This window comes from Enterococcus mediterraneensis, from assembly GCF_900604485.1.
Taxonomy (GTDB): Bacteria; Bacillota; Bacilli; order Lactobacillales; family Enterococcaceae; genus Enterococcus_C; species Enterococcus_C mediterraneensis.
The window spans coordinates 230,687-288,357 of the sequence record NZ_UWOP01000002.1; the positions used below are offsets into that span (position 1 = coordinate 230,687).

The 57,671-nt window shown below is 35.1% G+C and carries 57 protein-coding genes and 6 pseudogenes (2 of these 63 running past the window's edge); 48 read left to right on the top strand and 15 right to left on the bottom strand.

Features of this window, described 5'->3' with window-relative positions; all coding sequences use genetic code 11:
* A protein-coding gene (locus EFB00_RS13020) for an IS6-like element ISS1N family transposase (RefSeq protein ID WP_002319817.1) crosses the window boundary here: on the bottom strand, positions 1–318 show its 5' end (the start). The gene continues 363 nt to the left of window position 1, outside the view; the window shows 318 of its 681 coding nt (coding positions 1–318); the start codon lies at positions 316–318; its stop codon lies beyond the left edge, outside the window.
* A gap of 833 nt (positions 319–1,151) precedes the next feature.
* On the opposite strand from EFB00_RS13020, the gene EFB00_RS13035 reads away from it, so the two are divergent.
* The 3 genes from EFB00_RS13035 to EFB00_RS13045 all read left to right on the top strand — a co-directional run bounded on the left by EFB00_RS13035 (position 1,152) and on the right by EFB00_RS13045 (position 3,072).
* Positions 1,152–1,574: a cupin domain-containing protein gene (locus EFB00_RS13035; protein WP_002307506.1), complete on the top strand. Its 423-nt coding sequence runs from the start codon at positions 1,152–1,154 to the stop codon at positions 1,572–1,574.
* An 83-nt stretch (positions 1,575–1,657) separates the two neighbouring features.
* Positions 1,658–2,311 carry an ABC transporter ATP-binding protein gene (locus EFB00_RS13040; RefSeq protein ID WP_002307505.1) on the top strand — a complete coding sequence of 218 codons (654 nt, stop codon included), beginning with the start codon at positions 1,658–1,660 and terminating at the stop codon, positions 2,309–2,311.
* The gene (locus tag EFB00_RS13045) at positions 2,308–3,072 is read left to right on the top strand and encodes an ABC transporter permease (RefSeq protein ID WP_002311027.1); all 765 of its coding nucleotides are present in this window, start codon (positions 2,308–2,310) and stop codon (positions 3,070–3,072) included. The genes EFB00_RS13040 and EFB00_RS13045 overlap by 4 nt, the downstream gene beginning before the upstream one ends.
* A 404-nt stretch (positions 3,073–3,476) precedes the next feature.
* Here the strand turns inward: EFB00_RS13045 and EFB00_RS13055 are convergent, their stop codons facing one another.
* Positions 3,477–4,157 (bottom strand): IS6-like element IS1216 family transposase, encoded by a 681-nt coding sequence (locus EFB00_RS13055; RefSeq protein ID WP_002325565.1) that lies wholly within the window; start codon positions 4,155–4,157, stop codon positions 3,477–3,479.
* A gap of 86 nt (positions 4,158–4,243) precedes the next feature.
* Here EFB00_RS13055 and EFB00_RS13060 point away from each other — a divergent pair.
* Positions 4,244–4,483: pseudogene (locus tag EFB00_RS13060) on the top strand (integrase core domain-containing protein); the annotation flags it as partial.
* A gap of 160 nt (positions 4,484–4,643) precedes the next feature.
* Here the strand turns inward: EFB00_RS13060 and EFB00_RS13065 are convergent.
* Positions 4,644–6,338, bottom strand: a complete 1,695-nt coding sequence (locus tag EFB00_RS13065) for an oleate hydratase (RefSeq protein ID WP_122647311.1) — start codon at positions 6,336–6,338, stop codon at positions 4,644–4,646.
* A 42-nt stretch (positions 6,339–6,380) separates the two neighbouring features.
* Complete coding sequence (locus tag EFB00_RS13070) at positions 6,381–6,509, bottom strand: hypothetical protein (RefSeq protein ID WP_010749143.1); 129 nt, start codon at positions 6,507–6,509, stop codon at positions 6,381–6,383.
* Positions 6,510–6,806: 297 nt separating this feature from the next.
* Here EFB00_RS13070 and EFB00_RS13075 point away from each other — a divergent pair, with 297 nt between their 5' ends.
* The 10 genes and pseudogenes from EFB00_RS13075 to EFB00_RS13115 all read left to right on the top strand — a co-directional run bounded on the left by EFB00_RS13075 (position 6,807) and on the right by EFB00_RS13115 (position 15,241).
* The gene (locus EFB00_RS13075; RefSeq protein WP_122647312.1) at positions 6,807–8,060 is read left to right on the top strand and encodes an SOS response-associated peptidase family protein; all 1,254 of its coding nucleotides are present in this window, start codon (positions 6,807–6,809) and stop codon (positions 8,058–8,060) included.
* A 91-nt stretch (positions 8,061–8,151) separates the two neighbouring features.
* A complete protein-coding gene (locus EFB00_RS13080) occupies positions 8,152–8,367 on the top strand; it encodes a peptide-binding protein (RefSeq protein ID WP_001835296.1) in 216 nt (71 codons plus the stop codon).
* A gap of 16 nt (positions 8,368–8,383) precedes the next feature.
* Complete coding sequence (locus tag EFB00_RS13085; RefSeq protein ID WP_007209311.1) at positions 8,384–8,668, top strand: antitoxin; 285 nt, start codon at positions 8,384–8,386, stop codon at positions 8,666–8,668.
* A 1-nt stretch (position 8,669) separates the two neighbouring features.
* On the top strand, positions 8,670–8,855 hold the full coding sequence (locus tag EFB00_RS13090; RefSeq protein WP_007209310.1) for a hypothetical protein: 186 nt from the start codon (positions 8,670–8,672) through the stop codon (positions 8,853–8,855).
* Between the two features lies 1 nt (position 8,856).
* Positions 8,857–9,324, top strand: a pseudogene (locus EFB00_RS13690) (ATPase); the annotation flags it as partial.
* Positions 9,325–9,453: 129 nt separating this feature from the next.
* Positions 9,454–10,317 (top strand): zeta toxin family protein, encoded by an 864-nt coding sequence (locus tag EFB00_RS13695; protein WP_241153468.1) that lies wholly within the window; start codon positions 9,454–9,456, stop codon positions 10,315–10,317.
* A gap of 258 nt (positions 10,318–10,575) precedes the next feature.
* Entirely contained in the window at positions 10,576–11,913 is a 1,338-nt protein-coding gene (locus EFB00_RS13100) for a PucR family transcriptional regulator (RefSeq protein ID WP_029485681.1), read from the top strand.
* A gap of 72 nt (positions 11,914–11,985) precedes the next feature.
* Positions 11,986–13,923, top strand: coding sequence for an oxidoreductase (locus EFB00_RS13105; protein WP_029485682.1), 1,938 nt, complete (start codon positions 11,986–11,988; stop codon positions 13,921–13,923).
* Between the two features lie 462 nt (positions 13,924–14,385).
* Positions 14,386–14,883: a DnaJ domain-containing protein gene (locus tag EFB00_RS13110; RefSeq protein ID WP_029485683.1), complete on the top strand. Its 498-nt coding sequence runs from the start codon at positions 14,386–14,388 to the stop codon at positions 14,881–14,883.
* Positions 14,884–14,917: 34 nt separating this feature from the next.
* The gene (locus EFB00_RS13115) at positions 14,918–15,241 is read left to right on the top strand and encodes a DpnD/PcfM family protein (protein ID WP_029485684.1); all 324 of its coding nucleotides are present in this window, start codon (positions 14,918–14,920) and stop codon (positions 15,239–15,241) included.
* Positions 15,242–15,269: 28 nt separating this feature from the next.
* Here the strand turns inward: EFB00_RS13115 and EFB00_RS13120 are convergent, their stop codons facing one another.
* Both EFB00_RS13120 and EFB00_RS13125 read right to left on the bottom strand, forming a co-directional pair.
* Entirely contained in the window at positions 15,270–15,527 is a 258-nt protein-coding gene (locus EFB00_RS13120) for a hypothetical protein (protein ID WP_029485685.1), read from the bottom strand.
* A 2-nt stretch (positions 15,528–15,529) separates the two neighbouring features.
* Positions 15,530–15,829, bottom strand: a complete 300-nt coding sequence (locus tag EFB00_RS13125; protein WP_122647314.1) for a hypothetical protein — start codon at positions 15,827–15,829, stop codon at positions 15,530–15,532.
* 291 nt (positions 15,830–16,120) lie between these two features.
* On the opposite strand from EFB00_RS13125, the gene mobQ reads away from it, so the two are divergent.
* From mobQ to EFB00_RS13145, 4 genes are all read left to right on the top strand, one after another.
* On the top strand, positions 16,121–18,106 hold the full coding sequence (gene mobQ, locus EFB00_RS13130) for a MobQ family relaxase (RefSeq protein ID WP_010731413.1): 1,986 nt from the start codon (positions 16,121–16,123) through the stop codon (positions 18,104–18,106).
* A gap of 178 nt (positions 18,107–18,284) precedes the next feature.
* The gene (locus EFB00_RS13135) at positions 18,285–18,965 is read left to right on the top strand and encodes an IS6-like element IS1216 family transposase (RefSeq protein ID WP_164709496.1); all 681 of its coding nucleotides are present in this window, start codon (positions 18,285–18,287) and stop codon (positions 18,963–18,965) included.
* Positions 18,966–19,121: 156 nt separating this feature from the next.
* Positions 19,122–19,484 carry an ArsR/SmtB family transcription factor gene (locus tag EFB00_RS13140; protein WP_010731415.1) on the top strand — a complete coding sequence of 121 codons (363 nt, stop codon included), beginning with the start codon at positions 19,122–19,124 and terminating at the stop codon, positions 19,482–19,484.
* A 16-nt stretch (positions 19,485–19,500) separates the two neighbouring features.
* Positions 19,501–20,115, top strand: a complete 615-nt coding sequence (locus EFB00_RS13145) for a CadD family cadmium resistance transporter (protein WP_010620830.1) — start codon at positions 19,501–19,503, stop codon at positions 20,113–20,115.
* 111 nt (positions 20,116–20,226) lie between these two features.
* Here EFB00_RS13145 and EFB00_RS13150 read toward each other — a convergent pair whose 3' ends face one another.
* The gene (locus tag EFB00_RS13150) at positions 20,227–20,547 is read right to left on the bottom strand and encodes an ArsR/SmtB family transcription factor (protein WP_002301366.1); all 321 of its coding nucleotides are present in this window, start codon (positions 20,545–20,547) and stop codon (positions 20,227–20,229) included.
* Positions 20,548–20,802: 255 nt separating this feature from the next.
* Here EFB00_RS13150 and EFB00_RS13155 point away from each other — a divergent pair, with 255 nt between their 5' ends.
* A complete protein-coding gene (locus EFB00_RS13155; RefSeq protein ID WP_002301365.1) occupies positions 20,803–22,710 on the top strand; it encodes a heavy metal translocating P-type ATPase in 1,908 nt (635 codons plus the stop codon).
* A 373-nt stretch (positions 22,711–23,083) separates the two neighbouring features.
* Here the strand turns inward: EFB00_RS13155 and EFB00_RS13160 are convergent, their stop codons facing one another.
* Together EFB00_RS13160 and EFB00_RS13165 are read right to left on the bottom strand one after the other, a co-directional pair.
* Positions 23,084–23,485, bottom strand: a complete 402-nt coding sequence (locus EFB00_RS13160) for a hypothetical protein (protein WP_010731416.1) — start codon at positions 23,483–23,485, stop codon at positions 23,084–23,086.
* Positions 23,486–23,531: 46 nt separating this feature from the next.
* Entirely contained in the window at positions 23,532–23,699 is a 168-nt protein-coding gene (locus EFB00_RS13165; RefSeq protein WP_010731417.1) for a YjzC family protein, read from the bottom strand.
* Between the two features lie 440 nt (positions 23,700–24,139).
* Here EFB00_RS13165 and EFB00_RS13170 point away from each other — a divergent pair, with 440 nt between their 5' ends.
* From EFB00_RS13170 to EFB00_RS13185, 3 genes are all read left to right on the top strand, one after another.
* Positions 24,140–24,685 (top strand): recombinase family protein, encoded by a 546-nt coding sequence (locus EFB00_RS13170; RefSeq protein ID WP_122647316.1) that lies wholly within the window; start codon positions 24,140–24,142, stop codon positions 24,683–24,685.
* Positions 24,686–25,045: 360 nt separating this feature from the next.
* Positions 25,046–25,267, top strand: a complete 222-nt coding sequence (locus EFB00_RS13180) for a hypothetical protein (protein ID WP_002319289.1) — start codon at positions 25,046–25,048, stop codon at positions 25,265–25,267.
* Between the two features lie 245 nt (positions 25,268–25,512).
* A protein-coding gene (locus tag EFB00_RS13185) for an IS3 family transposase (RefSeq protein WP_122647317.1) occupies positions 25,513–26,675 on the top strand; the annotation gives its coding sequence in 2 pieces (ribosomal slippage) (positions 25,513–25,789 and positions 25,789–26,675; 1,164 coding nt in all).
* 331 nt (positions 26,676–27,006) lie between these two features.
* On the opposite strand, the gene EFB00_RS13190 is transcribed toward EFB00_RS13185, so the two are convergent.
* Together EFB00_RS13190 and EFB00_RS13195 are read right to left on the bottom strand one after the other, a co-directional pair.
* Entirely contained in the window at positions 27,007–27,543 is a 537-nt protein-coding gene (locus tag EFB00_RS13190; protein ID WP_241153463.1) for a class A sortase, read from the bottom strand.
* A 5-nt stretch (positions 27,544–27,548) separates the two neighbouring features.
* A complete protein-coding gene (locus EFB00_RS13195) occupies positions 27,549–28,916 on the bottom strand; it encodes a peptidoglycan DD-metalloendopeptidase family protein (protein ID WP_122647318.1) in 1,368 nt (455 codons plus the stop codon).
* 273 nt (positions 28,917–29,189) lie between these two features.
* Between EFB00_RS13195 and EFB00_RS13200 the strand changes: the two genes are divergently transcribed.
* The 3 genes from EFB00_RS13200 to EFB00_RS13210 all read left to right on the top strand — a co-directional run bounded on the left by EFB00_RS13200 (position 29,190) and on the right by EFB00_RS13210 (position 33,320).
* On the top strand, positions 29,190–29,597 hold the full coding sequence (locus EFB00_RS13200) for a NusG domain II-containing protein (RefSeq protein WP_122647319.1): 408 nt from the start codon (positions 29,190–29,192) through the stop codon (positions 29,595–29,597).
* A 178-nt stretch (positions 29,598–29,775) separates the two neighbouring features.
* Complete coding sequence (locus tag EFB00_RS13205) at positions 29,776–31,059, top strand: type II restriction endonuclease (protein ID WP_122647320.1); 1,284 nt, start codon at positions 29,776–29,778, stop codon at positions 31,057–31,059.
* A 710-nt stretch (positions 31,060–31,769) separates the two neighbouring features.
* Complete coding sequence (locus EFB00_RS13210) at positions 31,770–33,320, top strand: IS1182 family transposase (RefSeq protein ID WP_122647343.1); 1,551 nt, start codon at positions 31,770–31,772, stop codon at positions 33,318–33,320.
* A gap of 113 nt (positions 33,321–33,433) precedes the next feature.
* Here the strand turns inward: EFB00_RS13210 and EFB00_RS13215 are convergent, their stop codons facing one another.
* From EFB00_RS13215 to lgt, 3 genes are read right to left on the bottom strand one after another with little or no spacing between them, the layout of a single operon-like run.
* On the bottom strand, positions 33,434–33,619 hold the full coding sequence (locus tag EFB00_RS13215; protein ID WP_002307645.1) for a DUF2933 domain-containing protein: 186 nt from the start codon (positions 33,617–33,619) through the stop codon (positions 33,434–33,436).
* Complete coding sequence (locus EFB00_RS13220; RefSeq protein WP_122647321.1) at positions 33,619–33,840, bottom strand: DUF2933 domain-containing protein; 222 nt, start codon at positions 33,838–33,840, stop codon at positions 33,619–33,621. The genes EFB00_RS13215 and EFB00_RS13220 overlap by 1 nt, the downstream gene beginning before the upstream one ends.
* Positions 33,824–34,627 carry a prolipoprotein diacylglyceryl transferase gene (gene lgt / locus EFB00_RS13225; RefSeq protein WP_002294779.1) on the bottom strand — a complete coding sequence of 268 codons (804 nt, stop codon included), beginning with the start codon at positions 34,625–34,627 and terminating at the stop codon, positions 33,824–33,826. Before lgt ends, EFB00_RS13220 begins: the two co-directional genes overlap by 17 nt.
* Before the next feature lie 155 nt (positions 34,628–34,782).
* Between lgt and EFB00_RS13230 the strand changes: the two genes are divergently transcribed.
* The 17 genes and pseudogenes from EFB00_RS13230 to EFB00_RS13825 all read left to right on the top strand — a co-directional run.
* Complete coding sequence (locus EFB00_RS13230; protein WP_122647322.1) at positions 34,783–35,397, top strand: TIGR01906 family membrane protein; 615 nt, start codon at positions 34,783–34,785, stop codon at positions 35,395–35,397.
* A 15-nt stretch (positions 35,398–35,412) separates the two neighbouring features.
* Positions 35,413–35,778, top strand: a complete 366-nt coding sequence (locus EFB00_RS13235; RefSeq protein ID WP_002307652.1) for a BlaI/MecI/CopY family transcriptional regulator — start codon at positions 35,413–35,415, stop codon at positions 35,776–35,778.
* Positions 35,762–38,212, top strand: coding sequence for a heavy metal translocating P-type ATPase (locus EFB00_RS13240; protein ID WP_122647323.1), 2,451 nt, complete (start codon positions 35,762–35,764; stop codon positions 38,210–38,212). The genes EFB00_RS13235 and EFB00_RS13240 overlap by 17 nt, the downstream gene beginning before the upstream one ends.
* Before the next feature lie 16 nt (positions 38,213–38,228).
* A complete protein-coding gene (locus tag EFB00_RS13245) occupies positions 38,229–38,438 on the top strand; it encodes a heavy-metal-associated domain-containing protein (protein ID WP_070872042.1) in 210 nt (69 codons plus the stop codon).
* A gap of 135 nt (positions 38,439–38,573) precedes the next feature.
* Positions 38,574–39,062 (top strand): Ig-like domain-containing protein, encoded by a 489-nt coding sequence (locus tag EFB00_RS13700; RefSeq protein WP_241153464.1) that lies wholly within the window; start codon positions 38,574–38,576, stop codon positions 39,060–39,062.
* 12 nt (positions 39,063–39,074) lie between these two features.
* Positions 39,075–39,737: pseudogene (locus EFB00_RS13705) on the top strand (LPXTG cell wall anchor domain-containing protein); the annotation flags it as partial.
* Between the two features lie 883 nt (positions 39,738–40,620).
* A pseudogene (locus EFB00_RS13255) lies at positions 40,621–41,579 on the top strand (IS30 family transposase).
* Between the two features lie 302 nt (positions 41,580–41,881).
* Positions 41,882–42,106 (top strand): heavy-metal-associated domain-containing protein, encoded by a 225-nt coding sequence (locus EFB00_RS13260; RefSeq protein ID WP_002328408.1) that lies wholly within the window; start codon positions 41,882–41,884, stop codon positions 42,104–42,106.
* Positions 42,107–42,116: 10 nt separating this feature from the next.
* Positions 42,117–43,703: a multicopper oxidase family protein gene (locus EFB00_RS13265; protein WP_122647324.1), complete on the top strand. Its 1,587-nt coding sequence runs from the start codon at positions 42,117–42,119 to the stop codon at positions 43,701–43,703.
* Between the two features lie 27 nt (positions 43,704–43,730).
* On the top strand, positions 43,731–44,411 hold the full coding sequence (locus EFB00_RS13270) for a response regulator transcription factor (RefSeq protein ID WP_122647325.1): 681 nt from the start codon (positions 43,731–43,733) through the stop codon (positions 44,409–44,411).
* The gene (locus EFB00_RS13275) at positions 44,411–45,805 is read left to right on the top strand and encodes a sensor histidine kinase (protein ID WP_122647326.1); all 1,395 of its coding nucleotides are present in this window, start codon (positions 44,411–44,413) and stop codon (positions 45,803–45,805) included. The genes EFB00_RS13270 and EFB00_RS13275 overlap by 1 nt, the downstream gene beginning before the upstream one ends.
* 14 nt (positions 45,806–45,819) lie before the next feature.
* The gene (locus tag EFB00_RS13280) at positions 45,820–46,026 is read left to right on the top strand and encodes a hypothetical protein (protein ID WP_002307659.1); all 207 of its coding nucleotides are present in this window, start codon (positions 45,820–45,822) and stop codon (positions 46,024–46,026) included.
* Between the two features lie 20 nt (positions 46,027–46,046).
* Complete coding sequence (locus tag EFB00_RS13285; RefSeq protein ID WP_079993992.1) at positions 46,047–46,643, top strand: YdhK family protein; 597 nt, start codon at positions 46,047–46,049, stop codon at positions 46,641–46,643.
* A gap of 952 nt (positions 46,644–47,595) precedes the next feature.
* Complete coding sequence (locus tag EFB00_RS13290) at positions 47,596–48,195, top strand: tyrosine-type recombinase/integrase (RefSeq protein WP_070415749.1); 600 nt, start codon at positions 47,596–47,598, stop codon at positions 48,193–48,195.
* A 54-nt stretch (positions 48,196–48,249) separates the two neighbouring features.
* A pseudogene (locus tag EFB00_RS13295) lies at positions 48,250–48,944 on the top strand (Fic family protein).
* A 55-nt stretch (positions 48,945–48,999) separates the two neighbouring features.
* Positions 49,000–49,377, top strand: coding sequence for a hypothetical protein (locus EFB00_RS13300; protein ID WP_104872391.1), 378 nt, complete (start codon positions 49,000–49,002; stop codon positions 49,375–49,377).
* A 265-nt stretch (positions 49,378–49,642) separates the two neighbouring features.
* A pseudogene (locus tag EFB00_RS13825) lies at positions 49,643–50,002 on the top strand (DNA topoisomerase III); the annotation flags it as partial.
* 513 nt (positions 50,003–50,515) lie between these two features.
* Here the strand turns inward: EFB00_RS13825 and EFB00_RS13310 are convergent.
* Positions 50,516–51,196 (bottom strand): IS6-like element ISEnfa1 family transposase, encoded by a 681-nt coding sequence (locus EFB00_RS13310; RefSeq protein ID WP_000191454.1) that lies wholly within the window; start codon positions 51,194–51,196, stop codon positions 50,516–50,518.
* 61 nt (positions 51,197–51,257) lie between these two features.
* Here EFB00_RS13310 and EFB00_RS13315 point away from each other — a divergent pair, with 61 nt between their 5' ends.
* The 6 genes from EFB00_RS13315 to EFB00_RS13340 form a co-directional block, all read left to right on the top strand.
* Positions 51,258–52,517, top strand: a complete 1,260-nt coding sequence (locus tag EFB00_RS13315; RefSeq protein WP_241153466.1) for a M81 family metallopeptidase — start codon at positions 51,258–51,260, stop codon at positions 52,515–52,517.
* Positions 52,518–52,715: 198 nt separating this feature from the next.
* Entirely contained in the window at positions 52,716–53,720 is a 1,005-nt protein-coding gene (locus tag EFB00_RS13320; RefSeq protein WP_122647328.1) for a LacI family DNA-binding transcriptional regulator, read from the top strand.
* A gap of 49 nt (positions 53,721–53,769) precedes the next feature.
* The gene (locus EFB00_RS13325; RefSeq protein WP_122647329.1) at positions 53,770–55,452 is read left to right on the top strand and encodes a glycoside hydrolase family 66 protein; all 1,683 of its coding nucleotides are present in this window, start codon (positions 53,770–53,772) and stop codon (positions 55,450–55,452) included.
* A gap of 3 nt (positions 55,453–55,455) precedes the next feature.
* Positions 55,456–56,697, top strand: coding sequence for an extracellular solute-binding protein (locus EFB00_RS13330; protein WP_122647330.1), 1,242 nt, complete (start codon positions 55,456–55,458; stop codon positions 56,695–56,697).
* A 13-nt stretch (positions 56,698–56,710) separates the two neighbouring features.
* A complete protein-coding gene (locus EFB00_RS13335; protein ID WP_197029383.1) occupies positions 56,711–57,616 on the top strand; it encodes a carbohydrate ABC transporter permease in 906 nt (301 codons plus the stop codon).
* A 2-nt stretch (positions 57,617–57,618) separates the two neighbouring features.
* Positions 57,619–57,671, top strand: partial view of a carbohydrate ABC transporter permease gene (locus EFB00_RS13340; protein WP_029486145.1) — the 5' portion only. The gene runs 778 nt beyond the window's last position; only the first 53 of its 831 coding nucleotides appear in the window; it begins with the start codon at positions 57,619–57,621; its stop codon lies beyond the right edge, outside the window.

The window sequence follows — 57,671 nt, forward strand, 5'->3', positions numbered from 1 at the left end:
CTTTCGTAACCAGATATCTAAGGTTAAGCCGTCCGCATCAATTGCACGATAAAGATAATGCCAACGTCCCTTAATTTTGATATAGGTTTCGTCCATTTTCCATGAATAGAAGGATTGTCTATTTTTCTTCTTCCAAAGATAATAGAGGACTTTGCTGTACTCTTGCACCCAACGATAAATCGTAGTATGACAAACATTTATTCCACGATCATATAACAATTCCTGAACTTCACGATAGCTTAGATTGTAACGCAGGTAGTAACCAACAGCGACAATAATGACGTCTTTTTTGAATTGTTTGCCTTTAAAATGATTCATTACTCTGTCCTCTCTGTCTTTTTTCTCAATTTTACACTAAAATAGATTTTTTGGAAAACTTTGCAACAGAACCCTCTTATTACTGGAGTTAAATTCATATGATTTTTAATCTGCAAAAAAGTTTATAGCACCGTCGCTTATACCAGAAAATATAACAAACGCCGCATTGTTTTTTTGTGCACTTTAATAATCTATTCAACTAAGGAATTAAGCTGGCTGTCAAGAGAGTAATATCGTATTGAATCTCAGGTGGAAATTTTCTGCGGTATCTTTTTTGACTGAAATGACATTAGTGTCTTTTGGGGATTGTGTATGTAAGTATTTTTTAAAATCATTTTAACAAGTTTTGGACAAAAATTCTCATGAAAAAACAGAATTTAAATAGCATGATAAATTAGAGAAGATAGTTTAATGAGCTTATAGGAACACCCCACTTTTACAGTCACAATCAATAACCTTGCTACTTTCTTTCGAAATTGATAAGAGTCTAAAGGATTGACAACGCTTGATAGTGAGCATAAACTTAATGTACGCTAGTTATTTTACAAGTGCAAACTAAAAAAGTATGATGTGTCGTCTCTGAAATTCTCCCTGATTCAAGTCATAACCAGAGTACATATCGGTTATTTTTTGATTCCATATTTTTTCCTTTATGTGCTGAGGATTAAGGGGTACCAATTGTAATTGCGCGTTATATGGTCTTTGTTTAGAATCGCTCTCCAAAAAGCCAATTTTTTTGCATAGAATTTTTAGATGTGGTACCATTAATTAGAATTATTATAAATAAGAAGTAGGTATCATTGTTTCAGTACAAAGACTAGGAGGAATGGAAGATGGAAATAGACTACAAGGATCATGGGAAGAAGCCGTATATCATTAATATTGAAGACGCCACCACAGGAAATGATAATTACCGGACGACCATTTGGACAGGCAGTAAACTGCAAGTCACCGTAATGTCCATTCAACCAGGCGATGACATCGGTTTGGAAGTGCACGAAGGCATTGACCAATTTATCCGTATTGAAGAAGGAGAAGGCGTGTGTAAAATGGGGCCTTCTAAAGATAACTTACATGTTCAACAAAAAGTGATGGATGATGACGCCGTATTTGTTCCGGCGGACATGTGGCACAACATCGAAAACACCGGTGATAAGCCGCTCAGACTGTATACCATTTATGCTGGTCCAGATCACCTTGAAGGAACGGTTCACCCTACTCATGAAGACGCCAAAAACGATCCAAACGAACACTGAGGTACACTAGGATGAAACAAAAGCCCTGCACCCGTATGGATGGTCCACTGGTGCAGGGCTTTTTTATAAAGGAGAGAAGTGGTATGAGTGATTCATTGTTTCAATTAGAGAAGGTTGGTTTTCAGGCAAACGGAAACCAAATCCTTCAAGATATCTCTTTTACAGTAAACAAAGGGGAAGTGATTGTTTTTTCTGGTCCTTCTGGAAGTGGAAAAAGTACCCTTTTGAAATTAATTGGTACGCTGCTTTCCCCAACTTCCGGAAAAATTTATTATCGAGGTACGGATCTGCAAAAAATCGATCCTGTGGAGTATAGAAAAGAAGTCTCTTATTTCTTTCAAAACGCTTCTCTATTCGATGAGACAGTTCAAGAGAACTTGTCTTTTCCTGCCCGCATAAGAGAAGAAGGATTTGATCGGGAACGTGCAAAAAAATTGTTAGAACGAGTTCAAATACCTGAAACTTACTTATCGAAAGAGGTCAAGGAACTATCAGGAGGGGAAAAACAACGGGTTGCATTGGTCCGAAATTTGATGTATCAACCGAAAGTGTTGCTCCTGGATGAAGTTACCAGTTCATTGGACCAAGAAAACAGAGCGATTGTCCTTGATTTAGTCCGAGACATGATGAAAGACCAACAAACTACGGTGTTGGCCGTCACTCACAACCAGGAAGAAATCGACCAAGCTTCTCGTCTGATTACTATCAAAGGTGGAAAAATGGAGGAATCGAAATGACAAACAATTTGGAAATCAGTAATCTTTCTTTGCTTTTATCCTCTGTCCTCTTGATAGTTGCCTTGTTGATTGATTACAAAGAGAAATTGGGATTAGGAAACGACATTTTTATTGCGGGAATTCGCGCTGTCGTTCAATTATTCCTTATTGGATATGTATTGAGCTACGTATTACGAGTGGATAACAACTTTCTCACTTTAGCGATGGTTTTGTTCATTGTGTTCAACGCTTCTTATAACGCCCATACACGCAGTGAGGGGATCAACCGCTCTTTTAAAATTTCAACGACGGCTATTGGAGTAGGAACAGCCTTGTCCTTACTCATTCTTGTTTTTTCAGGAGTCATTGACTGGACCCCTTCCCAAATCGTTCCAATTACAGGCATGATTGCCAGCAACGCCATGACTGCGATTGGAGTGACCTATCGGTCTTTGAATTCAAAATTTACGGACCAACGCCAACAGGTATTGGAAAAATTGGCATTGGGAGCCAATAAAAAACAAGCGTCCATGAGTATTGTAAGAGAAAGCGTCAAAACGGGCATGGCTCCTTCTATTGACCGAACAAAAACGGTTGGACTTGTCAGCCTACCAGGTATGATGTCAGGGTTGATTTTTGCGGGAATTGATCCTGTTCAAGCGATTCGTTACCAAATTGTTGTGATGTTTATGTTGATTTCAGTTACTGCGATTTCTTCATTTATTGCTAGTTATATGGCTTACCGTGAGTTTTATAACAATCGCAGTCAATTAATTATATGATTTGGGATGATACACTACTCTTAAAACCAGTGGTTACAATTTTATGCAGTTAAAAGAAGACCTCACGAGAATAATTGCAAAAAGAACTTCATTTTTTAAGGAAGAAGGATATTTTTGTCATCGAATCTTTGGAACGACTAGGGCGAAACTATGATGAAATTTTTTATATAGTGCAGCAACTGGATTAAAAGGATATCGGACTGATTGTTTTGAACATGCCTATCCTCAACCAATGAGAACTTTCGACGAAATCATGTTCTAGAAAGAAATTTCTATCCAATAAGAATTCCAAATCATGGACACTATTATCAAAGATGATAATTTGACAATGATTGCTAGAGAAGTTGAATGGTTCTGTTGCAAAGTTTTAAATAAAGAATAAAATCCCTTACGGTATCTATGATTTAAGCTGGGATTCCCAATAATACCTTGATTTCAGTACAGACCGAAAACCCGAAGAGAGTGCCTTCTTTTCGGGTTTTCTTATATAATCCTCGAATGGCTTCCATGCCTTTAATCGTGGTAGAGGCAGTGCGTAAACTTCGATAGAATTTATTGCGTCTCTTTACTGGACGATGGTCTTGTTCAATCAAATTATTCAGGTATTTAATGGTACGATGTTCTGTCCCTTGATAAAAGCCGTATTCTTTTAGTTTCTTAAAGGCACTTGTAATAGAGGGGGCTTTATCTGTGACTACAACCTTCGGTTCATCAAACTGCTTCACTAACCGCTTAAGAAAAGCATAGGCTGCTTGTGTGTCCCGTTTTTTACGTAACCAAATATCCAAGGTTAAACCATCTGCATCGATGGCTCGATACAAATAATGCCATTTTCCTTTAATTTTGATGTACGTTTCATCCATTTTCCATGAATAAAAGGATTTTTTATTTTTCTTTTTCCAAATTTGATAGAGTAGTTTGCCATATTCTTGCACCCAACGATAAATCGTCGTATGAGAAACGTTAATGTCACGATCATATAAGATTTCTTGAACTTCACGATAGCTAAGGTTATAACGAAGATAGTAGCCCACGGCTACAATAATCACATCCTGCTGAAATTGCTTTCCTTTAAAATGATTCATCGTCATTCCTCCTGCTATCTTTTTCTATTATTCTACCTTATTTGATAGTAGATTTAAAACTTTGCAACAGAACCCTTGAAACCAACAAAATAAGGCATTCTTATAGTAGAAAGGGAATACCTTATGATAATGCTGGAATCGAATCTTTCCATGCTTCATTGAAAAAGGAAGAAGTCTACACGACTAGCTACTCAGATTTTGAAGAAGCAAATCGAGCACTATTTAGCTACATTGAAGGGTTTTATAACCGAAATCGAATCCATAGCTCGATTCACTATCTAACCCCACAGGAGTTTGAAGAGTTGGCAAAAGCAAAAATGACGTAACAGTCTCTACTAAAATATGTCCAAGATATTGACTCAAATCCACTTTCGGTGCAAGAATTGTTTCTAGTCGATGGTAGGGAGTTGTGCAAAGTTAAAAGTGAATATCGTATAAAAACACCCTACAAAAACTTCATTAAAAAGTTTTTGTAGGGTGTTTTTATTAGGCAAACATTTTTTTCGCGGCACGAGCCAATGTCTTCAAATCTTTATCGTAACGAGGGTTTGGTACTAAGCGAGACATTGGAATACCTGCGAAGTGAAAGGCCGCAATTTCTCCAGAACGGACGGCGCTTTGTTCAGTGAAAACCATTTGATAAGGCTGTTCAACAAATTCACCGGTAAAGGCAAGGTTTGTAGAATGTTGAGGAATTACTTTTGGCCGATCAGTTTTGGCACGATTGTTGAATAATGCTGAAGCATATGGCATGTAGACCGGAACATTATTGATTACACTAGCCATGATTTCTGCTTCTTTATCGCGGATATTGCCCGGACCAGGATCGACTTTAGAAAGTTGCCCAATCAGTTCTTGCAGCATTTCCTTTCCATTCATCTTAATGTATTGTTTGTCCACAAATTCACCACGACGGCGAGGATACAAGAAGTAACCCCAGATGACTGTTTCATTTGGTTTTTGGGTCGTGAAGTGGGGTTGATGATGGACGACAATCGACATATTGACATCCTTTTGGCCTAACGGCGTAATTGGCGAAGTCGACACAAAGGAGTTCAGTGCATTGCCAGGAATTTGGGTCGTGATTCGTGTGATTTCATTCAAAAGAATATGGTCACGCGTCGTTAAGGTAAAGCTGACCCATTCGCTGGCATTTCGATCAGCAAAAAATTTGTCGGGATTTCCTACATTATAGAAACGTTCGCTGGCTTTTTTCCATAAACTGGATGCTGCCCCGTAGTCCATATTTTCAGGAGCCGGTGTTTCAAAATCGCCTAAAGTAGCAGAATCTGTAATTGAGCCATTTGTAAAGATGACTGCAGTATCATCGTCTACCGGAACAAATTCTTCTTCATTCGTTTCAGTATTAGTCATTTTTAACCCGGTTACAGTGATTTCATCTTGCATTGTTGTTTCTTTGAATTCCCAATCAGTGACTAGCCGATTGAGTACAATGTGACAGCCTTGATCTTTCAAATAATTGACCAATGGAAGCATGATACTTTCATATTGATTGTAACGCGTACGATTGACACCGACTAAATGTTCAATTTGAGTAAATTCATAAATCATTTGATGCATATAGCGACGTAATTCTTGAGCAGAACTTTGCAAACGGAAAGCAAAAGTGGTCTCCCACATGAACCAGAAGTTTGTTTCAAAGAAGTGAGGATCGTCTTTGAAGTATTCGGAAATAGAGACATTATCCAGTTTTTCTTCCTCCGAATCCGGCATAGCAATCAGCTTAGTTAAAAGAACACGGTCTTTATTGTTCAATCCCAAGTGACCGCCATCAATGATTCCTTTTCCGCCCTCCAATAACCGTGCTTTATCAAATGTGCGGTGTTTTGCATCAAAGTCGCGGGTATCTTCTGCGGCAGTCATATGAGGCTCGGTAGCAGAAGGGATTCGATCTAAAAGATCCATTAAATCAACATACGTCCGATAATTCAGCATCCGTCCGCCACGGGCTACATAGCCCTTTTGGTTTTCAAGGGGATGATTTTTATTCCAATATTCATCTGTGACTGTTTCTGTTGGGGCACCGTCATTTGAACCATGATCATCTAAAGAATAAAAGGTGATTTGTTCGCCATTCCATCTGCCTTCTTGAATCAAGTAGACAGCAGCTGCCATGTTTGCTAAACCGGCACCAATCATTATAACTTTACTTTTTTTCATCACTAATTCCTCCATCATTGTTACTTATTCCCTTTTTAGAAACTAGATAGACTCATATTCATCGTATAAGTGACTATCATCTTCGAAAAAGCCTGTCTTTTTAGCAAGATAAGCTGCACCTAATGCAAGGACACCTACTGTTAAACCAATGCTAAACAATTTCTTTTTCATGATGAATTGCTCCTTTCCAATTTTTAAGGATATCTCTTTTTCGTACGCTTGATTTATTTCCCCATTCTTTCTATAACCAAGCATAGACCTGCTTAAAAATGAATGCAAAAGATAAGGGTAGGACAGTGATTGCTTTTTAGACAGTCGGTAAGCTTTGTCTAAAAAGCAGTTTAAGCAAATCTGATGAGAAAGAAGGTGATTTTTTGTTAAGTGCACCACAGTTAAGCATAAGAAAAGGGTTCTTACTCAATCCATAGTAAGATAAAAGAAGAAGCTTAATTGAATGGAGGGAAAACTATGTGCGGGAGATATTTTTACGATCTGCAATCTGAGCGTTTAAAGAATTATTGGAATGAGGCAAAAATTGGTAAGGAAAAAAAGATTGCTGCAAATGAAATTTTTCCATCCAATCAGGTGATTACATTGGCAGTGAAACAAAAAGAAGTCGTTGCTGGTGTCACACGGTGGGGATTCGAAGGATTTCGCAGAGGACAGTTATTAATCAATGCACGGGCAGAAACAGTCGAGGAGAAAAAGACCTTTGCAAAACACTTCAAAGAAAGTCGCTGTGTATTTCCTATGAGCGGATTTTATGAATGGAAAGAAAAAGAAAAATTTTTCTTTTCAAATAATGAGGTTCTTTATGTTGCCTGCTTCTATCGGATCCATAAAAAGGAGACAGGTTTCGAGACAGAATCGATTCTTTTGACAACCGCTGCAAACGAGTCAGTGGAAAGAGTACATGATCGTAAAAATGAAGCAATTGTTATCTTAAACAATTATTTTAAAGGCGGTGTTGGAAAGTCTAAATTATCTACTATGTTTGCTTATTTGACAGACAAATTGAATTTAAAAGTTTTAATGATCGATAAGGACTTACAAGCAACATTGACAAAAGACTTAGCAAAAACTTTTGAGGTAGAATTGCCACGTGTCAATTTTTATGAAGGCTTGAAAAATGGAAACTTGACTTCTTCTATTATTCATTTGACTGATAATTTAGACTTGATTCCTGGCACGTTTGATTTGATGTTATTACCAAAATTAACTCGCTCATGGACGTTTGAAAACGAAAGTAGATTGCTTGCTACTCTGTGGGAACCTTTAAAAAGTGACTATGATCTCATTATTATTGATACGGTACCAACGCCAAGCGTTTATACAAATAATGCTATTGTGGCAAGTGATTACGTCATGATCCCTTTACAAGCAGAAGAAGAAAGTACAAACAACATTCAAAACTATATTTCCTATTTGATTGATTTACAAGAACAGTTTAACCCTGGACTAGATATGATCGGTTTTGTTCCTTATTTAGTTGATACGGACAGCGCAACGATAAAATCAAACCTGGAAGAACTGTACAAAGAACATGAAGAAGATAATTTGGTTTTCCAAAATATTATCAAGCGAAGTAATAAAGTAAGTACCTGGTCTAAGAACGGCATTACAGAACATAAAGGCTATGACAAAAAAGTTTTATCTATGTATGAGAATGTATTTTTTGAAATGGTTGAGCGAATCATTCAGTTAGAAAACGAAAAAGAATAGAATCACAAATCACAAGTGATCAATCACAAATCACTTGTGATTTGTGATTGTTGATGATAAAATAAGAGTAAGAAGAAATAGAAAGAAGTGAGTGATTGTGGGAAATTTAGGCGCACAAAAAGCAAAACGAAATGATACACCAATCAGTGCAAAAAAAGATATAATGGGAGATAAGACGGTTCGTGTTCGTGCTGACTTACACCATATTATAAAAATTGAAACAGCAAAAAATGGCGGAAACGTAAAAGAAGTTATGGATCAAGCCTTAGAAGAATATATACGGAAATATTTACCTGACAAACTTTAAAAGGAGTGAACATGAAATGGCAGTTACGTATGAAAAAACATTTGAAATAGAGATCATTAACGAATTATCGGCAAGCGTTTATAATCGGGTATTAAATTATGTTTTGAACCATGAACTAGATACTAAAAATACTCGTTTACTAGAAGTGAATCTTTTAAATCAATTAGAAGTGGCACAAGAAGTTGATTTATTTCAACAACCATTTGAAGAATTACAAGCTATTCATGAGTATTGGCGGTCAATGAATCAATATTCAAAACAAATTGTTGAAATGTCACCTTCTTTAAAAGGAGTGATCTAATATGACAACTCAAGAAGAATTAAAAGAAATCTATCACACTGTGTCAAAAATGGACATTATGGAACTAAAAAAAGCGTATGAGTTGGCTGAAACACAAGAAGAATTTGAATTTTATAAGGAATTATTTACTTATCAATTGCAACAAAAGCAAAAACTAATTATCAAGCAGAAAGATTTTGTGATTTAATATGAAGGATAGACCACAATATATTATTGTTGCGGGCGTCAATGGAGCAGGGAAATCAACACTTTATCAAACAGTACCGCAACTCTTTCAAGATACACAACGAATTAATGCTGATGAAATTCTAAATAAAAATGGTGGTGACTGGCGAAAAAACTCAGATAATATGAAGGCTATGCGTGAAGTTGTAAAACAAATGAATCAAGCAATTGAATCTAAAAGGTCTTTTCACCAAGAAACCACATTATCTGGACAAGGACAGAAAAAATGGATTGAAAAAGCCAAGGCACAGGGTTATGAGGTAAATTTATTTTATGTTGGGATAGACAATGCTGATTTGGCAATACAACGTGTCAAACAAAGGGTTGAAAAGGGCGGTCATGGCATACCTGATGAACTCATAAAAAAGCGTTATAGTCAGTCATTAAAGAATCTAGAATATATAGCCCCTCTTTGTGATAATGTTATGCTATACGATAATACGAAAATTTTTGTTCCAATTTATGAACGTCAAGGGGAAAAGATAGTTTTAAATAATACAAAAAATATTCAATGGCTTCCAGTTAGTTTTATTAATAAGTATAGGGTGGGATTGAGAGATATGGCGAATATTACTGACTTCACCGAAAAGCAATTTGAAGATCGTTTAGAAAAGAATGTTGAACGACTAACTAAAAATAGACTAGCGGTTGAATCGCCAACCGCTTTTTTACTTGGTGGGCAACCAGGATCAGGGAAAACTAGTTTGCGATCGGCAATTTCCGAAGAAACACAAGGAAATGTTGTTATCATTGATAATGATACGTTCAAACAACAGCACCCAAATTTTGACGAATTAGTGAAACTCTATGAAAAAGACGTAGTAAAACATGCAACACCTTATTCTAATCGTATGACAGAAGCACTTATTAGCCGTTTAAGCGATCAAGGCTATAATTTAGTGATTGAAGGCACAGGACGAACAACAGACGTTCCTATTCAAACAGCCACAATGCTTCAATCTAAAGGATATGAAACAAAAATGTACGCCATGGCAGTACCCAAAATTGAATCATACTTAGGAACGATTGAACGATATGAAACCATGTATGCAGATGATCCAATGACAGCTAGGGCAACACCAAAACAAGCGCATGATATTGTTGTCAAAAACTTACCGACCAATTTAGAAACCCTTCATAAAACGGGCTTATTTAGCGATATAAGGCTTTACAATAGAGAAGGAGTGAAACTCTATTCAAGCTTAGAAACGCCTTCCATTAGTCCGAAAGAGACCTTAGAAAGAGAATTAAATCGTAAAGTATCAGGGAAAGAAATTCAACCGACTTTGGAGAGAATAGAGAAAAAAATGGTTCAAAATCAACACCAAGAAACCCCTGAATTTAAAGCAATTCAACAAAAAATGGAAAGCTTGCAGCCACCTACACCACCAATACCCAAGACACCTAAACTTCCAGGACTTTAAACCTTAAAAAAGGGGTTCTATAATATTTGGTGTTGTTACTCAATGTGAGTAACAACACCAAATATTATAGAACCGTAATTCCTTACTATGTTACTTGCTTTTTTTTATGAAACTTACGATACTAACGAGTTGACTTGGTTTTACGAGATGTATCTGGACATTCACCTTTACTGCTAAACTAACTCCTTTCTGTGTTCACAAGCGACGTGTGATTGTGATATAATGAACGATAGAAGACTCAAAAGAGAGGCGTTCTTGATGGAAGATCTTATTCAAATGAAAGCTGGCATGCTAGACGTGTATCTGGGTAGTCCGACGATAAATGAATTTTTGGAAAAAAGTGCGAATGTATTGGGGAATCCCTTGGTATTACTGGATAATTCCTATAAAATCGTGTCTCATTCGAATGCTGAAAACATTACTGATCCTTATTGGCAATCCTATGTGAACAGAGGGTTTTGTTCAGTTGAATATGTTTTTAAAGCAAAGCAGTTAGCTCATGTGACGGTTAGTGATGAATCGCCTTATTTTTTTCCATGTCAGATTTGTCACGACACGAAATTAGTGAAAGTTGTTAAGAATAGAGGAGTAGAACTAGGCTTTTTACTTATGCTTGACTCTCAACGCGAATTGACATCAGATGATAAAATACTGATTGATATTTTAGGAAAGATGGTCTCAGAGCTACTATCCAAGAATGAGCGAAATCGGTTATCCACTCATAATACTGAAATGATTGTGATTGACTTATTAGACCAATCCATTCATTCATCAAAGGAACTAGCTGAACGGATAGAAAATAAGCAACTATTACAAATTAGTAATTGGCGACTACTAATCATTGATTTTTGGCAACAGTCGCATTCAACAAGCCGTTCACGTATGACGTTGAGAGAGATTCAGGCTAGATTTCAGGAGTTACTTCAAATGAAAACAGCGGCTGTCTATCAAGAGAAAGTAGTGATTCTTTTTGATAGTATAAGCTTTCAGACCAACAAAGAAAGCCTATCTTCCTTTGCAACAAAGCACGGACTCAAAATTAGTGTCAGTGCGGATTTTTCGGATTTATTACAGACAAACCAAGCGTATATAGAGGCATTGGAATGCGATCGACTGGCACGATTTTCACTACCGGTTAAGCCCCTTACAGAGTACTATGAGGTCAATCTTTATGCACTGTTGCCAAGTATGCCAATTGAACAAGTGAAGCAAAAATATTTCCATCCAGTACTTCAAAAGTTAATCCACTATGATTTAGCACATCATACAGACTTATTTGAGACGTTGTATACGTATTTATTGCAACATGAAAATGTCAATCATACAGCTATTTGTCTGTCCATCCATAGAAATACTGTCCGTTATAAGTTGAAACGAGCGAGCGAAATAGGTGAATTTTCCTATTCTAATTCCGTCATCCTTGCGCAATTATTGATTTCCTACCAAATATTTTCTTATTATGTCGTCTGTTATCAGGACGAATATAAAAATTTTGCTAAAAATCAACTTTTACAATTGGCTTTTCACGCATTTGAACGCATCTCTAGTACGAAGTGTGCATCATGTACAATTCAGGACTGTGATTTTAGACTTTAGCACATAGTCAGATTCCCTTGTATTGTGATAAATTGAACTTGTGGAAGTTCTATTTATTTAGGAGGAAATCGTATGTATGAAAAACTATTTGCTACTGGAATGATCGGATCAGTAGAAATCAAAAATCGAATTGTTATGCCGCCTATGGGTACAAGTCTTTCAAGTTTTACCGGTGAGGCGACGGATGAAGTCATTCGTTATTATGAAGAACGTGCCAAAGGGGGATGCGGGTTAATCATTACTGAAATCGCTCGTATTGATGATGTGACTGGTATTGGTGAACCTGGACAGTTGAGTGTGACATCAGGTAAATACATTCGTAAACTGGTTCAATTAACTGAGGCTGTGCACAAATATGATAGTAAAATCTTTTTGCAATTGCATCATCCTGGTCGCCAGGTGTCAAGAAGTTTATTAAATGGTGTTCAACCTGTCGCACCCAGCGCGATTCCTTGTGGGGTAGTAAAAGAAATGCCTCGTGCATTAACAACTGAAGAATGCGATGACCTCGTTGAGAAGTTTATTAGAGGAGCAGTGGTTGCTAAAACGGCGGGGTTCGATGGTGTAGAGCTTCACGGAGCACACGGCTATCTAATTAATGAATTTTTGAGTCCTTATACAAATAAGAGAACGGATAAATATGGCGGTGATTTCTTTAAACGACTAACGTTTTTAACGAGTATTGTCAAAGGGATTCAAGTTGCATGTGGTCCTAAGTTTCCTGTATCAGTCCGCATAAGTGCCGATGAGTTCATCGAAGGTGGCCTAAAGCTTGAAGATACCATTCAAATCGCAAAAATACTAGAAGCGCAAGGCGTTGCTGCCATTGATGTAAGCGCAGGGACTTACGAAACTGGGTATGCAGTCATCGAACCACAATTTTTACCAGAAGGCTGGAAAAAACATTTAGCAAAAGCTATTCGTGAAGAAGTATCGATTCCTGTTATTGCAGTAAATAATTTAAAATATCCGAAAACAGCTGAACTGTTCTTAGAAGAAGGAATTTGCGACTTTGCATCATTTGGTAGAGCCTTTTTAGCTGATCCATACTGGCCTAATAAGGCGAAAGCACGTCAAGAGGAACTCATCCATAAATGTATTGGTTGTTTGCAATGTTTTAAAACGGTCTTTAATGGTAAGCCAATCGAATGTACGGTCAATCCGATTGTTGGAAGAGAACTACGGTACAACGACCAAACTCTGATAAAAGATGGGGATGGACGTGAGGTAGTTGTTGTCGGTGCAGGGCCTGGTGGAATGCACGCAGCTATTGTATTGGCTAAGCGGGGGTATCGGGTGACGTTAGTCGAAAAAACTGACTCACTAGGTGGGACATTAAAAACAGCTGAACAACCACCAGCAAAACAAATGATTGGTGAGTTAATTAAGACTCTAGCCGCAGAAATAAGAGATGCTGGAGTGACAGTTATATTGAATCAGGAAGTCACAATCGAATGGTTACAAGAGATAAATCCATTTGGTGTTGTCGTTGCGTGTGGAGGTAGCCCAATTGTTCCTCGAATCGAAGGTGTCGAACAAGAACATGTCGTTACTGCTGAAGATGTTCTATTAAAAAAAGTGACAATAGAAAATCAAAAGGTCGTCATCATCGGTGGTGGTGTGACAGGGCTAGAAACAGCCGAAGTCATGGCAATGAATAATCACGTCACCGTGGTTGAAATGTCAAATAGTGTAGGTAACGCGTTGTATACAAGTAATAGAATGATGCTTTTAAATCACTTGAAAGAAGCAAATGTTTCTATTCAAACCAATCGGATGTTAGATAAAATCAATGGCGACCATGTATTGCTCAAGGAGCCTGATATGGGATTTGAACATGAGTTGCCATGTGACTCAGTCGTCCTCGCTCTCGGTGTGACTCCTCGTAGATCATTTGTAAAATCAATTCAAGAATCTTTTGCTCATGTAATGGTGGTCGGAGACGCTAACAAACCAGGGCAAATAGTCGATTCGATGAAAGAAGCTAATGATAAAGCGTATGTTTTTTAAAAAATAGTAGTTACTAGTGGTATATCATGCATCATAAGAAAAGAGTAGTTACCAAAAAACGGTAACTACTCTTTTTTTATAAAAAAATTTCCTCATTTTTTAAAAGCAGATCGAGAAATAAAGCACACAACAGCATTCTTTCTTTTTTCAGTTGCTACATTTTGCATTCTGTAACGTGTCATTTACTGTTTGTTACCTTAACATATCCAGTCGAAAACACAAGGGTATATAAACGAGCAAGCTCGCCCTTGTGTTTTCTTTGTGTCTATGTTGCGTTCTCGTCACAGCAAACGACACGAACACACTGGCGAAAATGAACCAACAAAACGAAAAAAGAAAGGAGCATACACTGTAATTTATTTCTAGCTTTTAAAACATGAGGAAAACAGCTTCACTTCCTCAAACGCCTAACAAAAATGGTTGTCAAAAAGCCAAAAATCAAAAAGAAAAGGAATGATAAAAATGAAATACATTAAAAACGTTGAAACATTGGAAGAATTGAAAAAAGCCTACAAAAAGTTAGCTTTGAAGTTACACCCCGATTGTGGCGGGAATGAAGAAGAAATGAAAATTTTGAACAATGAATATGATGAACTGTTTAGCAAACTTAAAAACACTCATAAGAATAAAGAAGGTGAAACTTACACCAAAGAAACAACAGAAACACCCGAACAGTTTAAGGATATTATTAATAAATTGTTCAATATAAAAATGGACGGCGTAGCAATCGAAGTAGTAGGAACATTTATATGGCTAACAGGTAATACAAAACCATATAAAGAAGATATAAAAGCCCTAGAATTCCGATATTCACCTAAAAAATATGCTTGGTATAAAGCCCCTAAAGATTACAAAAAAAGAAGCCATAAAAACTATGACATGGATACAATAAGAGGAATGTATGGAAGCCAAAAAATTAAAGAAGAAAAAGAAGAAAAAAAATACTTACAAGCCCGATAGGGTTTGTAAGTTATAAAGAAAGGAAGAAAACATTATGTTTTATAAAATGAGAATAATTGAAACTTTGGAAAAGGAATTTGAAATTGAAGCAAAGAACGAAAAAGAAACCTTAGAAAAAATACAAATAGCTTATGATAATGAAGAAATTATACTTTATCCTGAAGATTTAGACCATAAAGAAATGAAAATTGTCGGTTATAAAGATACCTTTATTGAAGAATATGAAACATTAAAACGTGCATTTTACGATTATGACACATCTTATATTTTATTAAGATATGGTTGTTTAGAGAAAGCAGAAAAAAGGTTAATAGAGCTTGAAATGATAGTTAGTGTTGATAAATTTATGAATGAATAATCTCTAAAAAAAGGAAGATTATCTATAACTAATATTCCTTTTTTTTAAATTTTATTGGCTTGTTTGCCTTTATATACTCAGAAAAAATTTTTAAAAATTCTTCCGTTTCTTCTACAGTTAAATAGTCAATCTCAAAATACTTTTCTAACAAAGCACCTTTTTCAATTAGACGCTTTGTTCTTCTTTTTCTGTTAATATTTTGCTCGCTATTCGCTCGCAAAATATTTTTTTGAATTTTTAGTTTTTCTATTCTTTTGTTGATGTCATTTAAATCATTATTTGCCATAACTATTTAAGTAATTCAGAAAAATTTTGACTATTCGCATTTAATAAAGTTTCTAATTCGTCATAGAATAATTCTTTGTTTTCTTCAATCGATTCAATAGAAATATCATTTTTTGAAAGAGTAGAAAGGACAAAATCACCAATATCTTCTTTTGATTTTAGAATTAATTCTTCTTTTTTCTTTTGTAATTCTTTAATTTGAAGTTCAATATCAGAAACAGTTTTTTTCTTTCTCTTTTTTGGTCTTGTTTTTGGAATGATTTGCTCATTTTCTGTCTTGATGTTTTGATCTTGGTTTTCCATAAAATATCCCTCCTGATAATTTGTATATGTCTATCATATTATATTATATTTCTAAAATCAATAAATATAAACGGAAATGTCAGGTTAAACATAGTTACTTTTTCATTGATAAGTGGTAAAATTAATTTATAGAGAATTCCCTTAGATGTTTTACTAAGGGCGCACTTACACCCACTAACTTACGTTTGTGGTTAATATGCTATAAAACGTAACATTAGTTCAGTTTTATCGTCAAGCGTGTTTGTTAAAATTTGCTACGCTCATGTTTGAAAAGAAAGAGAGGTGATACAATTGGCAATCTTCCATTTATCTATGACAATAGCAAAAAGAGAAGGCGGAAAAAGAAGTTTAATTGCAATGGCTTCTTATCGAAGCGGTGAAAAATTGTATAGTGAACTATACGAAAAAACTAATCTATACAACCATAGAAATGTTAAACCAGAAGCTTTTATTTTAAAACCTGATTATGTTCCTAATGAGTATTTAGATAGACAGACATTGTGGAATAAAATGGAATTATCTGAAAAGCAACCTAATGCTAGACTGTGTAGAGAATTAAATGTAGCATTGCCAATTGAATTAAATAATTCAGACCAAAGAATGTTGATTGAAGATTTTGTAAAAGATAACTTTGTCAGTGAAGGAATGATTGCAGACGTAGCCATTCATAGAGATGATGAAAACAATCCTCATGCTCATATCATGTTAACAATGAGAGAAGTAGATAGTGAAGGTAATATTCTAAATAAAAGAAAAAGAATACCTAAACTAGATGAAAATGGTAATCAGATTTTTAACGAAAAAGGGCAAAGAGTAACCGTTTCAATTAAAACAAATGATTGGGATAGAAAATCTCTTGTTTCCGACATTCGTAAAGATTGGGCTGATAAAGTCAACCAATATTTAAAAGATAGAAATATCGATCAACAAATAACAGAAAAATCTCATGCGGAACTTGGAAAAAAAGAACTACCAACAATTCACGAAGGATTTTACTCAAAAAAATTAGAAGATAAAGGAGTTATAAGCGAGTTAAAAAGAAAAAATTTAGAAATTCAAAGTTACAATGATGTTTTAAGCGAACTTGATAAACTTGAAAATCAAGAAAAAGTATTAAAACAAGACCAAAACTTTACTTTAAAATTTGAAAAAACATTTTCACCTTTAGAGAAAAAGGAATTGAAAAACCTTTCGAAAGAATTAAAAATATTTGTCAATGATGAAAATATTGACAAAAGAATTAGTGAATTAAAGAGGTGGGAAAATTCACTTATCTTTAATAATAAAATGGAAATTCAAAAACAACGTTTGATGTTAAGTAAAATTATTAGTGAACGAGATATGCTTACAAAGGCAAATGAAATTTTAGACAAACAAGCAGAAAGATTCTTCAAAAAATCTTATCCAAGTTTGAATATTGACAAATTTTCAAATCACGAAGTTAGAGCAATGGTTAATGAAACCATATTTAGAAAACAGTTATTGAATAAAGATCAGTTAGCAGAGGTCATTTACAATGAAAGAGTAATAGAAAAAGAAGAAAGTAAAAAGATTTTTAAAGAAAAACCATTTCAAACTAGCCGTTATCTTGATTCAAAAATTAAACAAGTTGAAGATAGTATAACAAAAGAAAATAACCCTGAAAGAAAAGAAATTTTATCAATCAAGAAAGAAAAACTAATAGGAATAAAACAAGGATTGATAGAATATGTTCAATCAGAAGTTGAAAGAAAATTTGATAAAAATGTTTCAATAGATTCAGTCATAGAAGGCGAAATGTTACTTGCAAAAGCTGACTATTACAAAACAACTGATTTTTCTAAAGTCGAAGGAGTTGCTAGATTCAGCAGTGAGGAAATTAATTCCATGTTGGAACAATCAAAAGGCTTCTTAACTAACATTCAGACGGTGAAAATTCCTAATGATTGTCAAGGTGTATTTTTTGTTCAAGATAGCATGAAGCATATTGATGAACTAAGCCCATTAGCAAAACACAATCTGAAAAAGGTCGTTAATCGCAATGCTTATTTACCTGATTCTGATAAAATTGAATTAAGTAAGGAAATTGAAAATACTAATAAAGATCAATCCCAAGAATTGGAAAAAAATGAACCTGAAAAAAATGAAGTATCTGTAAAAATGTTCCAATTTGCAAAATCAATTAATCGATTGTTGAGTGGTAACCAACCACAGAAAAAACGAAACTTAGACAAATTGATTAAGCAAACAAAAGCAAAAGAAAATCAATCATTACAAAGGAATATTCCTTTGCGATAAAATAAAAACAAGAGGTGTATAAAATGAAAAAAAATTATCAAAAATACAAAGTTTAAGCTTGAAAGTGCGGTTATTGCATTAGGTACATTATTTATTACTGATCCGGTTCTGTTGCAAAGTTTTAAATCTACTATCAAATAAGGTAGAATATTAGAAAAAGATAGCAGGAGGAATGACGATGAATCATTTTAAAGGAAAGCAATTTCAGCAGGATGTGATTATTGTAGCCGTGGGCTACTATCTTCGTTATAACCTTAGCTATCGTGAAGTTCAAGAAATCTTATATGATCGTGGCATTAACGTTTCTCATACGACGATTTATCGTTGGGTGCAAGAATATGGCAAACTACTCTATCAAATTTGGAAAAAGAAAAATAAAAAATCCTTTTATTCATGGAAAATGGATGAAACGTACATCAAAATTAAAGGAAAATGGCATTATTTGTATCAAGCCATCGATGCAGATGGTTTAACCTTGGATATTTGGTTACGTAAAAAACGGGACACACAAGCAGCCTATGCTTTTCTTAAGCGGTTAGTGAAGCAGTTTGATGAACCGAAGGTTGTAGTCACAGATAAAGCCCCCTCTATTACAAGTGCCTTTAAGAAACTAAAAGAATACGGCTTTTATCAAGGGACAGAACATCGTATCATTAAATACCTGAATAATTTGATTGAACAAGACCATCGTCCAGTAAAGAGACGCAATAAATTCTATCGAAGTTTACGCACTGCCTCTACCACGATTAAAGGCATGGAAGCCATTCGAGGATTATATAAGAAAACCCGAAAAGAAGGCACTCTCTTCGGGTTTTCGGTCTGTACTGAAATCAAGGTATTATTGGGAATCCCAGCTTAAATCATAGATACCGTAAGGGATTTTATTCTTTATTTAAAACTTTGCAACAGAACCAAATTGCTTATAATAGTGTATTGGAATTAAGATAGATTGACAAAAGAGTGATCAAATAGGTATACTTCATTCAAATAATCGTTTGAATGTGAGGTGAGATGAATGGAAAACGTTTGCCAAGTGACTATCGTACATAAAGAAAAAGTAACTATAATAAAAAATAAATTGGATCAAAAAGATTTTTCAAATTTACTTGTGTTAGGAAAATGTTTTAGCGATTCTTCTAGGATTAAAATTTTTTATACTTTAGAAACTTATAAGGAGATGTGCGTTTGTGATTTAGCAGAAATACTTAATGCTAGTATTGCTACAACGTCACACCATTTACGTTTTTTGAAAAAGAACGAAATAGCAAAATCACGTCAAGATGGAAAAGTAGTTTATTATTCTTTAGCGAATGAAGAGATACTTTCCGCTGTGCAGGATTTTCTAAAGTTGTCAGAAAATATATCTATGAAAATTTAGTTTGGAGGAAGTTATTTTGTTACAAAGTATTTTATCAGCTCTCGCTGTTTACGTTTCTACCAGCATTGATTATTTATTTATCTTGCTGATTATTTTTTCTCAAAGTCATACAAAAAAAGGGCTCCGTCAGATTTTTTGGGGTCAATATCTAGGAACAGGTATCTTAGTAGCCGTAAGTTTATTTGCAGCATATGTGCTGAATTTCATTCCGCAAGATTGGATCATTGGGCTTCTCGGTCTAATTCCGATTTTCTTAGGAATCAGAGTGGCATTGGTTGGCGAAGAGGAGGAAGAAGAAGAGGAAGTCGTTGAAAAGCTTGAATCAAGAGGAACAAACCGCTTCTTTTGGACCGTTGCCTTAATAACAATTGCTTCTGGTGGCGATAACTTAGGGATTTATATTCCTTACTTTGCCTCGTTATCTTTTTCAGAGATTGTCACCGCTCTAATCGTATTTGCTATTTCTGTTGCGGTTCTTTGCTATATCAGTTACAAATTAGCCAAGATTTCTTTTGTTTCCGAAACCTTAGAAAAATATGAACGAATCCTTGTTCCTATAGTGTTTATTGGCTTAGGAATTTATATTTTGATAGAAAATGGGACGATTCAAACACTATTAAATTTTATATAAACAACTACGATAGTGAAGTTCAAATAAAAAAAGACAGCGAGATTTTAACTCGCTGTCTTTTTTTATTTGAACTAATGAATTGTAAAATCATTTTAACCTTGTAGTTTGTCTTTATTTTTCTTTTTCTTGTTCTTCGATATGAGTTGAAACTTGCTCAAGAATACTAAAAATATGAAGATCGTCAAGGCTATAAATCATATTTTTACCAGCTCTTTTTGATTTTACTAATCTTGAAGTCTTTAAAGTTTTTAACTGGTGAGAAATTGCTGATTGTTCCATACTCAAAGAATGCGCAATAGCTCCAACGCTAAGTTCTTCTTTCTGCAGAAGAAATAAAATTGAAAGTCGGGTAGGGTCACTGATCATTTTAAATATTTTACTTACCTCTTGGATAGATTCATTTTTTAATGGAGAAGTTGATAATGAATTCATAAGAATTTCTCTCCTTCATATGTTTGTTTATTCACATTTAGATTATCATAATATTTTTATAAAGCAAGATTTTTTGTATAAGGGTAGCTATTTTAGAGTCCTATTTTTTTTATCACCTAAATAAGATAACTATTTTTTTGACAAATTAGATAGAGCGATATAAAATGAATGTATAGACATATGAATGTTCGTTCAAACGTAATTCGTAAGCATTACGATTTCTAAAAAAAAGTTTTATTAAGAAAGGTGATAGAAATGAAAGAGATTCAAGAGCAACACTCACACGAAAATAATAGTCACGATCATGGGAAAATGCCAATTATTTTGTACTTTATTGGTTTAGCATTGTCGCTCATTGCGTTATTTGTAAACGGAGAAAATAATTTAATCCAAAACACTTTGTTTTCAATTGCTTCAATTAGTGCTGGTTATCATGTCATTATTCTTGAAGGAATTGGAGAAACGATTGAAAACTCAAAAAGACAACACAAATTTACCCCTAATTCTCATATTTTAATGGGAATAGCTGCAATAGGTGCTTCTCTGATAGGAAATTTTTGGGAAGGAACGTTATTGGTTCTTATTTTCTCTGGAGCACATTTTCTTGAAGATTATGCTGAAGGAAGAAGTAAAAGAGAAATTACCAAGTTATTAGAAATGAATCCAACAACAGCTAGGCTAATCATGCAAGATGGCAATACAACAATCGTTAATGTTAGTGAGTTGAAAGTAGGAGATCAACTTCAAGTGTTAAACGGTGACCAAGTACCGATTGACGGAGTAATAGTATCAGGCTCTACTTCGATTGACGAATCTTCTATTAATGGTGAGAGTATACCTAAAGAGAAATCAAAGGGAGACGGAGTTTTTGGGAGTACAATTAATGGAACGGGTACCTTTACTATGGAAGTCACAAAAGAAACTAACGATACTGTCTTTTCAAAGATTTTACAACTAGTGAATCAAAATCAAGAGAATCAAACAAAAGCGTCTAGTATTATCCAAAAGTTTGAGCCTAAGTATGTTAAATTTGTTTTAATTGCAATCCCACTCTTCATTTTACTTGCTCCTATGCTGTTTGATTTGACATGGTCACAAAGTATTTATAGAGGATTAGTCCTTTTAGTCGCAGCTTCTCCGTGTGCTTTAGCAGCAGCTACCGTATCCGTAACATTGTCAGCCACTTCTAATCTAGCAAAAAGAGGCGTACTTTCAAAAGGAAGTGCCTATTTGTCCCAATTAGCGGATATTCAAGCCATTGCCTTTGATAAAACAGGAACATTAACTAAAGGGAAACCGGAAGTAACCAATTATTACTTTTCTGATTCTGTGAACGAGGAAAATATGATTGATATCGTAGTGGCTCTTGAAAAAGAATCAAATCACCCGTTAGCAAGTGCTATTTTAGACAAGTTTGAACCAAAAAATAAACTAGCTATTGAAGTGGAAAATCAGATTGGAAAAGGTTTAATAGGCGATTATAACGAAAACACTTATCGTATAGGTAAACCAACTTCTTTTGAGGCTGTATCGGATGACTATACACGTTTGAATAAAGAATGGGCTTCAGAAGGTAATACGGTTGTATATGTATCAGAAAATGAAAAAGTAATCGGCCTGATAGCATTAATGGATATTCCAAGTGAACATGCGAAAGCAACTATAGATTACTTTAAGAAGTGTGGTATCCATACCACTTTAATTACTGGGGATTCTGAAATGACAGGGCAAGCTGTTGGTAAACAATTAGGAGTAGATCAAGTAATTGCAAACGTCATGCCAGAAGATAAATCTAACATTATCAATGAACAAAAAGAAACCTATGGTATAACCGCTATGGTGGGAGATGGTATAAACGACGCACCTGCTCTTGTGAAGGCAGATGTTGGAATTGCTATGGGAGAGGGTACGGATGTTGCAGTAGATGTATCTGATCTAGTATTAATGAAAAATGATTTGTCTAAATTGGTAAAAGCTCATGAAATTTCTTTAAAAATGAATCGAGTTATTTGGCAAAATATTATTTTCTCAATGGTAGTTGTCGCTTTTCTAATTACCGTAAGCTTAGTAGGATTAACGGATATAGCCATTAGTGTGATTGTTCATGAAGGAAGTACCTTAGTCGTGATATTAAATGGTCTTCGATTATTAAAGTCTAAATAAATACATGAAATTGGATAAAATCATGTATGAAGAACCCTATACCCATAGGGTTCTTTTTTATGACCGCCAGAAATAAACGATTATATACCATAATCGGATAAAATCATGTATCGAAAATAGAAGCCTACGTTTTTTCTTTAATTATGTCTAATTTGGGTGTATCCAAAATTGACATATGTTACGCGTTGTCTTTTTGTCTTTTTTAGTGCAGTGTCAGTGTCGATTAAGTATGTTGTGAAATATGTATTTATGAAAAGAGGTAAACCAAAAGAGGGCATTCCTATGTTACGATTACATTTTGAAATAAGAATAAAGCTTACTTACAAAAAAATGCAAGCAAACTTTATTTTATATTATGAAAAGAGTAAATGTTTTAAAGATTAATTCTACTTCTTATCATTTTAGCTTCTCTCGACAATCCTCGTTTTTCTAATTCTCTTACAAATATCTGCCAAGGTGGTATGTTACTGCTGTAAGATGTTGGACCGGTGTATGCTCCGCCCCCTGGACCTGTGTATAAACCACCGCCAGGACCGGTATATAGTCCACCGCCAGGTCCAGTATATAAACCACCGCCAGGACCGGTATATAATCCGCCACCAGGGCCGGTATACAGTCCACCGCCAGGACCTGTGTACAGTCCGCCACCAGGACCTGTGTACAGTCCGCCACCAGGACCGGTATATGCTCCACCACCGGGACCGGTATACAGTCCGCCCCCTGGACCCGTGTACAGTCCGCCTCCGGGGCCAGAATATTGATTTCTATTCCACATTTTTTAACCTCCAAATTAAATTAGGATTTTTATTGATTATTTTGAGTCAATTGATTTTCTTCCAATTATTTCCGGATTCAGATGTTGGTGGTAAGCGATCACCCTTATCAATATTAACAATACGAGGATCTTTTACCGTTCCTCCTCTGGGTCCAACTTCCAAATACTTTCCAGCAGGTTTATTATCTTCCCCAGGATTATGCATTTTAGTCATGACTATTGTCTCCTTTCTTTTTATTGTAGGAACACTCTTGGCGAAGTCATTCTTTACAAATTTATTATACCACTATATATTGAATTAACGGAAAGAACATAGCTATATGTTGTGTTTTTTTAAAATTTTATTTTCCGAATTATTTTTAGAACTACGAAATTTTATTAAACCCTCTAACAGTATAGGAATTAAAGTTTAATGAATATTTACATAAATGTAATAATAAAAAAATTTACTCTAGATAAAGAATAAGTTTATTTTATTCAATTCTCTAAATGTTCTGATATTTAGAAAAACAATCTGTAATTTAAGTAAATATTTTATTTTTAATGTTCATAACTCAAGAGTATTGACTACGGTTGTCCAATCCAGTAAAATCAATACATACAACGGTGTCATAACTTATAGTCAAAAGTAAAGCTGGAAAAAGGGTGAAAAACATGAAATATGGATATGCACGAGTAAGTACTCGCCATCAGGATTTAGCAGGACAGATGCGACAACTGGAAGATGAGCGTTGCGATCGAATCTATTTTGAAAAAATTACTGGAACCAAAAGTAACCGACCTGAGTTTCAAAAACTCCTACAGGAAATACAGACTGGCGATACGCTAGTAATAACAAAACTGGATCGCTTCGCTCGCAGCACTCAAGATGCATTGAACACAATTAAATTCCTTTTCGAAAAAGGCGTGAAGATTAATGTTTTGAACTTAGGGATAATCGAAAATACCTCTACTGGTAGACTAATTTTTACTATCTTCAGTGCCTTCGCGGACTTCGAACGTGACCTTATCGTGGAACGCACTCAAGAAGGCAAGGAGATTGCTAAGCAGCGACCGGGCTTTAGGGAGGGACGTCCGAAAAAATTTTCACAGCAGCAGATTAACCTGGCCATGCAGCTCCTAGAGAACCACTCTTATACAGAGGTCGAAAAAATGACCGGAATCAGCAAGAGCACTTTGACGCGGAATAAAAGAAAATAAATGATATATAACATTACAATTAAGTGTTTTTGAACTTATATGATAAGATATTACTTAGATAGGTATAAAGTCTTAATGTTGAGATGAGAGGAGACTGACCAGTGCTTAATAATTTTTTCTTTAAGAACAAGAAACGTCTAACAATCTTTGAGAAAATATTTTATTTCTTTGTAGGTAATAAAAATCGTGCGCAGAATTATTCCTATTATGTTGGGCAACATGCAAGAGCAAAATGGCGTTATCGAAAATTTAAAGACCCATGGATAGTCAAAAATAGAAATACTGTATTCAAAAGAGTCTATGGTTTCTTTAAGGACATATTTAGAGTTTGAAGCATGCAGAATTAAGGGGTTGTAAGAAATGGGGAAAATTTCTAAGGCTTTTAATGAATTTTTTTATGCTTGGGGAGATAATGACCCCCATAAAAAAGTGCTAAGGTATGGAAAAATGGTCACTTTGAAGCGACTGAATGAATATGATGATTACAAGTATTATAGACCCAGAAGAAAAGCTGCTGCGATAATTTCGGGATTAGCAGGTGTTGCCGGATTATTTGGAATCTTTAGTAAAAAGAAACGATAATTTTAAGAGACTAAGGTGATTTGACGGGTAGATGGGTGCACTTTAATTTGAAAATGGCTTAAAAGGCTTGATTTTGGATTGTAAATTTACTTTTAATACACAATTTAAGGTATTAAAACCGGTTGAAAAGTGACACATTGATTTTAATACAACTTATGATACAAAAAATGTGGATAGGCTACAATTAACTAGACAGAAAAATTAAGGTGTGTAGACTAGAAGAAAACATACCAGGAGGAATTTTTATGTCTAAGAGAACACGAAGAACTTTTTCACAAGAATTCAAGCAACAAATCGTCAATCTTTACTTAGCTGGAAAGCCACGTGTAGAAATCATTCGAGAATATGAACTAACGGCTTCAGCATTTGACAAATGGGTAAAGCAATCTAAAACGAGTGGTTCATTCAAAGAAAAAGATAATCTTACGCCTGAACAAAAAGAATTGTTAGAACTACGTAAAAGAAACCAGCAATTAGAAATGGAAAATGATATTTTAAAGCAAGCAGCGCTGATATTCGGACGAAGAGACAAGTAATCGATGCGAATAAGCATCTTTACCCTATATCAGCGATGTGCAGAATATTAGGTCTATCACGTCAGTCCTATTATTATCAATCAAAACCAAAGAAAGACGAATCAGAACTTGAAGAAGTAGTCGCTGAAGAATTTATCCGTAGCCGAAAGGCCTACGGCTCAAGAAAAATAAAAAAAGCCTTATCAAAACGAGGCATTCAGATCAGCCGACGAAAAATTAGTAGAATCATGAAAAATAGAGGATTAAAATCGAGCTATACTGTTGCTTATTTTAAAGTACATCATTCTACTTGCAATGAAGCCAAAACGACAAACGTATTGAATCGTAAATTCTTAAGAGACAACCCATTAGAAGCGATCGTAACAGACTTGACTTATGTACGAGTCGGGAAAAAATGGAATTATGTCTGTTTCATTTTGGATCTGTTCAATCGAGAAATTCTCGGCTATTCTTGTGGAGAACATAAAGATGCCGTTCTAGTAAAAAAAGCATTTAGCCGTATCAAACAACCTCTGATAGAGGTTGAGATTTTTCATACTGATCGTGGAAAAGAGTTTGATAACCAAGCTATTGATGAATTATTAACAACTTTTGACATCAATCGATCATTGAGTCATAAAGGCTGTCCTTTTGATAATGCCGTAGCTGAATCAACTTATAAGTCGTTGAAAGTAGAATTTGTCTATCAATACACATTTGAAACCTTACAACAATTGGATTTGGAGTTATTTGACTATGTCAATTGGTGGAACCACCTTCGGTTGCACGGTACACTTGGCTACGAGACACCGGTTGGTTACCGTAACCAGAGATTGGCGCAGCGAATCCTTGATAATGAGCTCGGATGTGCTAACGCTAGCGAGGCAGTCTAACTTTAACTGTTAGCTCCTGCCGAAGATCGTCACATCCGAGGAGGCTCATTGTCAAGGACAATCGGAATAGCATACGGAAAGAAGTTCTGCACCTTATAAAATTTGTCAAAAAAACTGTTGCCATTCCAAGACAATCAACCAAACTCTAACAGAATTTGAAGTATATCAAGAATTTTTTATGTTAACTAAATAAAGATTGGATATATTGATTAGCATTCTTAAATTCAACTGTATCGATTAGTGTACCTTGTACAATCAATCTCGTTACAGCAGCCAAATCCCCGCATGTAACAAGAGTGATCATATCTTTATTAGGAATATCATCAATGACTTAAACTCTTGATGGATCCACTTTTTCTTTAAAGGACACTTGGTAAATATAAATATTCTTTAAGTCTGTCACATATATTTTTTCTTTTAGAGAAATAAACTCTAATGGGGAAAATAAAATAGTTTTATCTTTGGCACTATGACTTGCTAAAGCGTAATTTCGTTTTCCCATCTGCTGATCTGGTTTCATTGTTCCAGCCCCAGAAAGTAGCGAGGTGTTGTCCAATCCGTTGTATATTGGTAAAGATAATTTTACAATGGGTATAGCGATACCACCTATTATAGGCAAATCATTATTTTTGATTTGTGCTTTTAATACTAACTCATTTGATATAGATTCAACAGAATCAAAATCAAAGTTTCCTTTCTTTTTCAGATTGTCTTCCAAATCTTTCTTTGAATAATTTGCTATGTCATATTGTTGAACTTGTTTATTCAGTAAGTAAGATCGAATTTGAAAATTAAATATTAAAACTAAACCTGTAAAAAAAAGGGTAATTAGAAGTAAATTTAAAGAAAGACGCTTGATTTTTTTCATCATTTTTAGATTCCTAGAAATGGAGCAGGGTCTACGAATCCAGACCAATTTGAGCTAGTCGCTATTCCAAAATGCAAATGAACTCCTGTTGAATTTCCTGTAGTTCCCATGATGCCGATGGTCTGACCAGCACTCACTGATTGGCCTGGTGTAGCAATATAATTACTTAGGTGAAGGTAATATGAATAGTAACCATCTCCGTGATCAATAATAATGTAATTACCTGCGGATCCATCAAAGGACGCCTGTACTACAGTTCCTGATCTTGATGCCATGATAGGAGTTGAAGAAGTTCCACCCATATCTATACCATCGTGAAAAGATCCAGAAAATCCAGTAGGATCAGCTCTTCCCCCAAATGGACTTGTGACGAAAATGTTGGCTACGGGTGCGCCCCAACCAGAAGAACTGGGACTTTGAATCTGAGTATTATCGGAAGAACTATTGTTGTCTTGGTACTCATTTTGATTAACTGAGTTCGAATCTTGCTCCGAAGTTTCATCTGGTATCTGTTCTTCTTTCTGTGTATCAGTATTTCCTTGACCTATTCCTATGTCATTGGTATCGGCTAGTTGTGATACATCTTTTTCCTGATCTTTTATAATAGATGCGGCTTCTGCCTCTTGAGCTTTTAAAATAGCCGCAGCTTCTGCTTCTTTTCTCTTTTCCTCTGCTATAGCTTTAAGCTCTTTCTCCCTTCTTTTTTCAGCTTCTTGTTTTTGATTTTCAAATTTTGCTTTTTCGGATTTCTCTGTCGCCAAAGAAGCGGATATCTCATTGATTTTTATACTTTGTGTTAATTTGGCTTCTATAAGATCTTTTTCTTTCTCTTCGAGAGATTGAGTTTCTTTTTCCGCATCTGTAACTTTTTTCTCAGCTTCTTTTTTTAATTGATCTAAATTTTCTTTATCATCTATCTGTGCTTGCATAATCTCATTACTAGCAGAAATAAGCTTAGTCATACCAATGGCTGCTGTGACTGCATCTGATAATGATTCGGCGTTTACCATGACAGATATTATAGAGTCACTTTTTTGATTTACTTGTGCATTCCTAGCCTGCTCTTCGATAAGTTTATTCCTAAGGCGTATTCTTTCCTCAAGAGCAGTAATTTTCTGACTAATTTCGGTAAGTTTCTTCTCAGATGTGTTTTTTTCCTTTAGCACTTTTTGATATTCGTTTTCTAGCTGAGTTATTTTGTTATCTAGATCTGTAAGATAAATTTCAGCGGATTTTTGATCTTTCACAATTGTTTCAATTTTATCATCTTTTTCTTTTATTTTTTCCTCAATAGTCTGTGCCTTAGCTAAGATGCTATTACTAAAAAATAGCAAAAACACTATGACAGAGGTAGATATAAATGTTTTTTTCAAATTGATTATTCACTTCCCTTATTTTTATTTGTGAAGAAACATTTTACATAATACTCTCCTCTCTATTTTTATCGATACTACAGGTTCTATTAGGAACTGAAATTGGAATTACTATGAAAAAAGCAATTGGATCCATATGCAATATTTCAATTTAATAGACAGCTTTAAAATAACTAAAACTTATGGAGATTTTATGGAGTATATACAGACCTACATAAAATTCACACAACTGTAAAGTATGATATCAAAAGTTAATACAGGAGAACGAATTTAGTGGATAAAATATTGAAACTTATGAAACCTTGGGACTATTTCATTATTACTGCGGTCATTATGGCATCATTCGTACCATATTTACTATTTGATACTAATAATGATGAAAATAATAATAGGGAAAGTACAGATGTAATTGCAGTTGTTAAAATAGATGGAGAAGTTGTAGACAAATTTAACTTATCACAAGTTAATGAGTCTTTTGAAAAAACATATTACCCTCAAAAAGGGAAATACAATATTATTGAAGTAGCTCCAGGAAAAATCAGGGTAAAAGAAGATAATAGTCCTGATCAAATTGCTGTTCGTACAGGCTGGATTAGTAGACCAGGGGAAATGAGTATATGTCTGCCTCATAAATTGATTGTTGAAATTTTAGGAGTAGAGGAGAATCCTTTAATTTATTAGTATGAACTAATAAGTACCACGAATCCTATTATAGAGACATGGACGGAGTAATCTAAGGAAAGACCGTTAACTAAAATCGCTAAAACCTGTTTACATGATTCTTCATTTAAGGTGGTTACGGAATTTTGCATATAGAAAGCCATATTAGAGATAACGAGTTTATAAAATATTAATAGGGATGGTAAGTGTCATTACAGTGGATAATACTTATTTAACAGATGTGTTTAATCAATATAAATTACGCGAAAATTTACTGTATCAAACTTGGTTTATCAAAAGTGAAAAACGTTTGAAAGCGTTTAAAAAAGTTAGGAAATACGTACAAGTACTTATCAAACATGTCAATAACGGAACGTTCCCAACAGATTTTAAAAATTCAGCCCTAGAGGACATAATGAATGTAATTGCAGAACAAACAGAAATTTTTAAAGGAGCCAAGCATGCATTTATGTGGAAACCTAAATTGAGAATTCCGGATATTTATGAAAATAGTGAAAATCAGTTAGCTTTTTCACTTTGTCTTGATCAAATTCTTAAAGCTAATCAAGAAATTAAAATGTTATTTGCTGTAAATATTCTAGCAGAAAAGAAAATCAGAGGGCTTGGTCCAGCTGTCGCAAACATTTTATATTTTCTAGAACCTACCATTTTCCCTCCTTTTAACACAGCTATTGTAAATGGATATAATTATCTTACGGGCTCGAAAATTCGCTTAGGTAAATGGGAGGACTATTTTAAACTCCGTGATGGTATGATTGAACTCAACTGCTTAGGAGGACTTTTTTCGAAAGATTTGGGTGCTATCTCAGCTTTTTTATTTGATATTGGGAAACTAAATTATATTGTTCGCGAAAATGAAGAAGAGTATGTCAGAATTTCAGAAAGTAACACCCAGAAATTAATAAAACAGAAGTTGGAAAAAGAGGATGGCAAAAATGTGCACCAAAAAATCCAATATATCTTAGCTACTTTAGGTAATGAGATAGGTTATCATGCTTGGATTGCCTCAAACGATCATAATAGAATTGTAGATGGGAATCGCTTAGGAGATGTGTCTATACCTCTATTACCAGAAACAATCTATCAATTACCAAATCCGTTAAGTAGGACGATTGGTTTGATTGATGTTATTTGGTTTTCAAAAAATGGGGAACCGATATGTGCTTTTGAGGTTGAAAAATCGACGTCAATAATTTCTGGGATGAATCGAATGGATGATTTGTATTCGATTCATCAAGAAAATTTGATGATGTATATTGTCTCACCGGATCAACGTGAAGAGGAGATACGAGCACAATTTAATAGACCACATTATATGCGTAATCAAAATTTGCATGATCACTTACGATACATTCTATTTACAGATTTAGAGAAACATGCTAATTTTATGAAGAAATTTGGCAAAGATTTTACAATTTTAGCCCCGATATCTCATTATCCAAGTGGTGAACTAGTTCGGTAGTTATTCTGGACAAAGAAGTTGAAATTAATACGGTTAATTGTAGTATAAATAAGCATTTGGGCAGAATTGGAAATCAATCTTCCCTTTTTTTACGAGTAGCTTCCACATTTATAATGGCGCTCATTGCTATTGAATGTCTTAGCAACGTCCAGAAGAAAATCATCATATTAATGCTGCCCATGCTTCCATTTTAGTAACTTTTCGTTGAAGAAAATTGCGGATAGAGTGAATACTATCTATTCATAACCTAGAAATGTTATCTAAAAAGGTATTTTCCTTATATTCATCGAAGATAATGGTTTTATTTGCACTTAAAAAAGAAACAATAAATCTTACTTCTAGAATCCCCTGGTGTATGGACTACCCCATACACCAGGGAATGTTATGTACTCTTGGTGGAATGCAACGAGTGGATGGAATGATGAGGATCATTTTCTTTGGTGTCAGAAATACATAAAGAAAGATTATAAACCACGCATGCCTTATTCGTTTTATAAAGAGTAAAGTTAGACTAAATATTTTGAGAGAATCAATTCTATTCTGAACCATGAATTTAGTGAATTTTAAAGGGACTGTGACATAAGTCCATAGAAGAAAACCGCAAGAAATGACGAGAAAGCGTTCATTTCTTGCGGTTTTTTGGGTAAAATAAAAAGGAGCACCGGTTCCCGCCAATGCCCCATCATTTAATCCTGAAAGGACTAAACAAAATGTATACTAATTATAACATGAATCAACTCACTTTGGATCTATCTACTTCATTTTCTCCAAAAGAAAATCATGTCGCCGTTTTTATCCATGAACTGGTCGAAGCGCTTCAGATTAATGACCCCTATCTTTTTGGTCGACCAAGAGAATATGATTTAGGTGCCATGATGAAGGTGGTTCTTTTTGCGTATACGCGAGAAACCTTTACAAGTCGCAAGATTGAACGCTTAGCTGAAGAAAACCTATATGCTCGCTGGTTGACGCAAGAACGGGTTCCGACTTATCGAACTATCGCCCGTTTTTGTGTATCCAACGATGTACAGGAGTTGACCAATAAAGGTTTAGATCAGTTGACAGAGTATCTGCGTGCACGGAATCTGATTGATGATGCGTTGTTTATTGACGGGACCAAAATCTTGGCGGATGCGAATAAATACAGCTTTGTCTGGAAGAAAAATACGATCCGGTTCGATCAAATGAATCGCGAAAAATTGCTTACTATGATGACGGAACTAAGAGAAGCATATGCCCTGAAACAGATTCCCGAAGGGACGACCTTGACCGTAGACATGATAGATGAACTGTTAACACGGATGGAACTGCGTCTGGATGAACTAGAAAATGAAGTTGAGGCAACGAAACGTCTTTCGCCAAATCCAGCGAAACAACAACGGCGAACGTTGAAAAGCCAAGTACGCAAACTAAATGCAAAGCGAGAAAAACTTCTGGAACATCAAACGCAGTTTTCTATTTATGGGACTAGAAACAGTTATTCAAAAACCGATCATGATGCGACATTTATGCGCGTAAAAGAAGACCACATGAAAAATGGCCAACTTAAACCTGCGTATAACCTGCAGATCGCTACATGTAATCAATTTGTGCTCGGCTACGATGTCTTTCAAAACCCAACAGACACTAAAACACTGAAACCATTACTGGAAAAAATGAAGACTGCACAAAAGTCCCCTCATTATTTGGTCGCCGATGCAGGTTATGGTTCAGAAAGCAATTACCGCTATATAGAAGATGAACTTCCTCAGCATACTGCACTGATTCCTTATGGAACGATGTTTAAAGAACAAAGTAAGAAATGGCAGACAGATGACCGGAAAGTAATGAATTGGGTTTACGAGCCCAATGAGGACTTTTACATCGACCCCAAAGGGGTACGATTCAATTTTCATGCCTACCGTCAACGAACAGATGCGGATGGCTTTGTCCGAGATTTTAAAGAATACCAAGCAGAAAAAACGGATGCGAACCAAGCGCTCATTCCTGAAGCCTTAACCCCAAAGGGGAATCGTAGAAAGATCACTGTAAACCCGTCTTGGGAGTATCATAAAGAAAAACAAAAAGAACGGTTATCAACGCCTGACATTCAAAAAATATATGGGCGGAGAAAAGTCGACGTGGAAACAGTCTTCGGATTTATGCAGGCTTGTTCGGGCTTCACTCGCTACACGGTTCGAGGCTTAGAGAAAGTCAGAAAACAGACGGGTTTACTCATTACGGCAATCAATATGATGAAATTGACAAAAATAGGAACTTGAACTACTCAAAATGAATAAAAAAACAAGAAGCACTCGAAAAATCTCATGATTTCCAAGTGCTCCTTGTTTTTTGGAGAGCGTAACTAGGTAACTTATGTCACGCCTCCTTTAACTTATTTTAACCTTGACTTCAAATCGCTTAGTTCACTACTTAAGATATCATTTTGCTCTTTTAAATTTTCAAGATCCTGTTTCAATTGTTCGTCATCTTTTTCATTATGCGATCCTGAGTGCATACCCCTCATCATAAATATCATCATTATCGGACATAATAAAAGTAATAACCACTGCATTGTCATCACTCCTTAACTAAGTTCTTTAGAGTAGCAACTTCTTCTTTTAATTGCTCAGTTTGGATTTTTAAACTTGCTATATCATTTTCGGAACCAGTGTGTTTTGAATGATCTTCTCCATGCATATGATGATGCCCAGCATGTCCGTGCCCTTTATGCATAAACATCATTGAGATAGGGCAAATTAGTAGTAATAGTAGTGGTAAGAGATTAAGTAATGCTTCCATGTAAATCTTCCTCCTTAGATTTTTTGAGATAGATGTAAGTTAATATAGAGCCAATTAATAGGACTATGGACAGGACTTGAGCCATTCTCAAGTTTGCTGTTAGCATTAAACTGTCGGTCCGTAATCCTTCAATCCAGAATCTCCCGACGGAATATAGTGAAACATAAATTAAAAATATTTGCCCAAAGAACATTCTATTTCTAGACACCAGAAGCAAAATAATGAGTACTCCTATATTCCATAAAGACTCATATAAAAAAGTCGGATGATGGTAGGCCCCATCAATATACATTTGATCAATTATGAAAGATGGGAGTTTCAGAGATTGCAGGAACTCTATGTCTACAATTTCTCCATAGGCCTCTTGATTCATAAAATTTCCCCATCGTCCAATGATTTGTCCAATTACTATACTGGGAGCAACTACGTCAGCAACATTCCAAAAAGAAAGATTTTTCTTCTTGCAATAAATAACCCCTGTCAATACAGCACCAATTAATCCACCATGTATTGCTAGACCACCTTCCCAAATTTTTAAGATACTTAAAGGATCATCAATGTACAAAGGTAATTCAAAAAGTACATAGTATAATCTGGCCGATATAATAGAAACTGGCAATCCATATAACAACAGATCAACAATTGTATCCTCAGGCAATGCCGCACGCTTTGCTCTTCTATTAGCAACAAAATATCCGATTATGATCCCAAACACTATGAAAATGGCATACCAATAAATAGTAAATGGACCAAACGAAATAAATACTCTGTCGTAGGGTTCTCTCAAATTCTTCCCTCCTTCCTAATGAACTTGTTTTGACTATAGCAGGCTATTATGGAAATTTTATGTAGACTTTTTGACAGATACATTGGTACACATTTTCTACACAAGTTTTTTTATCATTATATTAAAAGGAGTGATCTAATATAAATATTAATTTAATGAAAAAAAGCATGCTATTTCTATTATTTTTTGTCTTTGCTTTATCCCTCGCGATTACATTGACAATCAACTTCCCTGGTTTGCTCAAAATCAATTTATTCTTTCAAAGCGATATAAATTTTCAAAACTGGAGTAGATCTCAAGTTAATCAAGATTTTAGAAATTTAATGGGCTATTTAAATAATCCTTTTCAAAAAGAATTGGTTTTTGATAATCTATACGTCTCAGATCGCGGTATAAACCATTTTAAAGATGTTAAATTTTTGTTCCAGCTTAACTATTCATTGCTTCTTTCTACGAGTAGCGTTCTTTTATACCTAAACAGGAAAAAATTAGTAACGCGTGATCAAGTCAGAGAAATCACTAGTTTAATCAAGCGGATGATAATATCAGTCTGTGTAATGGCACTTCTGTTTTTTGATAAAGCATTTGTGCTTTTTCATCAAGTATTTTTTGACAATGATGATTGGATGTTTGACTATCGTACAGATCCAATTATCAGTTTTTTACCGGAAACATTTTTCTTTTTATGCTTTTTATTAATTGTAACTATAAGTGTTTCTACTTTGACAACAATTCATCATTTGTTTAATAAAGAAGAACGTACTTTATGAATAGCCTAAGGAGGGATGGTCTTGGTCGAACACAAAATACAGGTATCGAATTCAGAGTTAGATGTTTTAAAGTTTATCTGGAGATATGAACCGGTAACATGTGGTTTAATAACACATGGAATGCAAGAGCGTAATAGTTGGCATCCCTCCACAACAAAAACGTTAATAAGAAGGTTGTTAGATAAAAATGTGATCACGTTTAACACTTCAAAAAACCAAAGATACTACACTTCACTGATTAAGAAGCAAGAATTTTTGGAAACCGAAATACAAAGGTTACTTTCTGGAATGGATGAAGGTTGTATCTCAGAAGTAAGCTACTATTTAAACGGATTGGTTAAACGTTCTGACACGGAGGAATTCAATGATTTCAAAATATAATCTTTATGGAATGACTTGTGCAGTTTGCGCAACAACAATAGAGAAAAAAATTCATGAGTTGGATGGAGTATATTTCGCTAAAGTTAACTTAACAACTGAGGTTCTAAAATTGGAATATGATGAAGGTGTTTTGTCTAATCATACAGTTATAACAGCTATTCAAGACATTGGTTATGACGCTGAGATTCGAAAAAAAACTGAGATAAAGGTATTTGGAATAAGTGGAATGACTTGTGTGTCCTGCGCTAACAAAATTGAAAATGTAGTTAAATCAATGACTTATGTCAAATATGCCAACGTAAATTTTGAAGCAGAAAAACTCTCGGTAATATCAACTGACCCTTCAGCGGTTGCAAAAATAAGTGATGTTGTCAAAATTCTTGGATATCAGCTATATGCTCTTTCTGAAGATGAGGAACAAGTAATATATAAAACAAAAGAACAAGAGCAACAGCAACAGAAGCTAAGGCGAAGATTTATCACGTCAATGCTATTTACAATTCCTATTATATATGTTGCTAGTGCAAATATACTTGAGTTACCCCTATTTGAAATAATTGATCCTACGACAAACCCTAGTTTTTTTTCGATGACGCAATTAATACTTACCGCTCCGGTTATATTGGCCAATAAAGACTATTATAAAATTGGATTTTCCTCACTCATGAAAAAACATCCGAAAATGGACACATTAATTGCTTTAGGTACAAGTATTGCTTTGTTATACGGCATCTTTGCAACAATACAGATTATATTGGGAAATTATCTCTATACAAAAGAGCTCTACTTTGGAGCATCAGCAGTGATATTAACGTTAATCAGACTAGAGAAATACCTAGAGTTGGTGACGAAAGATAAGACATCTGAAGCAATACAAAAATTAATGAGGATAACTCCCAAAACAGCGAAAACTATCAGACATAATAAGGAACAGACTGTTCCTATTGAATCAGTTTTAGTAGGAGATGTGATCATAGCAAAACCAGGAGAGCGTTTGCCACTGGATGGTATTGTAATAAGTGGTAAGTCTTTAGTTGATGAATCTATGCCTACAGGTGAAAATCTTCCTGTTGAAAAGAAAGCTAATGACCGAGTAATAGGACCCAGTAAAAATAAAAATGGCGTAATAAGATATGAAACAACTCATATTGGTAAAGACACCACTTTAGCTCAAATAAGCAAACTAGTGGATGATGCACAATCTTCGAAAGCTCCAATCGAAAAACTGGCTGATATCATTTCAAGTTACTTTGTATATATCATTATTGTAGTTGCGATTGGATCTAGTCTACTTTGGGTGCTATCTGGACAAAGTATTTCGTTTTCATTCTCAGTCTTAATTTCAGTTTTAGTTATAACATGTCCTTGTGCATTCGGTTTAGCTACACGGACAGCTATTATGGTCGGTATGGGAAAAGGCGCTGAAAATGGTATTTTAATTAAAAGTGGTGAAGCTTTAGAAACAACTCATCACGTAAAAACAATATTATTCGATAAAACTGGTACGATTACAAAAGGAAAACCTGTGGTAACAGATATAATACTTGCAGAAAATATGGATAGAAACTTTCTCTTGTTTTTAGCGGCCTCTGCTGAAAAAGCATCCGAGCATCCGCTTGGGGAGGCAATTGTAAAAGAAGCCGAAATCGTGGGGATTGATCTGGTTGAACCTAGTATATTCGAATCTTTCTCTGGATTGGGCATTAATGCTATATTGAAAGGTACCGAAGTAAGTTTAGGAAATGAAGAGTTCTTTAAGCAGTTGAATATAGACATTAGTAAATTTAAGTTAATTTCAGATAATTTAGCATCTAAAGGAAAGACACCAGTGTATATTGCAAATGATCGTATCTTTCTCGGAATAATTGCGATTGAAGACACTATAAAGCCAGCAAGTGCATTAGCAATTCAAAAGTTGAATAAACTTGGCCTCAATGTGGTTATGCTCACGGGTGATAATAAACTTACTGCACAGGCAATAGCTAATCAAGTTGGGATCACCAACGTTATTAGTGAGGTATTACCTCAAGAAAAGGCCTATTATGTTAAAATGTTGCAGTCAAAAGAACATAGGGTTGCAATGGTAGGTAATGGGATAAACGATGCACTTGCCCTCGCTCAAGCGGATATAGGTTTTGTGATGGGTTCTGGTACTGATATAGCGATGGAATCTGCGGATATAATATTGATGAACGACGATCTGCAATTGCTACTGTTAGCTGTTGACTTAAGCAAAAAAACAATTTGGAATATAAAGTCAAATTTGTTCTGGGCATTTGCTTATAACATGTTAAGTGTTCCAATAGCGATGGGTATTTTGAACATTTTCGGTGGGCCTTTATTAAGCCCAATAATTGCAGGAGCTGCTATGAGTTTTAGCTCGATATCAGTGCTTTTAAATTCACTTCGCTTAAAAAAATTCAAAGTCAAATAGGAAAGGTGATTGTCTCATGACTGAATATTTACAGACCTTATTTATTAGTGGAATGGCTTGTTTAGGATGCGCCGGAGAAATTAAGTATGCATTAGAAAAGAATCCCTCAATTTCTGTTAAGAAAGTGAATCTTGAAGAAGGATTGGTAACTATTGCAGCAAAGACAGATTTATCAATTAGCGTTATTAATCAATTGTTGGAAAATACGAAGTATAAGGCTTTATAAGTTTGGTGAATCATCACATTAAATATGGGAATTCTTACGGCAAGAAAGTTTCTCCATATTCTACTTTTTTCAAATCGGGATGTAGAGAAAAAACAGTCTTTTAAGATTTATGCATTGCTTTTTGTGCATAAATATATGTTGAATCCAATAGGCGGCTTTTTTCCTGAAGGCGATCCAATCACGGCAGAAGCCGATGATGAAGGTAACTGGGAAGCGACGGTACCAGAACTAACGGAAGGTGTTACAGTAACAGTCGTAGCTGAATCCGAAGGCAAAGATCCGAGTGCACCAATCACCGTGAGTGTAAACGGTTTAACCGTGGCGGCACCGACGGCTACAATAACAGGAAACAGTACCGATGGGTATCCTGTGACGGGGACAGCCGCAGCAAATGCGGCCATTGAAATTTTAAATGAAGCAGGCGATATTGTTGGTAGTACGACGGCGGATGACAAAGGTGCTTATACCGTGACCTTAGATCCAGACGATGTGGCGCCAGAAGAAGCTTTGCAGGTAGTGGCAGTTGTGACAGCGGGCGGTCAAGATTATCGAAGTACAGGCACAACACTAGTGGTTCCTGCAGACGATGTAGAAGATTTGACGGAAACACCAACGATCGACTAGGTAACAGCTGGGGATACCACCATCGGTGGTACCGCTGAACCAGGGGCAACCGTGACGGTGACACTTCCTGATGGGACTGAAGTTACCACCGAAACAGATGATGAGGGCAATTGGAGTGTCAATGTACCTGAATTGTCTGAAGGGGATACCATTACAGTCGTCGCAGACAGTGACGGTAAAGACCCAAGTGATCCAATCAATGTAACTGTCGGAGCACTGACTGTTGCCGCACCGACAGCTTCCATCAGCGGAAATAGCACCGATGGTTATCCAGTGATAGGGAAAGCGTCTGCACATGCAATAATAGAGATCTTAAATGAGGATAATGAGATTGTTGGTAAAGGTACAGCAAATCACGCTGGTAACTTCATGATTACTCTTAACCCAGAAAATGTGACAGCAGGTGATATCCTAAGAGTTGTGGCAATTGTAAGAGTAGGTGGGAAAGACTATCGTAGTCAGGCAACCAAAATCGTGGTGCCGAATGATGAATCTGATGGAATAACACCTAATGGTAATAACTTAAATGAGAATAACAAAGATGAAAATAATAAATTTTTGCCCAAAACAGGTACCGAGGATTATTGGTATATATCGATTTTAGGTTTAGTTTTATTTCTTTTTGGTAATGTACTTTGGTATCTGGAACTTAAAAGAAGAAGAAAAGAAAGCTAATGCCAAATCCTAATTATTTGCAAAAAATGTATTCTCTATTCGAGCTACAATCTCTTCACTTTCTGGTAAGTGGTAGATAAATTAATTCTGATAACGACATACTAACTTTAAGAGATGAGTATATTACTTTATCCCACTCTTAATAGAAGCTAAGAAAAAACTTTAGTTTTGGTGCTTTTAATCATTATTAAATCTAATTGGTTCAAAGGTGTTAACACTAGCCAGCGTCTCCGGATGCTGGCTTTCACTGTTCAAGATATCACTTTCGCTATCTCTTAAGAGAAAGTGATAGCAATTATTAATCCTAAACATGGGTGTTATATTTTCGAACACTCAGCTTATCTAATGCTACATCAAACTTTTCTTATTGTTTGATATATTCTTTTATTGTCGAGTCGTTAAGTACAACCGTACTTACATAATATCCCTCTGCCCAAAATAGCAGTTCTAAACTTATATTTCATATTAGGATGCTAATCGAATATCATCATAGCACTTCTACCTGTTAGGATATCCATGAAACTCTAAACATATGTTTTGGGCGGGATACTTAGCGATAGATGTACATGATATGAAATTTAAATTAATTTTACTCCGTTGTAACTGCAAAAGTGCTTTTCTGTTTCTTGTGAGCTAGCTCTATATTGATGATAAATAATTTTCTTTCAGTATTTTATAGATCTGATATATTCACTTTATTTGTGCAATAAATTTCCAGTTAGAAGGTTGCCTAATGGAATTCATGGACATGATCAGATTATTCTTTGCAGTATTTGTTTTTTTTTAGATTCGCCGATTGTAAAATTAAGCTAGACAACTAAAAAAGCCATTTGTGCTACACTCAAAATAGTTCTGACCAAAGAATTATAAGGAGTGAGTACAAATGACCTATACCCATCTTACAACGGATGAACTTGTAATGATAGAGTCTTATTTCAAAATAAATCAATCTGTTGCGAAAACTGCGCATTGCTTGAGTCGTTCAAGACAAACGATCCATAAAGTATACCTATTCTTCAAGCAAGGAAAATCAGCCTTAGAATACTATCAACAGTATAAGAAAAACAAATCAAACTGTGGTAGACGCCCGCTTGTTTTACCCGAGGAACAATCAGAATATATTCAAAGAAAGGTTGTTCAAGGATGGACACCCGATGTGATTGTTGGTCGTGCAGCGTTTCCTATTCGTTGTTCTGCTCGTACCATTTATCGTATGTTCAAAAAGGGGCTATTTAATCCTTCTGACTTACCGATGAAAGGCAAGCGTAAACCGAATGGACATCAAGAAAGGCGTGGAAAACAAGCTTTCCGCCGCTCTATTCATGAACGTGAAAAAGATTATAGCCAATTCTCAAATGAGTTTGGTCACCTTGAAGGTGACACTATCGTAGGTCTGAAACATAAAAGTGCTGTAATTACCTTAGTTGAACGATTATCAAAAGTTATCATTACATTGAAACCGTGTGGTAGACAAGCGATTGATATTGAAAAAAATTAAATCATTGGTTTGAATCTGTACCGAAAAATCTATTCAAATCCATCACTTTTGATTGTGGAAAGGAATTTTCAAATTGGAAACAAATCAGTAATGCCAATGATATTGCCATTTATTTCGCTGATCCAGGAACACCGTCTCAAAGAGGCCTAAACGAGAATTCTAACGGATTGTTACGTAGAGATGGTTTATTGAAATCTATGGATTTCAATTCAGTAGATGAATCTTTTATTCAATCTGTCACATCTAAACGAAATAATATTCCTAGAAAATCACTGGATTATCGAACACCTTTGGAAGTATTTTTGAGTTACGTAAGTATTGATGATTTGTCTAACTTAATTTGACAATTAAGAATTATTAAAATTGTCATATATTGTTTTACAAGTAGGACCTTTTTACTAAACATAAGTAGATGTGCAAGTAATTCTACCTGAGGAGACTGCATTAATGTAAAATAATAAATTTGATATGCAATCATAAACTGAGCAAATCATTCTGTATCTATCCTATATTTAAAGCTCTAAAACAAACTCTATACATGGTTTCTCCATAAATTTTCATTATGATACTTGTAAGACAATTCTTAAAAGATTGATTAGATTAGTAAATCCAATATAGGCGTCTTTTTTAGGAAAGAAGGAATTTTATGATGAAATATTTGCAAATAGTGGTTATTAACGGAATGAATTGCTCAGGGTGTGCAACAAAAGTAAGAAATGCTTTGGAAGCAGAGCCAACAGTCAGTGTAAAAATAGTTGACTTGGCTAGAGGTACAGTTACTTTCGATGCTGATTCAAAATTAACATTAACATTCTTAAATCAACTACTAAAAAATACAAAGTATACTGTAACTAGGGATATATCTATATAAATATAAATATATGTGGGGGGATCGACACGAAATCTCCACATATTTTTTTTATGGTAAATACATAATAGATATGGGAGATGATGGGTTGAAGAATAATAAATATATTTGGTTAGCAGCAACAACAATATCAATATTGACCCTAGGCGGTATTTTCATATTGATTCAACAGCAGAACAAGGAGGAGCATGCTGAAGTTATCTATCAAGAAGAACAACGACAAATCTCAAGTAGAATGTCCAATATGATGGGGGATAATCAAGAAGCTGATTTGAAGGTTGTACACCAAACAGATAGAAAACTATTGATTCCCCCTGTTCTTGAACCATCTTCAAAAAGCAAAGAAAATGTGACATATGATATAGTTACTCAAAACGGGGAAGTTCAAATCATGGATGGAGAAAAAACTGAAACATTAGGCTATAACGGGGATTTTTTAGGGCCAGTTATTAGACTGAAAAAAGGTCAAAAAGTTACTATCAATACAACCAATAATCTTGATGCTAGCACATCTTTTCATTGGCACGGTTTGAAAGTAGCTTCTGATGCAGATGGAGGTCCACATCAGATTATAGAAGCAGGACAGAAAAAAAGTGTAACATTCGAGGTTGATCAAGAAGCTTCTACACTCTGGTTTCATCCCCATCCGGAAGGAGAAACAGCATCTCAAGTTTATAAGGGGTTAGCAGGTTTGATGTATATTGATGATGGCAACTCAAAATTATTAGATTTACCTTCCAAATATGGTGTCGACGACATTCCCTTGATTGTGCAAGATAAATCTTTCAGTTCTACTAATCAAATTAACTATGAAAATGATTTTAACTCTGATGGAACAAAAGGGGAGACGTTGCTTACTAATGGCACAATCAATCCATACGTTGAGATAAAAAGCCGATGGATGAGGTATAGAATTGTTAATGGATCCAATGCAAGAAACTTCACTTTTAATTTGGATAATGACGAATCATTCTACCAAATTGCTACAGATGGTGGTTTTCTGAATACTTCTGTTAAACTTAGTAAACTACTTTTAGCGCCCGGGGAAAGGGCAGAAATATTAGTGGATACTCAGAATTATAAAAAAGGTAAGGTGATTCATTTACTAGCAAATAATTTGGTTGCACTGACAATGAGAATTGAGAATACGATAGACAACAAAGAGTTTAATCCCTCTGATAGTCTAAATACTATTAGTACTTTAGATGAAAAGAAATTGGAAGATTTAACAAGACAGAGTATTAATTTAAGTGGAATGTCTCACATGGTAAACATCAACAATAAGCAATTTGATATGGAAAGAATAGATTTATATAAAAAATTAGGTACTCAAGAGATTTGGGAAGTTAACAATATTAGTAGTATGATGGGAGGCATGATTCATCCGTTCCATATCCATGGTGTTCAGTTTCAAATTTTATCTAGAGATGGAAATCAGCCCGCACTAAACGAGCAAGGATGGAAAGATACTGTGCTGGTAAATCCGGATGAAACAGTAGAACTTCTTGTGAAATTCGACCGTGAAGGTATTTTCATGTATCATTGTCATATATTAGAACATGAAGAGTATGGAATGATGGGACAAATGGAAATTAAATAGAAAATAATTTAAGAAGGATGATTGTCTATGAAAATTCTTATTGTGGACGATGAAGAAAAAATATTAGAAATTATTGATGCCTATCTAGTTGCTAATCATTATTCAGTTTATAAAGCAATAAGTGGCGCAATGGCATTGGAAAAATTCGAGAAAAATAATCCTGATTTAGTTGTGCTAGATCTAATGCTTCCGGATACTGATGGATTGACTGTATGTAGAAAAATCAGAGAAATATCAAATGTACCAATTATAATGTTAACAGCTAAGTCTGATGAGGATGATATTCTTACTGGTCTCAAGTTAGGTGCAGATGACTATATGATTAAACCATTTAGTCCCAAAGAATTAGTTGCGAGAATACAAACTGTATTGCGCAGAACTGAGACCTTATCAAATCCTAATAAGCTTTCTTCAAATAATAAAGAATTGATAGTATACCCTGATAGTAGACAAGTGTATCTACATCAAGTGGAGTTAAACCTTACAACAACTGAATTTGATATTCTACACGCTCTAATGTCCACACCTAATAAAGTCTTTTCTCGTAGTGATTTGATAGAGAAAGTTAAGGGAATAGAATTTGATGGACTAGATAGGAGCATCGATTCTCATATAAAAAACTTAAGACATAAAATTGAGAATGATGCTAAATCACCTATGTATATTTTGACAGTCCATGGTACAGGATACAGATTTGGTGGCCACTAATGAGAAAAAGAACGATAAAAACTCAATTAGCTGTTTCCTTTTTAGCAATCGCAACATTAATAATAGGATCGATTAGTTTAGTCGCATTAAGTTTGACGAACAATCATTTTAGTAAATACGTGGAAGAGCGACAAGAAGATTTGTTGAATCAGTATGTATATACAATTGATTTATTGTGGTTAAATAGTGGGGAAACATGGAATAGTGAAGAACTTGCAGCACTATCTGAGAAAGTATTAGAGAATAATATTTATTTTTCTATAGAAGACGAACAAGGCAACATGGTTTGGGAACTTACTGGAAAAGATTTGAAGTCAGCACAGGAGAAACTGAAAAAAAATGCATTGAAAGTTTCTGAGAAAAACAGTGTGAAACTAGACGAAACAATAGAAGTGAAAAAGAAGTTAATTAATGATGGAAACGAGTTTGGAAAAGTAACGTTTTATTATTTCGGACCTTTTGCTTATACAGAGCACGATGCCTTGTTTATCTCCAGTATGAAACAAAGTTTAATGTATGTTGCAATTGCAGCTCTTCTTGTATCAGTCATACTTGCTTCGTGGATCTCTGCTAGATTAGGATTGCCACTAAAGCATGTAAGCGATTTTACACATAAATTAACTCGTGGGGAATATGCTGATAAAATCCCACAAGAAACTTCAATTATTGAAATAAATTCCTTAATTGATTCCCTAAATGATTTAAGTAATCAGTTGGAGAAACAGCATGGGCTTCGAAAAAGATTAACTACCGATATTTCACATGAAATAAGAACTCCATTAGCTACGCTTAAAGGCAATGTGGAAGGAATGATTGACGGAGTCTGGAAAATAACTCCCGAGCGCCTACAATCTTGTTATGACGAAATAGATCGTCTAACTCGTTTAATTGGAAATATAGAAATAATCAACAAAATTGAAGCAAAATATGATCATTTAAATAAAACTGAGTTTAACATATATAAGTTGATTGAATCCGTTATTGAAAATTTCGCCAGCAAAATTGAGTCAAAAAACCTTCATGTTGAAATCCAAGGGGATAACATCAATATATCTGCAGATAAAGATAAAATGAACCAAGTTGTTATCAATCTTTTGAATAATGCTATTAAATTTACGCAAAAGGAGGGAACCATTAAGTTTTCTATAAGTAAAAATAAAGACCATGTTCTTTTAATTGTTGAAGACAACGGCATCGGTATAGAAAAAGATCAGCAACTTCATATTTTTGATAGATTTTATATGGCTGACCCCTCCAGAAGTAGAGCTTTAGGGGGGCAAGGTATCGGATTAGCTATTGTAAAGAGCGTTGTTGAAGCGCATAAAGGTAGTATAACTGTAAAAAGTAAATTAGGTCTAGGAACTAAATTTGTTATAAAGTTACCATTTCAATAAAGGAGGAGAGTTATTTGTTTCAAAAACAGATAAAAATTGCTAAACTAGTATGTGAATGTTGGGCAAAAAAAATATTTTTTCAACTGATTTCGATAGATAGTGTCGAAAAAGTTCATTTAGATATCTTATCAAATTCTGTAGTAATCTTTTCTAAGAAGGACTTATCAATAGCTACAATTAAAAAAGAAGTTTTTGGATTACAAATTTATGAGATGACCTAAATGTGATTAATTAAAGGAGGATGAAGACAGTGAAAAAGATGATAAAATTAGTATTTGCAAGTCTTGGAATTATTGTATTTTTAGGAGCGTGTAGCAATCAAAGTGAATCGAATAATTCTAAAAGCACAAACGAGGAATCGACTTCTACAGCGTCTAGTGAAATGAATAGTATGGAGGGAATGAATCACGAAGGTATGGTTCCTTCTTCAATGAAAGATGCTGCGAACCCTAAATTCCCGGTGGGAAGTAATGTTATACTGCTAGGCGATCATATGGAAGGGATGAAAGGTGCAAATGCTCAAGTTGTAGGGGCCTTTGATACTACAATGTATGAAGTAAGCTATGAGCCAAAAACTGGGGGACCAATGGTTAACAATCATCGATGGGTAGTACAAGAAGAGTTAAAAAATACTGAGACTGTAGCAAATGAGGGCGATACTGTTATCTTGAATGCCGATCACATGGATGGGATGATGGGAGCTGAAGCAAAAGTAGATAAATCTATTACAGGAACTGTTTACGTTGTTAATTACACTCCAACCGATGGTCAAGAAGAAGTTAAGAATCATATGTGGGTAACTGAAGATGAGATGGAATATGACGAAAATAATGAGTAATTTTATATACTAAACCAATAAGCTGGTACATGGCCTTCGTATTCTCAACATGAGGAATATGAGCTCTTTGTTAATAAGGACTGATGAGTTGTGCAAAATCAAATCTGGGTCAGAACGAACCTCATTCTGGCTCAGATTTTTGGCTCTTCGACATTTAGTGCTGGTAGAGAGACAACTGAAAATTTAGTCATAACCAGTTAGGCAGAGTGCTTAACTGGTTTTTGTTCGCATTTATTATTCTTTTGATATTGGCTACTTGCCCTTCAATTTTATTTGGTTTCTTAATCAACTCTTCATATAACCCCAAATCATATATTAATGAGGTGCCTCCTATTCCTATAAATCTATCTCTTCTTTAATAGTATGAGAAAAGTCTACTCTTGTAGATTTAAATTGTCAACAAAAAATTTACAGATGTAAATGATAAGTTGAATAGAGAAAGATAAATTATTTTTTTGGTATTCATATAAGGTTAATTATGTATTATCACAAAATGATTGTTGTCGAATAACTAAAAGTGTCAAAACAATGATGAAATCATTTAGTTCTTATAAATTAGACAAGAGAAAATAAATATTCCATATCTACTTTATGAGATCCATAACATGACTAAATTCTGAATACTTTTTAAAGCTTATCATTTGGTAAAACTGAATATAAGTTAATTATATAGACTGAAAATTTTGAATTTTCAGAATATAATAACTTAAAAGTACTGACAAAATTTTTTAAAGGGGTAATATTAATGTTCTGAGATAATCAAATCTTACCGAAAATATCAAAAGTCCAATGTGACACAAAATAATTCTGTCACATTCGTGAAAATCGCTTCATCCTTAGAGGCTCTAAGAGAAAATCACTTTTCTTTTAGGGCCTTTTTTCTATAGCTTGTTTAAATGTGACTTATTATCTGTTATAATCATATTAAGTAACATTTGAAAGGCGGCTAAAAATGAAGAGCGTGGAACCGATTCGCGACAAAAAAAAGATCGATGCCATGAAGGCGATTTTGGCTTCCGGAAAATATGGGCAACGGAATTTGGTGCTTTTTTCGATCGGGATCAATACGGCGTATCGAATCTCCGATTTAAGACAGCTGAAATTAAGTGACGTGTTAGAAATTTCCCGTGGTCGGGTGATCGTCAAAGAACGTCTGGCCATGAAAGAACAAAAAACAGCCAAACACAATTCAGTTTTCATTTCGAACAAATTACGGAAAGTGATTCTCGATTATGTTCAATCAGAATTTCCTGAGCAGCTGCAAGTACATGATTTCAGCAAGTATTTGTTTCCAAGTCGAAAAGGAGCAGATACGCCTTTGACCCGACAAAGTCTTTGGCGGATCATTCATGAAGCAGGAACGGCGGTTGGGTTAAAAGAAATTGGTCCTCATTCGATGCGCAAGACCTTTGGCTATTTTTTGTACAAACAAGGGACCAAAACAGAGATCATTCAGTCGCTGCTCAATCATTCTTCACAACGGGAGACCTTACGCTATATTGGGATCACCCAGGAAGACAAAGATACTGCCGTAAAGAGTTTGGATCTATGACAGAATAATACCCTATATAATAATAATAGAAGGAAAAATTCAAGAGGTGAGAAAATGAAGGAAGAAATGCAGCCTACATTTCCTGATAAATACCACTTATCTCGCAAAGAGTCTGTGTATCTATTGAAGAAAAACATTGTGAAACTGGTGTATAATGCGGGGAAATTTGAAGGATTGAATACAACACTATTACAAACAGAAGAGATTATCAAGTATAATCGGGCCAATAACGTGGCCGTAGATGATGTCCTGACCGTCGTTAACTTAAAAAGAAGCTTTGAAATGCTTTAAACGACGTACAGGAACCCTTGTTAGAGACAAGTAAGCTTATTAATCGGATCGTTGCAGCGGAAGATGCCCTTTTTCCTGGCGAAATACGAACCGGTGGGGTAGAATTATCGACGATTCAAGGAAGGTATGTGCCACCAATGTTAACTGAAGATGAGGTAAAGAATCAATATGGTGAGATAATGAATCAAGAGATATCAGAAACTGAAAAAGCATTGCGACTGTTTCTATTCATTTCGAAAAATCAAATATTTTGGGACGGCAATAAAAGAACTGCACTGTTACCTGCTAATAAGATCATGTTTAGCAATGGTATGGGATTGTTATCCGTTCCTGAAAGTGTATTTGCAAAATTTAATGAACTGCTATCTATGTATTATAATAGCAACCAATCTAGTGATGATTCAAAAATTTTATCATTTATACATGAAGAATGTATTTATGGTATTCGTTATTTATAGTAAACAATAGAATAGTTACTGAATTACAATAAGCCAATAAAAAGGAGAGTATGTAATGTCATTAATGTCAATAAATTATTTTGGATATGCTGTATATAATGTAACTGTGGAAGAATCAATAGTAAACTTGTTACGATTTGAGATATCAAAAATGGATGAGAATGCCACTACTACAATTAATATAGATCCTAAATATAATAATTTAATATCGTTTGAAGTAACTGTTGAATCTAGAAACCCTGAGGATGAATATGATAAAATCGTTGATATTATATCTGCAACCAATGCTATCATTATACATTTAGGTAGTGTAGAAGAAAGTTATTCTACTGGTGAACGATGTTACATGGGAATTCAGACTCTGACACCAGCTAATGATTTGAATGATTATATCGTAACTTGTATTGACGACTTTTTTTCTGAATACCAGTAAATTAAAGAAACGAATTTCATGTTATAGCATAACGTTTAAAATGGGTAAAAAAATTAGGCACTAATTTGTATGAACTAAGAATTATTTGAAAAGCAACAATGCCAGGTATGCTGATTTTCTTTCTTTGGATCAATCAATCATACAAGATCAACCTAGCAAACGTTATGTAGACGTTAGTAAGGTTCAAGAACATTATGCAATCGTTCCCCGACAAAACAAGTCATAAGCATTGCAGCGTTTGAAAAATTAGGTGATATACAAAGTAAAGCTTATTATTCATTTAATTGAGAATGTGCCATCAGACGTTGAGAAACTGAATTTTAAAACGTTCCAAGCAAATAGAAAAAAAGAAGACGAAAAGAATACAGTAGCGATTTGTCCTAAATCTGGCGGAAATATTATCCTTTAAAAGCTTTTATGGCTGTTCAAATTATCCCACTTGTAAATTCACTTTGTCTGATAATTTCCGCCATAAAAAATTAACAAAAACAAACGTTAGTGATCTGATTGCTGGTAAAGAAGCACTTTTTAAATTAATCAAAAAAATTATAATGCTATGGTAAAAATAAGTGATAAAGGCTATGTAAATTGGTCAGCAATAACGAATGGTATGCGCCTTTCATAGTAGATACTAAATAACAATTAACCATACAAGATAAAGAATTGCTGGAATAATGAAGAAGTAAAATTCTAAAATTATTTACAAAAAGTTAATATCTGAATATAAATCGGCAAATATTGACGAACAGAAGGATAAAATAAGAGTGAAAAAACAACGTTGGCAGTTATTTTGTAAGTATGAAAAGAATATTATTTAGAAAGATGTTGTGAATAAATGAAAAATTTTAATAAATTTGATTTGTCAATTTAAGCTAGACAAAGTATATTCGTCTAGCTTAATTTTACAATCGACGAGAGACAAAAATTTCAAAAACGACCTATTAATTGGTCATCGAATATCATTTAAAATCAATACGACGGAGTCAAACACGGAGTCAAAACAAGCCCGCTGAGAGTAAAAAATATACAGTCCCGTAGGTAAAGTGCCACAGGCCTGTATATTTTTTATTTGAGATTACCTGAAAGGTTCTGTTGCAAAGTCTCAAAAAGGTCATTAGTTTTTCAAGATGATTCTTATTTAAGCAGGGATTCCTAATAGTCCTTTGATTTCTGTACAGACGGAAAAGCCAAAAAGAGACCCTTCTTTTCGGCTTTTTTTATAAATTCCTCGAATCGCTTCCATGCCTTTAATCGTGGTTGAGGCTGTTCGCAAACTTTGGTAAAATTTGTTTCTTCGCTTAATTGGACGATGATCTTGTTCAATCAGATTATTCAGATACTTGATTGTTCGATGTTCTGTTGTTATATACAGTCCATTTTTCTGAAGCTTTCTGAAGGCACTCTTAATAGAGGGTGCTTTATCCGTTACTAGAACCTTTGGTTCTCCAAACTGGTTCTTCAGTCGTTTTAGAAAAGCATACGCAGCCTGTGTGTCGCGCTTTTTCCGTAACCAGATATCTAAGGTTAAGCCATCTACATCGATAGCGCGATATAAATAATGCCACTTTCCTTTAATTTTGATATAAGTCTCGTCCATTTTCCATGAATAAAAGGACTGTTTGTTTTTCTTTTTCCAAATTTGATAAAGAATCTTTCCGTATTCTTGCACCCAACGGTAAATTGTGGTGTGACAAACGTGAATTCCTCGGTCATACAGAATTTCCTGCACTTCACGATAACTCAGGTTGTACCGAAGATAGTAGCCGACGGCTACGATAATCACGTCTTTTTGAAATTGTTTTCCTTTGAACTGAGTCATCTTCATTCCTCCAAGCTATCTTTTTCAATTATTTTACCTCAAAATGAGCTTATCGGAAACTTTGCAACAGAACCAAAAGCATCTTCCTGAAATCGATGGCATTTATCTCTATCTCCACGGAGCCAGTAAAGTCAAAGACCTACCCGAAGATTCGGCGGAATTTGTCATCCTCCGTGAGATTCGCAAGCTAGTGGGCAAGTATCTGCCAATCGCCGTGGTGATGGATCCACACGGCAATGTCACCGAAGAATTCGTGGAGATGACCAATATCGTCACCTGTTATCGACATTCACCCCATACTGATATTCAAAAGACCTTCGATAAAACGGCAGAACTTTTATGCGAAGCATTGCAAGACAGAGGCAGATATTTGAAACCTGTTTGTCGCAAATTTCCTATCATTGTCGGTGGCGAGCGCTCGGTGTCTACTGATGAACCGGTGAAGTCGATTAATCAAAAGTTGGACGAGATTGAACAGGATGAACGAATTAGTTCCGCATCATTTCATGTGGGCTATGTTCGTCATGATAGTGACCGTCTAGGTTGTGCGGTAACGGTAGTGCCATACTCGGATGAGTATCAAAAATATGCTCAAGAAAAAGCTGATGAATTATATGACTTTGTGATACAACGACGTTACCAGTTTCATTACCACGGAAACTATGGTGAGCTTGATCAAATTTTATCGGAGGTACAAGATACACCAAAGAAACCTGTGTTCATCACTGGTTCCGGTGATAATTGTGGCGCCGGCAGTGACGGGTACAGCACCATCGTTTTACAAAAGCTGATGAACGACTATCCTGATTGGCAAAAAGAAACTTTGATTGCCGGAATCATCGATGAAAATAAGAATTTTTACTTGGATCAGCGATCAATTGGCACTGAAGTCAGTTTTGATTTGGGTGTCGGGATTGATGAGCGTTCAAAGCCAGTTCACTTAAACGGAACTATCATCGCCAAAGGCATCGTCAGTCAAGAATATGAAGATGACCCAATTACTGGCTGTGTCATCGCTGTGAAGTTGAGTGACAAACCAATCACTGTTTTAGTCCAAAGAGAATCGGTCAGTTACACCGAATTAGATCAGTTCAGGATATCTGGCGTCGAGCTTTCCGACTATGAAGTCATTGTCGTCAAACAAGGGTATATCTCACCAGCATTTGATGGATATGGTGAATATTGTGTGATGGCCCTCACCGATGGACCAACCCAACAAGCGACTGAGAAATTGGATTTCAAGCAAATTAAACGACCGATGTTTCCGTATGACAAATTGAATCTACCCTATACAGGGCGAATTGAGGGGGGATTCGAGTAAGACTAACTCTGAACTACAAACCTTCTCCGGAGGGTTTGTAGTTTTTTCGTCCAAACAGAGTAACGGCTAATTATTTTTCAAGATTATCAGTGAGGCTAAAAAAATTGAAATATTTTTCTTGAAAAGGGTTGCAATTATTTTTTTTATATGTAATATTATATTCATCAACGTAAACGTTTACGTTAGAGAGGGATTCATATGCAGTATACAATTAAAGATATTGCCAAAGAGGCAAAGGTTTCCACTGCTACGGTCTCCCGAGTGATAAATGATCTCGGAGGATATAGTGAGGAGACAAAACAGAAAGTTTGGAAAATTGCTAATGAGCTAGGTTACAGTCAGAATAAATCTGCTGTCTCATTGGTAAGTAAAAAAACAAAATTGCTAGGTATTATTATGCCACAGTATGCTACTACCTTTTACGGCGACGTCATCAGCGGTATTGAGGATGAAGCATATCAGAAAGGATACAATGTTATCCTGACACATGCTGGAATAGATGGAACGCGAATGAGTGAGAGTATCACTCTAATGAAGGAAAGAAGCGTTGATGGATTTATTGTTTTCTCAGTAGATCTAAAGCCAGAAGAAATTTCCTTGGTGAAGAGAAATAATATTCCGTGTGTGTTACTTTCATCTGACACGATTAATAATGAAATTCCATATGTGAAGGTTGATGATGAGCAGGCAATTGCAGATGCAACATCTTATTTGATTGATAATGGTCATAAAAAATTAGCTTTAGTTGGTGTAAATCCAATTGACCGTATTGCTGGTGTTGCCCGAATCAAAGGTTTCAAAGATGCTATTGTTGAACACCATCTAATTTTTTCTGAAAATGATATTTATAACGGTGACTACAGCTTCGACTCAGCAAAAATGAATATGGAAAAAATTATTAAGTTGGGTCTTGAGTATGACGGAATCGTTTGTGCCAGTGATGAGACAGCGCTGGGTGTTATATCTGCCTGTTCTGAATTTGGAATTAAAATTCCTGAGGAGTTGTCAGTAATAGGTTACGATAACTCGATAACCGCAAGAATGAGTACTCCATTATTAACGACAGTTTCCCAGCCGTTTTACGATATGGGAACTGAGGCAACAAATATGTTGATCCATATTGTTGAGGAAGGAGGAGCGGTAGAGTCAAAAGTCGTTCAGCATGAGATTATCAAAAGACAGTCAGTTAAAAATATTTCTTAAAGGAATATTTTTTTTGAAATTAGGTTAAACGTTTACGTAGGAGGTAACAATGGAGATTAAATTAGCTAAACTGCAGTTTCAACGTGAAGAAACAATCGAGGTACTAGTAACTGATTTAAAAAAAGGAGAGAGTATTACTTTAGAGGTCTTTGATTTAGTGGATCGAGTCGTCGAGTTAACAAAGAGCAATAATCAGGAAGACTCAGCAATTTTCGCTATAGAGGGTAGAGATTTACTACCTTCGGCAGATAAGATGAAAGGTTTTAAAATAGTTGCAACCCAAAGCAATGGGAACCAGACGGAGAAAAAGACAAAGATTATTGATGTTGTAGAATCAGCATATGATACACCACGTTATGGCTTTATTAGTGATTTTTCGAATGATGTCGATCCAGAAAAAACGACTCAAAACCTTAGAAACTTGCATATTAATTTGGTTCAATACTATGACTGGATGTATCGGCACCATGAGTTGGTTTCGAATGACGATGTCTATGTAGATGCCATGGGTAAAACAATTGATAATAATAAGGTAAAAGAATTTATCGATGTTTTCACGAAAAACGGTATTAAAAGTTTTGGATATGCCGCAATATATGGGGCTCAACCTGAGTATTTCGAAAAGCATCCAGAGCAGTTACTTTATACGATTGATCAAAAACCAATCAAGTTTTTACCGCAAATTGCTTTTATGGATATTAACAAGGAGTGTCCTTGGAGTAACTACATTATCGAAGAATTCATCAAGTCATTAAATTATGGCTTTGATGGCTTACATCTCGATACGTATGGTTTTCCAAAAGAGGCGAGAAACTATCAAAATAAATTCAGAGACTTAAGAAAAGATATTCCTGTTTTTATCGATGATTTAAGACAGGAAATGTTAAAAGCCTCAATTGATAAAGGTTTGATTTTTAATAATGTTAATAGTTGGCCAATCGATGCAGTTTCTAAAACAAGTGTTGATGTGAACTATGTTGAGGTTTGGTCTCCGCACGATCAATATTATGATTTATATAATTTGCTGAGAGATGCAAAATTCCTAACACCGAATAAGCAAACGATTCTTTCGGCTTACATGCATCCATTTATCGATCTAAATGATGATAGTGAAGAAAAAGATCTTGCTGCTGCTGAGTTATCAACACTGTACACAATGGCGACTATTTTTTCTAACGGCGGGTTCCATTTAGCCTTGGGAGAAGAGAATAAAGTACTAACTCAAGCTTATTACTCAGATAATACGACGCTTAGAAGTTCATTCTTGGAAAAATTATATCGTTATTATGATTTCTTTGTGCAAAACGAAAAGCTACTCGTAGATTACCGAATTATCGATGAGACTACTACTTCAGTTGATGGTATTAATGGTGAGATTACATTTTCGAATTACGAATGCTCTAGCAGACCTGAGAAAGATAAAATCTGGGTCACTGTGAAAAAACTTGAGAATAATACAATTTTGAACTTAATTAACTTCTTCGGATCAGAGCATCTAAACTGGAACGAAAAAAATTATGGTGAAATAAAAGCGTTAGAAGAAATTGAAATTAAGGTTGATTGTATTGGTAAGCGAGTGAGGCGTGTAATGGCTGCGTCACCAGATTTTGAAGATTCTTGGGAAATCATTGAGCATGAAAAAGAGGCGAAAGATAACGGCGAGTATTGCAAATTTACTTTAAATAAATTACAACTTTGGACTACAATTTATATCGAATTTGAGGGGGAATAAATAATGAAAAAAGTTTTATTGTTTTGTGGCTTAGCTGTGGCTTTACTTGGTATTTCTGGCTGCGGAGGTTCGAATGACTCAAAGACTGAAGATGGTAACGTTAAATTAGTTATGTGGCATACCTTTAGTGATGTTGAAACTAAGATCTTTGATAAAGATGTTGTAGACAAATATCAAAAGGATCATCCGAATGTAAAAATCGAAAGTGTTCGGATGCCAGCTGGTGATGAATATAATCAGCAATTAGTTCAAGCTATTTCCGGGAACAGTGCTCCTGATTTAGCTCGTGTCGAAGTTACTGCGGTTCCGAAATATGCGAAACTTGGTGCATTAGAGAAATTGGATGGTTATGACGGATTTGACAAAATTAAAGAAGAGATGCATGAAGCACCATTGTCAACTAACAAATATAAAGATGGTTATTATGGATTACCACTAGATACTAATACTCGAATTGCCATTTTTAATAATTCGTTATTGGAGAAAGCTGGGGTAAAAGAAGTTCCAGCAGACTTTGACACGTTGATTGAAGAAATAAAAGATATTATCGGTAAAGATACATTCTTGTTTGGACCTAGTGGATCTAGTACATGGGGACTTATGCCATACTTCTATTCATTAGGTGGAGCTTTTACTAATGAAGATTATACAAAAGCAACTGGCTTTTTGGATTCGAAGGATAGTATCAAAGCGTTACAAACAATTGTTGATTGGAACAAAGCGGGATATTTTGGTAAATCATTAACAGGTGGTCTAGGCACCTGGGAAGGTCTAAACGGAAATAACTACATGATGATCGATGATGGCCCGTGGTATTTCCCGGCAAATGAAGCAATGCAAGATAAAGTTACCTATACACAATTTCCAAAAGGTAAAGCAGGTAGTATCGAAGTTATCGGTGGAGAAAATACAATTGTCTTTAAATCAAGTAAGCAAAAAGAAGAAGCCTATAAGTTTGCTGAATATTTGGCATCAGATGACGTGCAAACCATTTTTGCCGAAAAGCTTAGTATGTTACCAGTAAACAAGAAGACCGCTGAGAAAGATGTCGTGAAAAATAATGCGTTAATGTCTGCGTATTCTGAACAACTTGAAACAGCAGTTTCTCGCATTCCTTCACCAGAATGGGATCAAATTGACAAAGTGATTAGTTTAGCTTTTGAGACAGCAATCAGTGGAAAAGGTACGCCTGAACAAGTCTTAAAAGATGCGACTCCAAAAGTTGAAGAGCTACTCAATAAATAATGGGTGGAATTTTATGATGAAAAAACAAAGAAGAGAAAATTTTGAAGGTTTTCTATTTATTGGTGCAGGTCTGTTACTATTCTGCGTCTTTATCCTGTATCCACAGTTAAAAAACATTTATATTGCGTTCTCGGAATATAGCATTATTCCGGGAGCGGAAAATAAATTCGTCGGCTTGAAAAACTTTAAAGATATGCTTTTTTCAAGTGGCACATATGGAAATAGTGATTCTTTCTATGTAGCCCTAAAAAACTCAATCCTTGCGGTCATTGTAACGGTCCCTGGGCAGTTGATATTAGGTGTCCTAATTGCAGTTATGATCGATAAGGTAAGCAAGGGCAAACTGTTTTATAAAATTATGTTGTATATCCCTGTAATTTCAAGCTGGGTTGTAGTATCAGTCTTGTTTAAGTATTTATTCCAAGATACAAAAGGTTCTATGGTAAATTACGCATTGCTTCAAATGCATTTGATTAGTGAGCCTATCAGTTGGCTACAGAACACATTGACCGCCAACATTGTTATCTGGTTACTGTGTATATGGAAGGGTGTCGGTTGGGTAATCATTATTTATAACGCCGCCTTACAGTCATTACCAAAGGATTTGTATGAGGTAGCCGACCTTGAGGGGGCTTCCCCAATTCAACAGTTTTTCTTGATCACTTTGCCTTTACTTAAGAAGACAACGATTTATGTGATCGTTCAATTAACTATTGGTGCCTTTGGTATTCTGATTCAAGTTATGTTGATTACCTCAGGTGGGCCGATGGGTTCAACTGAAACGCTTAATAGTTATATGTATGGAAAGGCCTTTAGTGAGTTCCAGTTTGGCTATGCATCGGCAGTTTCACTAGTGATGGGTCTATTAATTATTGGAACGACCTTATTGCAAAGAAGAGCTTTAAAGGAGAACGACTGATTATGAAAAAGAAAAAAATGTACCAGTTTGTTTTACACATCATTCTTATCGGTAT

Excerpts from the sequence above, each read along its gene's own strand:
- EFB00_RS13035 (WP_002307506.1), top strand. The coding sequence starts at position 1,152 with ATGGAAATAGACTACAAGGATCATGGGAAGAAGCCGTATATCATTAAT.
- EFB00_RS13040 (WP_002307505.1), top strand. The coding sequence starts at position 1,658 with ATGAGTGATTCATTGTTTCAATTAGAGAAGGTTGGTTTTCAGGCAAAC.
- EFB00_RS13045 (WP_002311027.1), top strand. The coding sequence starts at position 2,308 with ATGACAAACAATTTGGAAATCAGTAATCTTTCTTTGCTTTTATCCTCT.
- EFB00_RS13055 (WP_002325565.1), bottom strand. The coding sequence starts at position 4,157 with ATGAATCATTTTAAAGGAAAGCAATTTCAGCAGGATGTGATTATTGTA.
- EFB00_RS13065 (WP_122647311.1), bottom strand. The coding sequence starts at position 6,338 with ATGAAAAAAAGTAAAGTTATAATGATTGGTGCCGGTTTAGCAAACATG.
- EFB00_RS13070 (WP_010749143.1), bottom strand. The coding sequence starts at position 6,509 with ATGAAAAAGAAATTGTTTAGCATTGGTTTAACAGTAGGTGTCCTTGCA.
- EFB00_RS13075 (WP_122647312.1), top strand. The coding sequence starts at position 6,807 with ATGTGCGGGAGATATTTTTACGATCTGCAATCTGAGCGTTTAAAGAAT.
- EFB00_RS13085 (WP_007209311.1), top strand. The coding sequence starts at position 8,384 with ATGGCAGTTACGTATGAAAAAACATTTGAAATAGAGATCATTAACGAA.
- EFB00_RS13090 (WP_007209310.1), top strand. The coding sequence starts at position 8,670 with ATGACAACTCAAGAAGAATTAAAAGAAATCTATCACACTGTGTCAAAA.
- EFB00_RS13695 (WP_241153468.1), top strand. The coding sequence starts at position 9,454 with ATGGCGAATATTACTGACTTCACCGAAAAGCAATTTGAAGATCGTTTA.
- EFB00_RS13100 (WP_029485681.1), top strand. The coding sequence starts at position 10,576 with ATGGAAGATCTTATTCAAATGAAAGCTGGCATGCTAGACGTGTATCTG.
- EFB00_RS13105 (WP_029485682.1), top strand. The coding sequence starts at position 11,986 with ATGTATGAAAAACTATTTGCTACTGGAATGATCGGATCAGTAGAAATC.
- EFB00_RS13110 (WP_029485683.1), top strand. The coding sequence starts at position 14,386 with ATGAAATACATTAAAAACGTTGAAACATTGGAAGAATTGAAAAAAGCC.
- EFB00_RS13115 (WP_029485684.1), top strand. The coding sequence starts at position 14,918 with ATGTTTTATAAAATGAGAATAATTGAAACTTTGGAAAAGGAATTTGAA.
- EFB00_RS13120 (WP_029485685.1), bottom strand. The coding sequence starts at position 15,527 with ATGGCAAATAATGATTTAAATGACATCAACAAAAGAATAGAAAAACTA.
- EFB00_RS13125 (WP_122647314.1), bottom strand. The coding sequence starts at position 15,829 with ATGGAAAACCAAGATCAAAACATCAAGACAGAAAATGAGCAAATCATT.
- EFB00_RS13135 (WP_164709496.1), top strand. The coding sequence starts at position 18,285 with ATGAATCATTTTAAAGGAAAGCAATTTCAGCAGGATGTGATTATTGTA.
- EFB00_RS13140 (WP_010731415.1), top strand. The coding sequence starts at position 19,122 with ATGGAAAACGTTTGCCAAGTGACTATCGTACATAAAGAAAAAGTAACT.
- EFB00_RS13150 (WP_002301366.1), bottom strand. The coding sequence starts at position 20,547 with ATGAATTCATTATCAACTTCTCCATTAAAAAATGAATCTATCCAAGAG.
- EFB00_RS13155 (WP_002301365.1), top strand. The coding sequence starts at position 20,803 with ATGAAAGAGATTCAAGAGCAACACTCACACGAAAATAATAGTCACGAT.
- EFB00_RS13160 (WP_010731416.1), bottom strand. The coding sequence starts at position 23,485 with ATGTGGAATAGAAATCAATATTCTGGCCCCGGAGGCGGACTGTACACG.
- EFB00_RS13165 (WP_010731417.1), bottom strand. The coding sequence starts at position 23,699 with ATGACTAAAATGCATAATCCTGGGGAAGATAATAAACCTGCTGGAAAG.
- EFB00_RS13170 (WP_122647316.1), top strand. The coding sequence starts at position 24,140 with ATGAAATATGGATATGCACGAGTAAGTACTCGCCATCAGGATTTAGCA.
- EFB00_RS13180 (WP_002319289.1), top strand. The coding sequence starts at position 25,046 with ATGGGGAAAATTTCTAAGGCTTTTAATGAATTTTTTTATGCTTGGGGA.
- EFB00_RS13190 (WP_241153463.1), bottom strand. The coding sequence starts at position 27,543 with ATGAAAAAAATCAAGCGTCTTTCTTTAAATTTACTTCTAATTACCCTT.
- EFB00_RS13205 (WP_122647320.1), top strand. The coding sequence starts at position 29,776 with ATGGTAAGTGTCATTACAGTGGATAATACTTATTTAACAGATGTGTTT.
- EFB00_RS13210 (WP_122647343.1), top strand. The coding sequence starts at position 31,770 with ATGTATACTAATTATAACATGAATCAACTCACTTTGGATCTATCTACT.
- EFB00_RS13215 (WP_002307645.1), bottom strand. The coding sequence starts at position 33,619 with ATGACAATGCAGTGGTTATTACTTTTATTATGTCCGATAATGATGATA.
- EFB00_RS13220 (WP_122647321.1), bottom strand. The coding sequence starts at position 33,840 with ATGGAAGCATTACTTAATCTCTTACCACTACTATTACTACTAATTTGC.
- EFB00_RS13230 (WP_122647322.1), top strand. The coding sequence starts at position 34,783 with ATGAAAAAAAGCATGCTATTTCTATTATTTTTTGTCTTTGCTTTATCC.
- EFB00_RS13235 (WP_002307652.1), top strand. The coding sequence starts at position 35,413 with ATGGTCTTGGTCGAACACAAAATACAGGTATCGAATTCAGAGTTAGAT.
- EFB00_RS13240 (WP_122647323.1), top strand. The coding sequence starts at position 35,762 with ATGATTTCAAAATATAATCTTTATGGAATGACTTGTGCAGTTTGCGCA.
- EFB00_RS13245 (WP_070872042.1), top strand. The coding sequence starts at position 38,229 with ATGACTGAATATTTACAGACCTTATTTATTAGTGGAATGGCTTGTTTA.
- EFB00_RS13700 (WP_241153464.1), top strand. The coding sequence starts at position 38,574 with ATGTTGAATCCAATAGGCGGCTTTTTTCCTGAAGGCGATCCAATCACG.
- EFB00_RS13260 (WP_002328408.1), top strand. The coding sequence starts at position 41,882 with ATGATGAAATATTTGCAAATAGTGGTTATTAACGGAATGAATTGCTCA.
- EFB00_RS13265 (WP_122647324.1), top strand. The coding sequence starts at position 42,117 with ATGTGGGGGGATCGACACGAAATCTCCACATATTTTTTTTATGGTAAA.
- EFB00_RS13270 (WP_122647325.1), top strand. The coding sequence starts at position 43,731 with ATGAAAATTCTTATTGTGGACGATGAAGAAAAAATATTAGAAATTATT.
- EFB00_RS13275 (WP_122647326.1), top strand. The coding sequence starts at position 44,411 with ATGAGAAAAAGAACGATAAAAACTCAATTAGCTGTTTCCTTTTTAGCA.
- EFB00_RS13285 (WP_079993992.1), top strand. The coding sequence starts at position 46,047 with ATGAAGACAGTGAAAAAGATGATAAAATTAGTATTTGCAAGTCTTGGA.
- EFB00_RS13290 (WP_070415749.1), top strand. The coding sequence starts at position 47,596 with ATGAAGAGCGTGGAACCGATTCGCGACAAAAAAAAGATCGATGCCATG.
- EFB00_RS13300 (WP_104872391.1), top strand. The coding sequence starts at position 49,000 with ATGTCATTAATGTCAATAAATTATTTTGGATATGCTGTATATAATGTA.
- EFB00_RS13310 (WP_000191454.1), bottom strand. The coding sequence starts at position 51,196 with ATGACTCAGTTCAAAGGAAAACAATTTCAAAAAGACGTGATTATCGTA.
- EFB00_RS13320 (WP_122647328.1), top strand. The coding sequence starts at position 52,716 with ATGCAGTATACAATTAAAGATATTGCCAAAGAGGCAAAGGTTTCCACT.
- EFB00_RS13325 (WP_122647329.1), top strand. The coding sequence starts at position 53,770 with ATGGAGATTAAATTAGCTAAACTGCAGTTTCAACGTGAAGAAACAATC.
- EFB00_RS13330 (WP_122647330.1), top strand. The coding sequence starts at position 55,456 with ATGAAAAAAGTTTTATTGTTTTGTGGCTTAGCTGTGGCTTTACTTGGT.
- EFB00_RS13335 (WP_197029383.1), top strand. The coding sequence starts at position 56,711 with ATGATGAAAAAACAAAGAAGAGAAAATTTTGAAGGTTTTCTATTTATT.